The sequence below is a fragment of the Allobosea sp. UNC402CLCol genome (assembly GCF_000745475.1).
GTDB lineage: Bacteria > Pseudomonadota > Alphaproteobacteria > Rhizobiales > Beijerinckiaceae > Allobosea > Allobosea spartocytisi.
The window spans coordinates 847,366-903,234 of sequence record NZ_JQJJ01000010.1 but is presented as its reverse complement, the minus strand read 5'-3'; the positions used below and the strand labels follow the sequence as shown (position 1 = coordinate 903,234).

Sequence of the window (55,869 nt, the reverse complement as noted above, 5' to 3'; positions counted from 1 at the left end):
GAAATCGCCGTTGCGGCGCTCGATCGCGAGATCGACCGGCGGCGGAGCGCCTTCCTCCCGGCCGCAGATGGTCGCGAGATAAGAGCTCTGGCCGAGCCAGCCCGCGGTCTCGCCGATCAGGATGATGGCCTCGCCCTCGCCCTTGAAGGCGATGGTGGCGTGCTTCGTGACATCGGCCATGACGCCGACGCCGCCAATGGTCGGGGTCGGCAGGATCGAGACGCCGTTGGTCTCGTTGTAGAGCGAGACATTGCCCGAGACGACCGGGAAATCGAGCGCCTTGCAGGCCTCGCCGATGCCGCGGACGCAGCCGACGAATTGGCCCATGACTTCCGGCTTCTCGGGATTGCCGAAGTTGAGGTTGTCGGTGATGGCGAGCGGCGTCGCGCCCACCGCGGTGAGATTGCGCCAGGCTTCCGCCACCGCCTGCTTGCCACCCTCGAAGGGATCGGCCTCGCAATAGCGCGGCGTGACATCAGCCGTCATGGCGAGGCCCCGCGGCCCCTCCTCGATGCGGATGACGCCGGAATCACCGCCGGGCCGCACCACCGAATTACCGAGGATCAGCGTGTCGTATTGCTCCCAGATCCAGCGCTTCGACGACAGGTCCGGCGAGCCGATCAGCCTCTTCAGCGCCTCGGCGTTGCCGCAGGGCGGCGTCACGCTTTCCGGCGCGATGCGCTGCTGCGGCGGGGTCTCGATCCAGGGCCGGTCATATTCGGGGGCCTCGTCGCCAAGCTCCTTGATCGGCAGGTCGGCCATGACCTCGCCCTGATGCTTCACGACGAAACGCAGCGTGTCGGTGGTGTGGCCGATGACGGCGAAGTCGAGCCCCCATTTGGTGAAGATCGCCTCGGCGGCCTCCTCATGGCCCGGCTTGATCACCATGAGCATGCGCTCCTGGCTCTCCGAGAGCATCATCTCATAGGCGCTCATGCCCTCCTCGCGGCAGGGCACCTTGTCGAGGTCGAGCTCGACGCCGAGATCGCCCTTGGCGCCCATCTCGACGGCCGAGCAGGTCAGGCCGGCGGCGCCCATGTCCTGGATCGCGTCGACATGGCCGGCGGCCATGATCTCGAGGCAGGCTTCGAGCAGCAGCTTCTCGGCGAAGGGGTCGCCGACCTGCACCGTCGGGCGCTTCTCCTCCGACTTGTCGTCGAATTCGGCCGAGGCCATGGTCGCGCCATGGATGCCGTCGCGGCCGGTCTTCGAACCGAGATAGACGATCGCCTTACCGACGCCCGACGCCTTGGCGTAGAAGATCTCGTCGGCCTTGGCGATGCCGACCGCCATGGCGTTGACCAGGATGTTGCCGTCATAACGGGTGTGGAAGCCGGTGGCGCCGCCGACATTCGGCACGCCGAAGGAATTGCCGTAGCCGCCGATGCCGGCGACGACGCCGGAGACGAGATGGCGGGTCTTCGGATGCGCCGGATCGCCGAAGCGCAGCGCGTCGAGCACCGCGATCGGGCGCGCGCCCATGGTGAAGACGTCGCGCAGGATGCCGCCGACGCCCGTCGTCGCGCCCTGATAGGGCTCGATGAAGGACGGGTGGTTGTGGCTCTCCATCTTGAAGACGATGGCCGTGCCCTCGCCGATATCGATGACGCCGGCATTCTCGCCGGGACCCTGGATCACCCAGGGCGCCTTGGTCGGCAGCGTCTTCAGATGGATCTTCGAGGATTTGTAGGAGCAGTGCTCGTTCCACATCGCCGAGACGATGCCGAGCTCGGTGATCGTCGGCTCGCGGCCGATCAGATGCAGGAAGCGCTGGTACTCGTCCGGCTTCAGGCCGTGCTCGGCGACGAGCTGCGGGGTGATCTTGATGTCGTTCGGAATCACGGGCTCAGGCTTCCTGGCGGTCCGGCGATAGGGGTTGGCAGGGGCATAGCCTGCCTTAACGTGCGAGACAACGCATTCGCGGCTGAGACGCCGTTTTCAGCTCTGGATGGCAGTCAACGCGGCCCTGAGCGGCGCCGGAATCGGCACCGGCTTCTGGCTCGCACGCGCGACATAGACATGGGTGAAGCGCCCTTGCGCCGCCGCCTGCTCGCTCCCCTGCCTGAAGATGCCGATGCGATAGGTCACGGAGCTGGTGCCGAGCCGTTCCACCGCGATGCCCGCTTCGACGGTTTCGGGAAAGGCGACGCTTTCGAAATAGCTGCAGCCGGTCTCGACCACGAGCCCGACGATCTCGCTCGTCGCCGGATCGAGGAAGCCGTTCTCGATCAGCCAGGCGTTCACCGCCGTGTCGAACCAGCCGTAATAGACGACGTTGTTGACGTGGCCATAGACGTCATTGTCGTGCCAGCGCGTCGGAATGGCGCGGAAAATGCGGAAATCGCCGCGGGTCAGGCGGGATGCACGCTCGGCCATCAGCCTTCGCCTCCCGGCTTCTCGCCGGTCTTGATTTCCGGCACGCCGAGCGCATCGGCCAGCCGCGCCTTGGCCGAACCCGGCCGCAATGGCTTCTGCTGGCTCTCATGCGGCGCCCAGCCGGAGAGCCAGACGAATTCGAAGGTCGCCGGCAGGCGTCCATCGGCATCGGCGAAGCGCTCGGCATAGAGCGACGCCGCCCGCAGCAAGGTCTCCCGCTTCAGCGGTGCCTTGCGGCGCGCGACGAGGGTGTTGGCCCAGCCCATCGCCCTGAGATCGCGGAAGAGACCGAAGGCGTCGCGATAGCGCACGGTCACGGTCTCGCTGTCGATGACGGGCAGGGCGAAACCGGCTCGCTGGAGGAGCCCGCCGAGATCGCGCAGATCGGCGAAGGGCGCGACGCGCGGGCTGACCCCGCCGGTCGTCTCGCTTTCGGCTTCGAGCAGCGCTTGCCGGAGCTCCTGCAAGGAGCGCCCGCCGAGCAGGCAGGCCATGAACAGCCCGTCGGGCTTGAGCGCCCGCTTGATCTGGATGAGCGCGCCGGGCAGGTCGTTGACGCCGTGCAGCGCCAGCAGCGAGACGGCCAGATCGAGCGAGCCGGCCGCGAAGGGCAGCCGTTCGAGATCGCCGACCAGATCGGCCGACGCACCGTCCGCCTCCGCTATGCGCCACACCCGGCCCGCCTTGCCCGCAAGGACCGGCGCGACGACCGGCAGCGGCGTGCCGAGATCGGCCGCCACCGCGAATTCGCGCAGCACCGCGCCGAGCCGCTCCTCCAGATCGCCGGCCGCGCGTTGCAGCAGGAAATCCGGGTAGTCACCGGCAAGCGCGCGCTTCAGCCGCGACCGGCCGAGCGCACGATCGAACACGAGGCTCTGGTCACTCAACGGGGCATCTCCTGCATGGCCCCTCATCCGGCATTTTCCAGGGAATGGCCACCCGACAAATCGACTGCGGGAGGCGGTTTCCCATGCCTATCAAACGCGGGGCGTCCCGGACGGAGCGAAACGGAGATCCGGAATCCCCGCCTGAACCGGTCCGACATGGCTCCCGGGTCGACCCGTGGTCGCCCGGGATGACCCACGCTCTTCCTGTCCGCTTCAGCGATCGAGCAGCTTCTCGATTTCCGCGCGCAGTTGCGGGCCGAGATCGCCGCGGTCGAGCGCATAGGCCACATTCGCCGTCAGGAAGCCGATCTTCGAGCCGGTGTCGTAGATCTCGCCATCGAAGCGCACCGCGAAGAACGGCTCCTGATGCGACAGCGCGATCATCGAATCGGTGAGCTGAATCTCGCCGCCCGCACCCTTCTCCTGGTTGGCGAGCAGGTTGAAGATCGTCGGCTGCAGGATGTAGCGGCCGGTGATGTGCAGGTTGGACGGGGCGGTGCCCTTCGGCGGCTTCTCGACCATACCGGTGATCTTCGAGACCTTGGCCTTGGCGTCCTCGACGCCGACGATGCCGTATTGATGCGTCTGATCGTCCGGCACCGGCGCGACGGCGATGTGGTTGCCGCCATGCTGGTCATAGGCCTCGATCATCTCGGCAAGGCAGCCCTTCCCCGCGCTGTAGTGCAGCATGTCCGGCAGCAGCAGCGCGAAAGGCTCGTCGCCGACGATCTCGCGCGCGCACCAGACCGCATGGCCGAGGCCGAGCGGCGCCTGCTGGCGGGTGAAGCTGGTCGCGCCCGCTGCCGGCAGATCGTGCTTCAGCGCCTCCAATTCCCTGGTCTTGTTGCGCTTGGCGAGGGTATCGTCCAGCTCGTAAGCCATGTCGAAATGATCCTCGATCACCGCCTTGTTGCGGCCGGTGACGAAGATGAAATGCTCGATGCCGGCGGCGCGCGCCTCATCGACGACATGCTGCACGACCGGACGGTCGACGATGGTCAGCATCTCCTTCGGGATCGCCTTGGTGGCGGGCAGGAAGCGGGTGCCGAGACCAGCGACAGGGAGAACGGCCTTGCGGATGCGTTTCGTCATGAAGGGTCCTTGACGCGAGTGCCTTTGCCGAAGCGAGGCTTTGATGGGGTGGGCCGCACAACTGTCACTGTCGTCGGCCATCAGGAGCGTATTAGCTGACAGGCCTTGAGAACCCGTCAACCGGTTTCGGATAGGCAGAGTTCCAGACGAAGATGAGGCAAGAGTGACAATGGCGGTATTGGTCTCAGGCGGCGCCGGCTACATCGGCAGTCATATGGTGCTGGAATTGCTCGATCGCGGCGAAAAGGTCGTGGTTCTCGACAATCTCTCGACCGGTTTCTGGTGGGCCGTTCCGCCCGAAGCGACCTTCATTCAAGGGGATGTCGGCGATCAGGAGCTGGTCGAGAAGCTGATCGCCGAGCATGGCGTAACGGCGCTGGCGCATTTCGCGGCGCGAATCGTTGTTCCTGAATCGGTGAGTGATCCGCTTGGTTATTATTTCAATAATACTGTCAAAACCCGAGCATTGATTGAAAGCGCCGTGCGCGGCGGCGTCAAGCACGTGATCTTCTCCTCGACGGCGGCGGTCTATGGCGAGCCCGCCGTCTCGCCCGTGCCGGAGGAGATCGCGCTCAACCCGATCAATCCCTATGGCCGCTCCAAGCTGATGAGCGAATGGATGCTGCAGGACGCCGCGAAGGCCCATGGCTTCTCCTACATCGCCCTGCGCTATTTCAACGTCGCCGGCGCCGACCCGAAGGGGCGTTCAGGCCAGTCCTCGCCCAACGCCACCCATCTGATCAAGGTCGCGAGCCAGGCCGCGCTCGGCCAGCGCGACGGCTTGACCATCTTCGGCACGGATTACGCGACGCCGGACGGCACCTGCGTGCGCGACTACATCCATGTCACCGATCTCGCCCGCGCCCATCTCGCCGCGCTCGACCATCTGCGCGACGGCGGCACGAGCCTGACGCTGAACTGCGGCTATGGCCGCGGCTATTCGGTGAAGGAGGTCACCGAGGTGGTGAAGAAGGTCTCCGGCATCGACTTCCCGGTGACGCTCGCCGCGCGCCGGCCCGGCGACCCGGCCTCGCTCATCGCCCGCGCCGACCGCATCCAGGCCGAACTCGGCTGGCGGCCGGAGCATGACGATCTGGAGGAGATCGTCGGCCAGGCCCTCGCCTGGGAGGAGAAGCTCAGGATGAAGAACGCCTCGGCCTGAACGTCACATCACGCCGTCTTCGGAAAACCCACCGTCATTGCGGACAAGCCGCGTCAGCGGCGCCGATCCGGAATCCATCGAGACGCACCGCGCTCTATGATGGATTCCGGGCCTTCGCCCGGAATGACGGTGCGTGTCCGGGAAGGCAGCACGCATCCGACCTCAGGCCGCCGCCGTTTCCCCGGCAGGCTGGCCGACCGCCACGACGCTCAGGCGCTTCACATCGCCGGAGCGCGTCGTCCAGTCGATCGAGCGGCCGGAAGCCATGCCGATCAGCGCGACGCCGATCGGCGTCATCACCGAGATCCGGTTCTTCTCGATATCCGCATGCTCAGGCCAGACCAGCGTGACCTTGGTCTCCCGCCCGGTGCTCTCGTCGCGATAGGTGACTTCGCTGCCGATATGCACATGCTCGGCCGAGACCCGGCCTTCCGGCAGGATGCGGGCACGGTCGAGCTCATGCGTCAGCTCGGCGGCGAGTTCCGGCATGGTGTTGGCGGCGCCCGCCGCGATGCGGCTGAGCATCGCATGGTCGGCGGCGGTCACGGTGATGGCAGGGCGCGCGGGCGCCTTCCTGGTCTTGTCGGTCATGTCTGTCTCTCGGAGAAATCAGCGCAGGCGGCCGGGCGCGAAACAGGCCCGGACGAACGCCGTTGCTGGAAGATGGGAATCAAGTGGAGGCGCCCCCGGACCGGAGGCGCCAAGCGCGACAGGCCCGGGGCTATAAGCCCGCGATGACGTTACCCGACCGATGCCGGCCGCGAGCGAAGGAAAAGGCGCTGTGCATCCGATCAGGGTCGGACAATCGCCGCGGCTTGTCAAATTGCGCGCAATTTGCCGCAGTATTCCCCGATTTAACGCTTGGTTAATCTTGTTCGGGCGCTCTGGAGGTGTTTTCATCCCTCAGCCGTCGGGAGCCCCCATGCGCCTGTCCGTCCTCGCTGCTTCGGCCTTGCTGAGCCTGGCGCCGGCGCTCGCGCAGACCACGGGCTCGATCAACGTGTCGCGCGCGCCGGCCGGCAGCGCGCAGGCGAGCCCCGCCAGCGCCTCCTTCGACATCTTCCTGCAACGGCTCTGGCCGCAGGCGCAGGCGCGCGGCATCTCGCGCACGACCTTCGATCTCGCCTTCCGCGGCGTGACGCCCGACGCCTCGATCGTCGCGCTGACCAAGAAGCAGTCCGAGTTCAGCGCCCCGATCTGGAGCTATCTCAACAACGCCGTCGGCGGCGGCCGCGTCCAGCGCGGCCAGGCGGTGGCGGCGGAGAACGCGGCCGTGCTGGCCCAGGTCGAGGCCCGCTACGGCGTGCCGAAGGAGGTCGTGCTCGGCGTCTGGGGGATGGAAACCAATTTCGGCTCCTTCAAGGGCAGCAAGGACGTCATCCGCTCGCTGGCGACGCTCGCCGCGATCCGCTACCGCGGCGACTTCTTCCGCGACGAGTTGCTGACCGCGCTCGAGCTGATCCAGAAGGGCTATGTCGAGCGCGACGAATTGCGCGGCTCCTGGGCCGGTGCCATGGGCCACACCCAATTCATGCCGTCGAGCTACATGAAATACGCCGTCGACTGGACCGGCAACGGCCATGCCGACATCTGGAACTCGTCCAGCGACGCCATCGCCTCCACCGCCAACTACCTGAAGAGCTATGGCTGGGTCCCCGGCCTGCCCTGGGGCATGGAGGTTTCGCTGCCGGACGGCTTCGACCATCGCCTGGACAAGGCAAGCTTCGCCGCCTTCCGCTCCGCCGGCGTCCGCCGGGCCGATGGCCGCGCCCTGCCCTCCTCCGGCGAGGGCCGCCTGTTCTACCCCGCCGGCCATACCGGCCCGGTGCTGCTGCTGACCGCGAATTTCGACGTCATCAAGAAATACAATTCCTCCGACGCCTATGCGCTGGCGGTCGGCCATCTCGGCGACCGCATCATGGGCCGGGCGGCGATCCAGGCCGATTGGCCGCTCAAGGCGGCCCGCCTCGACATGGCCGGCACCAAGGACGTGCAGCGCCGCCTGAAGGCGCTGGGGCTCTACGACCACGACGCGGACGGGCGCATCGGCACCGGCACGCGCGAGGCGGTGCGGCGCTACCAGATCAGCGTCGGCGAGATCGCGGACGGCTATCCGACGCCGGCCCTGCTCACCCGGATGCGCGGCTCCCGCTGACTTTTGGCCCATCCGGCCCTATATTGAACCTGTCCCGAGCCGCTGGATCGGATGGCTGATGCGCCTGCGCTCGCTCGTCATGGTTCTCTGCTCCGCCTGCCTGCTCCTCCTGACCGGCGGCCCCGTTTCGCTCGCCCAGCAGCCGCCGCAACAGCAGCGCAGCCTGTTCCAGCTCTTCTGGCAATTGCCCGCCAGACCGGCCGTGCAGCCGCAGCAGCCGCGCCTGCGCCCCAGCCCGGCCCCGGTCGTTCGGCGCAGCAGGGCGGCGGCCCCCGTCGTCGTTCGCGACGATCCCGTCATCCCGAAGGTCGATGTCACCAACCACATCGTGGTAATGGGCGATTCCCTCGCCAACCTGCTCGCCGACGGCCTCGACGAGGCGCTGAACGACCGCCCCGATGTCGAGGTCACCCACCGGACGAAGCCGGATTCAGGCCTCGTCCGCACCGATTTCTACGATTGGCAGAGGGCCGTCACGGATCTGCTCGCCAGCGACCAGAAGATCACCATCGCGGTCATGATGGTCGGGCTCAACGACCGCCAGCCGATCCGCGAAGGCGACATCGTGCAGGAGCCGCTGAGCCCGCGCTGGCTGGAGCTCTATCGCGACCGCGTCGACGCACTCGCCACCGCCTTCGCGGCCAAGCGCATCCCGCTGATCTGGGTCGGCGTCCCGCCCGTGCAGAATGCCCGCCTCTCGGCCGATCTCGTCACGCTGAACGAGCTTTACCGCGAACGGGCCGAGAAGGCCGGCGGCCAATATGTCGACCTCTGGGGCGGCTTCGTCGATTCCGAGAACCGCTATACCGCGACCGGCCCGGACGTCTCCGGCCAGCCGACGCGCCTGCGGCTCGGCGACGGCGTGCACTTCACCAAGGCCGGCGCCCGCAAGGCCGCGCATTTCGTCGACCTCGTCATCCGCCGGATCATCGAGCAGGCGCCGCAGAGCAATGTGATCGCCCTGCCCGTCGCGCCCGACACCGGCGCCCCGACCGCGCCCGAGCTGCAGCCCGGCGGTGTCGAGCGCCTGATCGACCAGATGGCCGCGGGCTTGCCGGCGATCGGCCTGCCGCAGGCTCTGCAGGCCCGCCCCCTGGCCGGACCGATCCAGCCGCTGACCGGACAGGCGGCGCCCTCGGCACAGCCGCTGCTCGCCTCGATCACGGAAGCGCGCGGCCGCGGCGATGCGGCCGACCAGCTCGAGCGCGTCTTCGGCCAGGGCATCGCGCCCGAACCCGTGCCGGGCCGCATCGACGACTATCGCTGGCCGCGGTGAGGACCGGGCCGCTGCCCCGGCATGCTGCCCGGCATCAAGCCGCGCCGCGCCACTCCGCCGCGAGCAGCGCATAGAGCAGATCGTCCCGCCAGACCTCTCCCACGCGCAGATTGTCGCGCAGCAGGCCCTCGCGGCGGAACCCGAGCTTCTCGATCAGCCGGATCGAGGCGCGGTTGTCCGGATGGATGAAGGCCTGGAGGCGATGCAGACCGAGCTCCGAGAAGCAGAAGTCGAGCATCGCCGTGACCGCCTCCGTCGCGATGCCCTGCCGGTGGAGAGCGGGATCGATCATGTAGCCGATGCTCGCCCGCCTGCTGCGGATATGCCCGTCGTGATAGTTGACGAGCCCCAGGCAGCGATCGGTCCCGGCATCGGCCACCGCCCAGAACCGGTAATAGGACGGCGTGCAATCGACGAAGCTGCGCACGGAGCGCTCGGTTTCGATGCGCTTCGTGTAGGTCGGCTGGTTCCAGAACCGCATCGCCTCGGGGTCGGCGAAGCAGGCATGCATCGCATCCACGTCATCGGCGCGGAACTGGCGCAGGCGCAGGCGGGGCGTCGCAAGGACCGGATGCGGGATCGCTTGCTTCGGCATGCGGTTGCCTCGGGCGAAGGGCTATCCTGATGCTCGACCGCCGAGATGGCCGGCCGCGGCGCCGGGGCCAGACACTCCATCTTTGACTGGCGTTTTTGCAAAGTTCAACATGCGAGGCAGCGGAACGCCCCCGAGGTCTCATGAGCAAACGCCGATATATGGCCGCGATGATTCTTGCCGCCGTTTCCGGCTCCGCGGTCGCCGCGCCGAAAGCCGAGATCGTCGATTTCGGGGTCACCGTGGGTCGCCGCATGATGGCGGCCCCGACGCCCGGCGGAACCGGTCTCGAACCGGCTCGCGAAATGAAGAACATCCGCTACCTCGAGCGCGCGGACCGCATCGAGGCGCGGCTATGCCGGAATTTCGGCCTCACGCTCAAGCTGAGCGACGCCATTCCCCAGATCCTGCCGCACCAGGTCTCCGTTCGCGTCCTGCACCCCCAGTTCACCCGCCCCGATGGCAAGACCAGTACGCAGGACCGCTTCCCGAGCGCGGTGATCGAGGGCGTCACCCATATCGGCTTCACCTTCGATCACGAATGGGAAATGGAGCCGGGCGGTTGGACCTTCATCGTCTCGGCCGGCGGGCAGGAGATCGCGCGGAAGGACTTCACCGTCACCGCTTCCCCGCCCGGCGCCCCCAACTCCGATTGCGGCGTCGGCTGATCGCATATCCTGTTGCGGACACTAAGCGGTAAGTGTGCGCCGGCGGATCGTCCGCCGTCCCGGAGACACCGCCGGGATTCCGATCATCGTGGCAAGCGGGCTGTACTCGGATCGTGCCTCGCGGCGGCGCTCATCGTAATCCTCGGCCCGCCGTTCCTGCTCCATCGCACGATCACGGAGGATCGCGTTCTTCAGGCCCAGCTTGCCGGCTGCTCGGATTACGCCACGCGGGTCCGAGGGCGGCTGGTCCCGGCATTTGGTGCTTGAGCACTCTACGATGGATTCCGGGTCAAGCCCGGAATGACGGCGTGTTTCTACCGAAAATCGGCAAGCTCCCGCAATGGAGGGCGCCCCCGTCACATCGGCAGGATGGTCTCGCCCATCAGATGCTTGTCGATGGCGTGCGCCGCCTGGCGGCCCTCGCGGATCGCCCAGACGACCAGAGACTGGCCGCGGCGCATGTCGCCGGCGACGAAGACCTTGTCGACGCTGGTGGCGTAGTCGCGGTCGTTGGCGACGACATTGGCGCGCTTGTCCACGGCCGCGCCCGACTGCGCGATCATGCCCTCGATCACCGAGCCTGCGAAGCCGATGGCGAGGAAGCAGAGATCGGCCTGCAGCACGAACTCGGTGCCGGGGATGGGCTTGCGCTTCTCATCGACGCGCGCGCATTTCACGCCGGTCAGCCGCCCGTTGCGGCCCTCCAGCCCGAGCGTCGCCGCCTGGAACTCGCGCTCCGCGCCCTCGGCCTGCGAGGAGGAGGTGCGGAACTTCGTCGGCCAATAGGGCCAGACCGTGAGCTTGTCCTCGATCTCCGGCGCCATCGGCCGGATGTCGAGCTGCGTCACCGAGAGCGCGCCCTGCCGGAAGGCGGTGCCGACGCAGTCGGAAGCCGTATCGCCACCGCCGACCACCACGACATGCTTGCCCGCAGCCAGGATCGGCGCCTCGCCCGAGACGTCCTCGCCGCCGACGCGCTTGTTCTGCTGGGTCAGGTAGGGCATCGCGTAATGCACGCCGGCAAGATTGGTATCCGGCAGGCCGGGATCGCGTGGCGCTTCCGCCCCGCCCGTCATCAGCACCGCGTCGTGCTCGGCAAGGAGCGTCGCGAAGGGCAGCGTCACGCCGATATTGGCGTTGTAGTGGAAGGTGACGCCCTCCGCCTCCATCTGCTTCACCCGGCGGTCGATATGCTTCTTCTCCATCTTGAAGTCGGGAATGCCATAGCGCAGCAGACCGCCGGCCTTCGCTTCCCGCTCATAGAGATGGACGTCGTGGCCGACGCGGGCGAGCTGCTGCGCCGCAGCCATGCCGGCAGGCCCCGAGCCGACGATGGCGATGCGCTTGCCGGTGCGCCTGGCCGGGATCTCGGGCGCGATCCAGCCTTCTTGCCAGCCCTTGTCGGCAATCGCCTGCTCGATCGTCTTGATCGTCACCGGCATGTTCTCGAGGTTCAGCGTGCAGGCTTCCTCGCAAGGCGCGGGGCAGATGCGGCCGGTGAACTCCGGGAAGTTGTTGGTGGAGTGGAGGTTACGCAGCGCATCCTCCCAGCCGCCGGAATAGACCAGCTCGTTCCAGTCCGGGATCTGGTTGTGCACCGGGCAGCCGGTCGGGCCGTGGCAGAAGGGGATGCCGCAATCCATGCAGCGCGCCGCCTGCTTCTTGATATCGCGCTCCTCCTGCGGGAGCGTGAACTCCCGGAAGTGGCGAATGCGATCGCCGGCGAGCTGATACTTCTGCTCCTGCCGGTCGTATTCGAGAAAGCCCGTGACCTTGCCCATGCCGTTTCTCTCGCCCTGTGCCCGGGTCGCCCCGCGCGCATGCCTTAACCTGTTCCGGGTGCCGGGACCGTGACGGCCCCGGCAGGTGGCGTTTCGCTTATTCCGCGGCCTGCAAGGTGCGGGCCTGCTCCATTTCGCGTAGCGCGCGGCGGTACTCGACCGGCATCACCTTGACGAACTTGGTGCGGTAATCCGCCCAGTTGTCGAGGATCGTGCGGGCGCGCTCCGAACCGGTGTAGTTCGCGTGGTTCGTCAGCATCTGCATCAGGCGCTCCTCGTCATGGCCCGACATGTTGGTCATGTCGATGCGGCCCTTATGCTCGAGGTCACCGCCGTGATGGTGCAGCCGCTCCATCAGCTCCTCTTCCTCCTCGACCGGTTCGAGATCGACCATCGAGAGGTTGCAGCGCGACTTGAAGGTGCCGTCCTCGTCCAGCACATAGGCGATGCCGCCCGACATGCCCGCGGCGAAGTTGCGCCCGGTCTGGCCGATGACCGCGACGACTCCGCCGGTCATGTATTCGCAGCCATGGTCGCCCGTGCCCTCGACCACCGCGATGGCGCCGGAGTTGCGCACCGCGAAGCGCTCGCCGGCGACGCCGCGGAAATAGGCCTCGCCCGAGATCGCGCCGTAGAGCACGGTGTTGCCGACGATAATCGAGCGTTCGGCCACGGCCCGGGTCGCGGGATCGGGCCGGACGATCAGCTTGCCGCCGGAGAGCCCCTTGCCGACATAGTCATTGGCCTGGCCGGTGAGCTCGACCGTGACGCCAGCCGCCAGGAAGGCCGCGAAGCTCTGGCCCGAGGTACCCTTCAGCTTCACCGTGATGGTGTCGTCCGGCAGGCCGGCATGGCCGTATTTCTTGGCGACGACGCCCGAGAGCATCGCGCCGGTCGAGCGGTCGACATTGCAGATGCTCTCCTCGATCACGACCGGCTTAGCCGTCTCGACCGCGCCCTGCGCCGCCTTGATCAGCTTGCGGTCGAGCACATCGTCGATCGGGTGCTTCTGCAACTCGACATGGCGGATCGCCACGCCCGGCAGGTCAACCTTGTGGAACAGCCTGCTGAAGTCGAGCCCCTTCGCCTTCCAGTGCTCGATCGCCTCGCGCTTGTCGAGCAGGTCCGAGCGGCCGACGATCTCGTCGAGGCTGGTGAAGCCCATCTCCGCCATGATCTTGCGGACATCCTCGGCGACGAAGAAGAAGTAGTTCACCACATGCTCGGGCAGGCCCTTGAAGCGCTTGCGCAGCACCGGGTCCTGCGTCGCGACGCCGACCGGGCAGGTGTTGAGGTGGCACTTGCGCATCATGATGCAGCCCGCCGCGATCAGCGGCGCGGTCGAGAAGCCGAACTCGTCGGCCCCGAGCAGAGCGCCGATCACCACGTCGCGGCCGGTGCGCAGGCCGCCATCGACCTGCAGCGCGATGCGCCCGCGCAGATGGTTCAGCACCAGGGTCTGCTGCGTCTCGGCGAGGCCGATCTCCCAGGGCGAACCCGCATGCTTCAGCGAGGTCAGCGGGCTCGCGCCGGTGCCGCCCTCGAAGCCGGAGATGGTGATGTGGTCGGCGCGCGACTTGGCGACGCCGGCCGCCACCGTGCCGACGCCGATCTCGGAGACGAGCTTGACCGAGACATCGGCCGCCGGGTTGACGTTCTTCAGGTCGAAGATCAGCTGGGCGAGATCCTCGATCGAATAGATGTCGTGATGCGGCGGCGGCGAGATCAGGCCGACGCCCGGCGTCGAATGCCGGGTCCGGGCGATCTTGGCATCGACCTTGTGGCCGGGAAGCTGCCCCCCCTCGCCAGGCTTGGCACCCTGCGCCACCTTGATCTGCATCACGTCCGCATTGACGAGATACTCGGCCGTGACGCCGAAGCGGCCCGACGCGATCTGCTTGATCGCCGAGCGCTTCGAGCGCCCGTCCGGCATCGGCTTGAACCGGATCGCTTCCTCGCCGCCCTCGCCGGTGTTCGACTTGCCGCCGATCTGGTTCATCGCGAGCGCCATCGTCTCATGCGCCTCGCGCGAGATCGAGCCGAAGGACATCGCGCCGGTGGCGAAGCGCTTCACGATCTCGGACGCAGGCTCGACGCTCTCCAGCGGCACGGGCGCCCGGCCCTCATCGGCCGCCATCTTGAGCTTGAACAGGCCGCGGATGGTGCTGAGTCGTTGCTCGTCGTCATTCACCTGCCGGGCGAACTCCTCGTAGCGGTCCTGCGCGTTGAGACGCACGGCGTGCTGGAGCGAGGCGACGACATCCGGCTTCCAGACATGGTCCTCGCCGCGGACGCGATACATGTACTCGCCGCCGATATCGAGGCTGTCGCGGTAGAGCGGCGAGTCGCCGAAGGCGTCGCGGTGACGGCGCAGGCTCTCCTCGGCGATCTCGTCGAGACCGACGCCCTCGATCGCCGTGCCCGTCCCGAAGAAGAACTTGTCGACGAAGGCGCTCTTCAGGCCGACGGCATCGAAGATCTGCGCGCCGCAATAGGACTGATAGGTCGAGATGCCCATCTTGGACATCACCTTCAGCACGCCCTTGCCGACCGACTTGATGTAGCGCTTCACCACCTCGTCGGCATCGACCTCCTCGGGGAAGGCGCCCTGCGCATGCTGGTCGAGCAGGGTGTCGAAGGCGAGATAGGGGTTGATCGCCTCGGCGCCATAGCCGGCAAGGCAGCAGAAATGATGGATCTCGCGCGGCTCGCCGGATTCGACGACGAGGCCGACCGAGGTGCGCAGGCCCTTGCGGATCAGGTGATGATGCACCGCCGCCGTCGCCAGGAGCGCCGGGATCGGGATGCGGTCGGCGCCGACCTGCCGGTCGGACAGGATGATGATGTTGTAGCCGCCATGGACCGCCGCCTCGGCGCGCTCGCAGAGCCGCTCCAGCGCGCCATCCATGCCGGCCGCGCCCTCGCGCGCCGGATAGGTGAAGTCGATGGTCTTGGTGTCGAAGCGATCCTCGTAATGGCCGATGCAGCGGATCTTCTCGAGATCATCATTGGTCAGGATCGGGGTGCGCACTTCCAGGCGCTTGCGCCGCGAGGTGCCTTCCAGATCGAGGATGTTCGGCCGCGGCCCGATGAAGGAGAGCAGGCTCATCACCAGCTCCTCGCGGATCGGGTCGATCGGCGGGTTCGTGACCTGCGCGAAGTTCTGCTTGAAATAGGTGTAGAGCAGCTTCGACTTGAACGAGAGCGCCGAGATCGGCGTGTCCGTGCCCATCGAGCCGACCGCTTCCTGCCCGGTCACCGCCATCGGCGCCATCAGCAGGCGGACATCCTCGGTGGTGTAGCCGAAGGCCTGCTGGCGATCGAGCAGCGGCACGTCGGTGCGCGAGGCCCGCGCCTCGACCGGCGGCAGATCCTCCAGCACGATCTGGGTGCGCTTCAGCCAGTCCTTGTAGGGGTTGGCGAGGCAAAGGCTCGTCTTGATCTCGTCGTCGCCGATGATGCGGCCCTGCTCGAGGTCGATCAGCAGCATCTTGCCGGGCTGGAGGCGCCACTTCTCGACGATCTTCTCCTCCGGGATCGGCAGCACGCCGAACTCGGAAGCGAGCACGACGAGGCCATCGTCGGTGACAAGATAGCGCGCCGGGCGCAGGCCGTTGCGGTCCAGCGTAGCCCCGATCTGGCGCCCGTCGGTGAAGGCGATCGCCGCCGGTCCGTCCCAGGGCTCCATCAGCGCGGCGTGATACTCGTAGAAAGCGCGCCGCTCCTCATCCATCAGCGGGTTGCCGTTCCACGCCTCCGGCACGAGCATCATCATGGCGTGGGTGAGCGAATAGCCGCCCTGCACCAGGAATTCGAGCGCGTTGTCGAAGCAGGCGGTGTCGGACTGGCCCTCATAGGAGATCGGCCAGAGCTTCGAGATATCCGAGCCGAACAGGTCGGAATCGACGCTCGCCTGCCGCGCCGCCATCCAGTTGACGTTGCCGCGCAGCGTGTTGATCTCGCCGTTATGCGCCACCATCCGGTAGGGATGGGCGAGGCGCCAGGACGGGAAGGTGTTGGTCGCGAAGCGCTGATGCACGAGGGCGAGCGCGCTGTCGAAGCGCTCATCCTGCAGATCCTTGAAGTAGGAGCCGAGCTGGTTCACCAGCACCATGCCCTTGTAGACGATGGTGCGGCAGGACATCGAGACGGGGTAGTACTCCGCCGTCTTGCGCTCCTGATGCCGGTAGACCTTGTTCGAGACGGACTTTCTGAGGACATAGATCTGCCGCTCGAACTCGTCCTCGTCCGTGATGTCGTCGGGGCGGCCGACGAAGAGCTGGCGATGCACCGGCTCGGTCTCCAGCACGGCCTTGCCGAGATCGGCGTTGTCGACCGGCACATCGCGCCAGCCGAGGAAATTCAGGCCCTCCTCCTCGACGGCCTGGGAGATGATCTCCTCGCAGAGCGCGCGGATCGCCGGATCGCGCGGCATGAAGAACTGACCGATGGCGTAGAAGCCGGGCTCGGGCAGATCGATGCCGAGCTTCGCGGTCTCTTCCTTGAAGAAGCGATGCGGGATCTGGGTAAGGATGCCGCAGCCGTCGCCGAGCTTCGGATCGGCGCCGACAGCGCCGCGATGGTCGAGATTGTGCAGGATCTGCAGGCCCTGCTGCACGATGGCGTGGCTCTTGCGGTTCTTCATGTCGGCGATGAAGCCGACGCCGCAGGAATCTTTCTCATTGGCCGGGTTGTAGAGGCCCTGATGCGTCGGCAGCGCCGGGTCGCGCACGGCCGGGAAGCGCCCGATATCCTCGTTCGATTGGCTGGTCGCGCTCATCGTCAAACCCCGCTCGCCGGAACCCACCGGCGCGATGCCGGCGGGCAGGCGTATCAAGCCCACACCATCCCTTTCCGCGCCGGTCTTTCCGAGCCGGCCGGAAGCCGGCAGCAAGGAAGGGGCCAGAACGGATCGGCCTTGTCTTTTGTCAGAGGCTTGCTTGCGCTTTGTTTCCACCGCGCCCGCGTCCTCCGCAGGCGCTTCGGGCGGCTATCGCCCGGTCGCGCCTGTCTTAGGCCGTCGTTTTACGGACGGCGCGCGTACGGCGGTTGGCTTTGGCATTAGCAGCCCGGCCCCTCGTCATGCTCGCCTCCGTTGCGACGGCGCGACCTCAGCCTGGGACGGCTTTTGGTCGGCGCGATGAAAAATGGGACAGCAACACTGTCCTATCGAGACGAATTTGCCAGAATTCCAATCTGCGCACAAGCACCGATTTGAGGCAGAAACGAAATTTTATTGCGATATCCGATTCTCACGAGACATTTCCGGCATGAAAGCCCGACTCCGGCGATGCGCTTCTTGTTCTGAGCCGGTCCCGACCGGCACGGCGTGCAAGCCCCCTCCTCGCCTTCGCCGCTTGGCAGAAGCTGGGCCGCCCCATAACCCTTTCCTCCATGAACTTCATCAGCGACAACACCGCCGGCGCCAGCCCCCGCGTCATGGCCGCTCTCGCCGCCGCCAATGACAGCCCCGCAGCAGGGTATGGCGCGGATGACTGGACGAAGCGCGTCGAGGAGCGCCTCTCAGCGCTGTTCGAGCGGGAGGTCGCCGCCTTCCTGGTCACCACGGGTACCGCGGCCAATGCCCTGGCGCTCGCCAGCGTGGTCAGGCCCTGGGGGGCCGTCATCACCCATGAGGAAAGCCACATCGTCGAGGACGAATGCGGCGCGCCGGAATTCTTCAGCGACGGCGCCAAGCTCGTCGATCTCCCCGGCATCGGCGGGAAGCTGACGCCAGAGGCGGTGACGCGGGCTCTGGGCAACCTGAACGAGGGCAGCTTCCACAATGTCCAGGCCCAGGCCCTCTCCGTCACCCAGGCGACGGAATGCGGCACGATCTACACCCCGGCCGAAATCCGCGCGCTGAAAGAGGCCGTCACGGCCCGCAACCTGACGGTCCATATGGACGGAGCGCGCTTCGCCAATGCGCTGGTCACGCTGGGCTGCACGCCGGCCGAGATCACCTGGAAGGCCGGTGTCGACGTGCTCTCCTTCGGCGGCACCAAGAACGGCGCCTGGGCGGTGGAGGCGGTGGTCTTCTTCGACCCCGGCCGCGCGGAGGAGATGAAATGGCGTCGCAAGCGCGCCGGCCAGACCCTGTCGAAGGGCCGCTTCCTTGGCGCGCAGTTCGAGGCCCTGCTGGCCGACGATCATTGGCTCGATCTCGCCCGCCACGCCAACGGGCAGGCGAAGCGTCTCGCGGACGCGGTCGGCAACGGTGGCGAGGCGCGCCTCGCCTGGCCCTGCCAGGCCAACGAGGTTTTCCTGATCCTGCCTCCCGCGACGCAGGAACGGCTGACGGCGGCTGAGGTGCGCTACCATTCCTGGCCCGGCCGCTCGCTCGCCCCCGACAATGCCTTGCAGGACGGCGAGATCGTCGGCCGCTTCGTCATGTCCTTCGCGACCGATCCCGGCGAGGTCGACCGGCTGATCGCGGCGATCTCCGGCTGACACAGGGATTTTTCGGCCCGGTCCGGCCCCATGCCTGCCGCAATCGCTAAGGAAGACTGAAAGGCGCGACACCTCGTTAAGGAAGATGGCATGGCACAACGTTCGACCGCGTCGAGGCACATCGGCCTGATGGGTCTGGCCGTGGCCGGTGCACTCGCCGGCTCGGCGGGAGGCGCCGCCGCCCAGTTTTATTATTACGAAGAGCCGGCGCCCTATCCGCCGGCCTATGTCTATGGCTACGGATATGGCTACCGTTCCGCGCCCCGCATCGCCGAGCCGGTGACGGCCTACGACATCCGCCGCATCGCCGCCGAGAATTACGGCTTCGTCCGGATCGACCGCCTCTATCGGAGCGAGGACGCCTATGTCGTCGACGGCATGCGGGCGAACGGCCAGCGGCAGCGGCTGATCCTCGATGCCTTCGCCGGCAACCTGATCCGCCGCGTGCCGCTGCGCAACGGCCAGGCCGACCTGGGGCCGAATATCGCCCGCGTCAACCCACGCGAGGAGCGCGAGCCGCCGCGACCGCGCCTCGTGCCGAAGCCGCCGCAGCGCCCGGCCGAGTTGAGGCCCCCGGCCGAGGCGAGCGCCCCCGCGACCATCGTTCCACCCGCGCCGGCCGCCCCGCCCGCGCCGGAGCAGGCGCCGACCCCACCCGCACCGCAGCCCCCAGTCGAGGCCAGCGCGCCGGCGACGCAGACGCCGCCCCCGGCCGTCGCCCCCGCCGAGCCTTCGCCCGGCCCGGTCAACCCGGACAACGGCACCGAAAAGCCCAAGCTGGTGAATCCGCAGGATGTGCGCGGCACCGACACGGCCGAACGCCAGCCGCCGCTCTCGGCACCGCCGCCGGCCTCCGCCGAGGCCGCCGTACCGCTGGCTCCGGTGCAGGGGCAGGATACCGGCACGGCCAAACCCAAGCCTGAAACGCCGATCGCGCCGGTCACGCCGCTGCAGTGACTTTGGGGGGCTCGCGACGTCCGCGAAGTCCCCAGTCGGTCAACGGGACGCCGGCTCCACCCTCGTCATGCTCGCGCTTGTGGCGAGCACCCATGTCTTGGACACCGCCCTCGATCAGGGAAGACGGGGATGGCCGGCACAAGGCCGACCATGACGGCTGTGTTCCATAGCCAAACGAAAAGGGCCCCCGTCACCGGGAGCCCTCGCTCTTCAAACCGTCGGGGCGTGAGGAATTACGCCGCCTTGGCGGTCCCGACCCTGGCCTCGATGACCTTGGCCGAACCGGCGCCGATCGGAATCTGGCGCGGCTTCTTGGCCTCGGGGATCTCGCGCACGAGGTCGATATGGAGCAGGCCGTTCTCGAGGCTGGCGCCCGTCACCTGCACATAGTCGGCAAGCTGGAAGCGACGCTCGAAAGCGCGTGCGGCGATGCCCTGATGCAGGACTTCGCGCTTCTCGGCCGTGTCGGAGGCCTGCTTCTCGCCCTTGACGGTCAGCGCGTTCTCCTTGCTCTCGATCGAGAGGTCGGCCTCGCCGAAGCCCGCGACCGCGATGGTGATGCGGTAGGCGTTCTCGGCGGTACGCTCGATATTGTAGGGCGGATAGCTCGGGGCCGAATCATTGCTGGTCGCCTGGTCGAGAATCGAGAACAGGCGGTCGAAGCCGACGGTCGAGCGGTAGAGGGGGGAGAGATCGAAATGACGCATGATGTGTCCTCCGGAAAGCGACATTCATTGCAGCCCGCCTCGCCTGAGCGCGGGCCCGGTTGGGTTTCACGCAGCCGGTTCCGGCCTGCGCAGAAGTGATCTGGGGAAGCGTTTTCGGCTTTTCAAGAGCCTCGCGCCAAGGGCATAAACGGGGCCTGACGAAGCCCGATACGAGTTCGCGTGGCCGGCAGGCGGCGTGAGCTCAGGTTGCCTTGCGTCTCACCGGACGCGATGACGGCGATCGATCTAATCGTGATGACATCGGATTTTTTCGAAGGGTGATGTCCACTTTTCGGTCCGGCGTCATTGCCCGGAGCAGCAATGGCCGAGGCCGCCTTTTTCGCCGATCCCGACTATCCCGTCCCGGGCCATGGCAAGGTCTGGCTGGCGACGACGCGCGACGGCGCCGCCTTGCGCCTCGCCAGTTGGCACCCGACCGTGAAGCCGGTGCGCGGCACGATCGTCCTCGTCCAGGGCCGGGCCGAATTCATCGAGCGCTACAGCGAGACGATCGCCGAATTGCGCCGGCGCGGCTTCCATGTCCTCGCCTTCGACTGGCGTGGCCAGGGCGGCTCGCAGCGCTTCGTCCGTCGCGAGCGCAAGGGCCATGTCGGCCGGCTGAAGCATTACGAGGCCGACCTCGCCCTGGCGATGGCGGAGATGCAGGCGAAATTCCCGCCGCCCTATTTCGTCCTGGCCCATTCGATGGGCGCCGCGCTCTGTCTCGATGCCGCGCGTCACGGCGCCCTGCCGGTCTCGCGCATGGTCGCGCTCGCCCCCATGCTCGGCCTCACCATGGTGAAGAACCCTGCCGGGGCGAGCCGGCTCGCCAGCATCCTGTACTGGCTCGGCTTCGGCCGTGCCTTCGTCCCCGGCGGCGGCGACACCGCCATTGCGACGAAACCCTTCGCGGGCAACCGGCTGACCAGCGACCCGGTTCGCTATGCCCGCAACAGCAGGCTGTCGGCGCAGGCGCGCCATCTCAGCATCGGCGACCCGACCATCGCCTGGGTCCGCAACGCCTTCCGGCTGATGGCCCGGCTCAACGCCCCCTCCGCCGCGCTCGACGTCAAGGTGCCGACCCTGATCATCGCCGCCGGTAAGGACCCCGTCGTTTCGACGCCGGCGATCGAACGCTTCGCGGCCCGCCTCAAGACCGGTTCGGCGCTGGTCTTCCCCGAGGCGCGCCACGAGATCCTGATGGAGAACGATGCGATCCGTGCCCGGTTCTGGGCCGCCTTCGACGCCTTCATCCCCGGCGAGGACCAGGCAGAGGCCGCCTCAGCCGGCGAGAAGATCGAGCGCGGCCTCATGCAGCGCCTCGCTGGCGGCGGCGACGATGCGGCCTCCCCCGGCAGCGCTCCCGCCATCCCATGAGGTGACGACACCGCCGGCGCCCTCGATGACCGGGATCAGCGCGACGATGTCATAGGGCTTCAGGCCGCTCTCGATCACCAGATCGACATGGCCGGCGGCGAGCATGCAATAGGCGTAGCAGTCGCAGCCATAGCGCGAGAGCCGCACCGCGCGCTCGACGCGCTGGAAGGCTTGCGCCTCCTCGCCCTGGAACAGCGCGGGCGAGGTCGTCATCAGCGTCGCCGCCGCAAGGTCCGGCACCTGCCGCGTCCTGAGCCGCCGCGGCCCGCCGGGCCCCTCATAGCGCGCCTCGCGCCCGTCGCCGGAGTAGCGCTCGCCCGTGAAGGGCTGGTGCATCATGCCATAGACCGGCACGCCCTTGCGCGTCAGCCCGATCAGCGTGCCCCAAACCGGAATGCCCGAGATGAAAGCCCGCGTGCCGTCGATCGGGTCGAGCACCCAGACATAGTCCGCATCGGTGTTCTCGCTGCCGAACTCCTCGCCGAGCAGGCCATGCTCCGGGAAATGCTGACCGATCAGGCGGCGCATGACCGTTTCGCCGGCGCGGTCGGCCTCGGTGACCGGGTCGAACACGCCCCCGCCCGACTTGTCCTCGGTCGTATGATGCGCCCGGAAGAACGGCAGGATCGCCTGGCCCGACTGCGTCGCCAGATCCGCCACGAAGGCACCGAAATCGACCGCACTCATCGGGACGTCCCTTGCTGGATTATTGTGCTCTGCAACATAACCTTGCCCATAGTCCGATCCCGGCGAGATCGCAGCCCTCTGCCAAATGTCATAGATCGTTTTGTTTGCAACGATTTTCGGGGTCAACCATGCGTTCAACGCATGGCCGCTTTGATATCCGACAAATCCGCTTGCGTTTTTGCGCCGCACAGTCTTATTGTGCATCTGCGAAGGGGAGATCGCTTCAAACCTTCGCTTGCCCTCCTTGGGCGTTTCCTCCCTAGACTTGGGCCGCCACGCAAGTGTGCGGCCCTTTTTTCTTGGCTGGCCGATGCCGTGTCGCGGCCACGGGGGGCGGCTACTCGGCCGCCTCGCGCCATTCGTCGAGCCAGCCGCTCCAGCGGGCGAAGCAATCGGCAAGCGCGCGGGATATGGCGTCGCGCAAGGTCTCGAAGCCGTCATGCGGCTCGAGCGTCGCCTCGTTCATGTAGAGTGCACGGTTGACCTCGATCTGCAGCGCATGCACGCCGGCAGCGGGGGCGCCGTAATGCTCCGTGATGAAGCCGCCGGCATAGGGCCGGTTGCGCGTGACGCTCAGGCCCAGCCGGGCGAAAGCCTCCTCCGCGATGTCGATGATGTAGCCGGCCGCGCTGGTGCCGAATCGGTCGCCCAGGATGATGTCCGATTTCGCCGACCCCTCGCGGTCGAGCCCGGCCGAAGGCATCGAATGGGCATCGACCAGGATGCAGGTGCCGAACGCCCCTTGCGTCCGCTGCACCAGCCCGCGGAGTCCGGCGTGATAGGGGCGATAGAGCGCGTCGATCCGGGCGAGGCCCTCCGCGATCGGGATGCGCCCGAAATAGATCTCCTGCGCATCGCCGACGATTCGCGGAATCGTGCCGAGCCCGCCGGCGACCCGCATCGAGCGCGTATTGGCAAAGGGCGGCACCCGTCCGTCGAACATCCGCGGATCAAGCTCGTAGGGCTCGCGGTTCACGTCGAGATAGGCGCGGGGAAATTCCGCGACGAGCAGCGGGGCGCCCAGCGCGACGCTCTGCGCGAACAGCCGGTCGACGAAAGCGTCCTCGGAGCGCCTGAGCCCCTTGAGCGGCAAGCGCGCCTGCTCGACGAAGCCCGGCGGATAACGCCTCCCGGCATGGGGCACATCGACGACCACCGGCACCACCTGCAGCGCCGGCTGGTACAGGCTGTAGGGACGGTCGATCTCGCCGACGACATCGTCGGGCGCGGGCGGAAACGGGGCAGAGGAAAAGCTCATTTCACCTGACTGAAGCACACAAACCGAACGGGTTGAAGCGGCGCCGAAAGAGTGGCTGTCGTGCAACAGTGGATTCACGCGTTGTTTACCACGATCTGGCCTTATAAGAGGGCATGGTTCCAACGAAGCGGCGGGGTCGCTACCCAGCCGCATCGGCCCCGACGGCGGCGCGGGCGCCAGACGCATTGAAACGGACGCGGCATCGCCCGGGCAGCGCCGGGAGAGACCGGCCTCGGGGACGGACAGAACAGGCCCATGACGAAGATTTTGCTCGCGGAAGACGACAACGATATGCGTCGCTTCCTGGTCAAGGCCCTGCAGAATGCAGGCTATGACGTCGCCTCCTTCGATAACGGCCTGTCGGCCTATAATCGTCTGCGCGAGGAACCCTTCGAGCTCCTGCTGACGGACATCGTCATGCCGGAGATGGACGGCATCGAGCTGGCGCGCCGCGCCACCGAGCTCGATCCCGACATCAAGGTGATGTTCATCACCGGCTTCGCCGCCGTGGCGCTCAACCCCGATTCGCAGACGCCGAAGGATGCGAAGGTGCTCTCCAAGCCCTTCCACCTGCGCGAGCTCGTCAACGAAGTCGAGAAATTGCTGGCCGCCTGAAGCCTGTTCGGCACCCTGCAACGGGGTGTCGGATGGCCTGTGAGAATTTATGCGGCAAACGCCTTGCAAGCCGCGAGGCGAGCCGCTATAGCCCCCTCACCTCGCAGCGTGACTGCGGCCGCAAGGCCCGGACACGCTTCCGAAAGTCGCCAAGGGCGTCTGACGGGCGCGTAGCTCAGCGGGAGAGCACTACGTTGACATCGTAGGGGTCACAGGTTCGATCCCTGTCGCGCCCACCATTTTCGAACCCTGCAAGACTCAGCTCTTGCAGGGTTTTTTCTTGCCTCGACGCGATGGCGACCGCACCGCCGGGCGAGGACTCGGCCTCATCTGCGAACACCATGGGGACTGCCCCGCCGCCCCGGAAACGCGGCCAGCCTGGGCACCGTCTCCCCACTGACAGGAGCTGGCAGGAACGCGCGGCCGCAAGGTTGACATCGGCGCGATCATTACGTTGATATCAACGAAGAAGAAACCGCCGACCGGCTAGGGCAACCGTTCTCCGCGCCCGCCTGGAAGGAATCGGACCGTGTCCACGATGCTGCACGTCCTGGTGTTCCGGGGCGGCCACGCCCAAGACGCGGCGCCCCTTTGCGCCTCGCTCTTCGACGACGGTGGGGATCGTCGAGGTGACGCGCCGGCCGACAGGCGAGCCCGGTGCGGAAGGCCCCATCGGTCTCGCCTGATGCGCGCCGAAGCCCGATCACAAAGGAGACGACCATGAAGATCGTGACCAGCCTGAGCTTCCGCGGCCAGTGCCGCGAAGCATTTGAATTCTACGCTAAGGTCTTGGGCGGCAAGATCACCGCCGCCATTCCCTATGCCGACGCGCCTCCCGGCATGCCGATCAGCGACGAGAAGTACAAGAGCTGGCTGATGCATTGCTGGCTGGAGGTCGGCGACCAGGCCCTGATGGGCGCCGACATGGATGTCGGCTGGGCTTCCAACATCGACAAGCCCAAGAACGGCTTCGACGTCACCTTGCACGGCACCGACAAGGCGCAGAGCCAGCGCTGGTTCGAGCAGCTCTCGGAAGGCGGCAAGGTGGGCATGCCGTTCGCCGAGACCTTCTGGTCGCCCGGCTTCGGCTCGCTCGTCGACAAGTTCGGCATCCCCTGGATGGTCAACACCCTGCCCTCGGCCGATTGGCGGCCGCCGCAGAGCTGATCCGCCCCGAAACACCGGTTGAAGGATATGGATGCCGGCGCCGGCGCATCCCGGAGAATGTCATGAACCATCCCTATCGCTGGGTGATCGTCGCTGCGGGTGCCTTGCTGGGCTGCGCCGCCGTCGGGGCCATGTTCTCGCTGCCGGTCTTCCTGCGGCCGATGTCGCAGGACACCGGCTGGTCGGTCACCGGCATATCGACGGCGATGACGATCGGCTTCCTCGCCATGGCGGGCGCCAGCATGGTCTGGGGCAACCTCTCCGACCGGTTCGGGCCACGCCCGGTGGTGCTGACGGGATCGATCGTGCTGACATCGAGCCTCGCGCTCGCCAGCCGGGCGCAGTCGCTGGTCGAGTTCCAGCTCCTGTTCGGCCTCCTGGTCGGCGGCGCGACGGCCGCCGTCTTCGCGCCGATGATGGCCTGCGTCACTGGCTGGTTCGAGACGCAGCGCGCGCTTGCCGTCTCGCTCGTCTCCGCCGGCATGGGCATGGCGCCGATGACCATGGCGCCGCTCGCGGCCTGGCTGGTGACCATCCATGACTGGCGCGGCGCCATGCTGATCATCGCCGGCATTGCGGCGGCGCTGATGATCCCGGCCGCGCTCCTCGTGCGCCGGCCGCCCGCGCTCGATCACGCCGAGGCCGGGACGACGACGGAAGGGCCGCAAGAAGGGATGACGGTCCGGCAGGCCGTGCGCTCGCCGCAATTCATCACGCTGATGCTGGCGAACTTCTTCTGCTGCGCCACCCATTCCGGCCCGATCTTCCACACGGTCAGCTATGCCGTGACCTGCGGCATCCCGATGATCGCGGCGGTCTCGATCTACAGCGTCGAGGGGCTGGCCGGCATGTTCGGCCGCATCGGCTTCGGTGTCGCGGGCGACCGCTTCGGCGCCCAGCGCGTGCTCGTCCTCGGCTTGCTCGCACAGGCGTTCGGCGTGCTCGCCTATGCCTTCGTCGGGGAGCTCGCCGGCTTCTATGCCGTCGCGGTGGTGGTCGGCTTCATCTATGCCGGCACGATGCCGCTCTACGCCGTGATCATCCGCGAGAACTTCCCGCTCAGGATGATGGGCACGATCATCGGCGGCACGGCGATGGCCGGCAGCCTCGGCATGTCCATCGGCCCCCTCTTCGGCGGCATGATCTATGACCATTTCGCCAGCTATGTGCCGATGTATGCCGCCTCCTGGGCCCTGGGGCTGGCGGCGATGCTGGTCCTGATGACCTTCCGGCCGTTCGCCGGCAGGCAGCGGGACATGGCACCGGCATGACAGCGCGCCCCGCCGATCCGGCGCCTGCCCGCGCGGGATCGTCGCGTCAAGGGCGGATGCCCCCGCCGCGCAGGGCTACTGCTGCCCTATCCGCAGGAGATTGAGATAGCGCTCCCTGTCGCCAGGCGACATGCTGGCCGGCAGGGGCGGGAGCTGGAAGCTCCAGGTCTCGGTGAGCGTGCGCCCATCCGCCTCCAGCGCGGCCCGCAGCTCGGACACCTTGGTGGAGTCCTTGACCTTGATCCGGTAGGTCAGGCGCCAACCCTGGATGGCCGGGTTGGGCTGGAGCAGCGTGCCCACGACCTCGACATTGTCGTTGGCGCTGACGAGCGCCGTGACAGGCGCCCCCTGAGGCAGGTCGCGCAGCCGCTCCCCCTTGAAATCGACGAGGAAGGCGAGCGTGCCGTCGCCGGCGCGGATCAGGTTGGACTGATAGATTTCGCCCGTGGCGCGCAGCGTCTGCAGCACATGGGCCGGGCCGTCCTTCATGATGGCCGGCTCATCCATGGTCCAGTGCATGCGGTAGTCGAACTGCATCGGCTGGCCGGGGGGCGGAAGCGTGTCCGGCGCCCAGAAGGCGACGATGTTGTCGTTGGTCTCGTCCGCGGTCGGAATCTCGACGAGGCGGACCGAGCCCTTGCCCCAGTCGTTCATCGGCTCGATCCAGGCGCTCGGGCGCAAATCGTAACGGTCCTTCAGATCCTCGTAGCGCGAGAACGAGCGGCCGCGCTGGAGCAGGCCGAAGCCTTTCGGATTCTCGGCCGCGAAGCTGCTGAGCGCCACCATCGGCGGGTTGTTGAGCGGGCGCCAGATCCATTCGCCATTGCCGGCATGAATCGCGAGCCCGTTGGAATCATGGATCGCGGGGCGGAAATTATAGACCGGCGACGGCTGGTTGGGGCCGTACAGGAACATGCTGGTGAGCGGTGCGACGCCGAACAGGGCCGGCTTCCCGCCCGGGCGCTGGAAGACGCGCGCCTTGACGGCGAGCACCGCGTCGGAACCGGGCGTCAGGGTGAATTCATAGGCGCCGGTCGCACGCGGGGAATCGAGCAGGGCATAGAAGGTCAGCGACGTGTCCAGCGCCGCCGGGCGGCGGATCCAGAATTCGCGGAAGGCGGGGAACTCCTCCGGAATCGACAGGCCGGTGTCGATGCCGAGCCCGCGCCCGGACAGCCCATAGATCTGGCCCTTGCCGATGACGCGGAAATAGCTCGCGCCCAGCACGCTCATGATCTCGTCGTTCTTGCCGGGCTCGTTGACCGGAAACAACACCCGGAACCCGGCCCAGCCGAGCTTGCTGGTCTGCTCACGGTCGAAATGCAGGTCGCCGAAATCGAAGCGGCCGGGATCGTAGGGGATCTCCTTCACGGCGCCGTCGACGATCTCGTTGATCCTGACCGGCGTGTTGAACTGCATGCCCTGGTGGTAGAAGGACAGCTTGAACGGCGTGTCCAGCTCGGACCAGGCGAAGCGATCGCGCCGGGGCTGCATCTTCTGGTAGTCGAAGAACTGCATCTTGCTGAAGACGTCGGGCAGGTTGCTGACCGGCGCGGCATAGGGCGCCGCCGCCAGCGCCTTCGCCCGCGCCACCACCTCGCCCAGCCCGAAGGCCGGGCGTTCCTGCGCCATCGCCGAGGCGCAGAAGGCGAGCGTGCCGGCCACCAGCCAGCCCAGAGCCACCTGCAGCCTTGCAAGGCCGGGCATCCGCCGGGAAGGCTTGAATCCGAACGAAGCCTGGGTGGACCGGATCGAGAAACGTCGGGTCGGATCGCAGGGTGCGGCCGCGGGACGGGTCGACAAGTTCACAGAAGCTCCCTTACATAACGAATGGCAGGACGTGCGCCGGTCCTGCACTGGCAGAGGCGCGTCCGAGCACACATGCCCATCGTGGGGACAAGGGTCAAGGAATGAGCGCCGACCAATTCGACCCGCGCCCGCGCCTCCCCCGCCAACCTCGATCGAAGTGAACGAACACAGCATGGACAATCAGAACAGCGTGCCAGTCGCCGACCGGCGAGGGGATGGTTCCCGCATGGAGGAGAGCAGGAACGGCCTGTCCCGGCGGCAGGCGCTCGGGGCCATCTCATGGGCTGCGCTGGCCGCGGGAATGACCGCAAATCCCGCACTGGCAGCGCCGAAACGGGCCGGAAAGCCCTCTGACGCCGCCAAGAAGGCGTTCGTCGACGACCTCATCAAGCGCATGACCGTCGACGAGAAGATCGGCCAGCTCCGCCTGATCAGCATCGGCCCCGAAATGCCGCATGCCAAGCTGATGGACGAGGTCGCAGCCGGGCGCATCGCAGGCTCCTTCAACACCGTCATCCGGCGCGACAATCGGCCGCTGCAGGAGGCCGCCGTCAAGCGCAGCCGCCTCAAGATTCCGCTGTTCTTCGCCTATGACGTGGTCCACGGCCACCGCACCACCTTCCCCATCCCGCTCGGGCTGGCGTCGAGCTTCGACATGGCCGTGATCGAGCGGATGGCCCGCGTCTCGGCCGTCGAGGCCTGCAATGACGGCGTCGACATGACCTTCGCGCCGATGGTCGATATCGGCCACGATCCGCGCTGGGGTCGCACCTCCGAAGGCTTCGGCGAGGACCCCTATCTCGTTTCCGAATGCGCCCGCGCCAGCGTGCGCGGCTTCCAGGGCACCTCGCCCGACAAGCCCGACACCATCATGGCGGCGGTCAAGCATTTCGCCCTTTACGGCGCGGTCGAGGGCGGGCGCGACTACAACACGGTCGATATGAGCCCGCTGCGGATGCGCCAGACCTATCTGCCGCCCTACAAGGCTGCGATCGATGCCGGCGCCGGCGGCGTCATGGTCGCGCTCAACTCCATCAACGGCGTCCCCGCGACCTCCAATACCTGGCTGCTGCAAGATCTCCTGCGCAAGGAATGGGGCTTCAAGGGCGTCACCGTCAGCGATCACGGTGCGATCACCGAGCTGACGCGGCACGGCGTCGCGCGCGACAATCGCGAGGCGGCCAAGCTCTCCATCAAGGCCGGCATCGACCTCAGCATGGCCGATCAGGTCTATCTCGCCGAATTGCCGGGGCTGATCGCCTCGGGCGAGATCAAGATGGCCGAGATCGACGCCTGCGTCCGCGAGGTGCTGGGCGCGAAATACGATATGGGCCTGTTCGCCGATCCGTTCCTGCGCATGGGCAAGCCCGAGGACGATCCGGTCGACGTCAAGGCCGACAGCCGCCTCAACCGCCAGCCGGCCCGCGAGATCGCCCGCGAGACCATCGTGCTGCTGGAGAACCGCAACCAGACCCTGCCGCTGAAGAAGCAAGGCACCATCGCGCTGATCGGCCCGCTGGCGGATTCCGGGCTCGACATCCTCGGAAGCTGGTCGGCCCAGGGCGTGCCCGAGCAGGCAGTGACGCTGCGCGCCGGCCTCGAGGCGGCGATCGAGGGCAAGGCGCGCCTCGTCACCGCCCGCGGCTCCAACGTCATCGACGACCAGAAAGTGGTAGAGTACCTCAACTTCCTGAACTGGGACAAACCCGAGGTCATCCAGGACCCGCGCAGCATCGAGGCGATGATCGAGGAAGCCGTCTCGGTCGCCAGCCAGGCCGATGTGGTGATCGCCGCCGTCGGCGAATTGCGCGGGATGTCGCATGAATCCTCGAGCCGCGTCAGCATCGACATGCCCGGCTCGCAGCGCCGGCTGCTGCAGGCGCTCAAGGCGACCGGCAAGCCGCTCGTCGTCGTGCTGATGAACGGCCGGCCGCTCGCGATCGGCTGGGAGAAGGACAATGCCGACGCGCTGCTGGAGACCTGGTACACCGGCACCGAAGGCGGCAATGCCATCGCCGACGTGCTGTTCGGCGATCACAACCCCTCCGCCAAGCTGCCGATCAGCTTCCCGCGCTCGGTCGGCCAGATCCCGACCTATTACAACGCCCTGCGCATCGGCCGGCCCTATACCGAGGGCAAGCCGGGCAACTACACCTCGCAATATTTCGAGGAGGCGCAAGGCCCGCTCTATCCCTTCGGCTTCGGCCTGAGCTACAGCCGCTTCGCGCTGAAGGATCTGAAGCTTTCGGCCACGCGCCTCAAGCGCGGCGAGAAGCTGAGCGCCGAGGCGACGCTGACCAATGAGGGCAGCCATGAGGGCGCCAATGTCGTGCAGCTCTACATCGCCGACCCCTACGCCTCGATCGCGCGGCCGGTGAAGGAGCTGAAGGGCTTCCAGAAGGTCACGCTCAAGCCGGGGGAGAGCCGCGTCGTGCGTTTCGAGATCGGCGAGGATGAGCTCAAATTCATCAATGGCGAGCTCAAGGAAGTGGTCGAGAACGGGCGCTTCGACGTGCAGCTCGGCCTCGATTCGCACGACGTCCTGGTACAGAGCTTCGAGCTCGTCTGACGCGTTCCCGAAACTCGTGGTCATCCCGGATCTCCGCTCGCGGCGTCCGGGATGACGCGCGCTTCGATGACGGCGCGGCAGGCTCTATGCCCTGCCCCGCCGCCCCGTGGAACTCTCGACCGGCAGCAGCCGGCCGGCGCCGGAGAGGATGCTGGCGGCGAGTGCCCGCGCCGCTTCCTCATGCGACTGCCCGCCGACCACGACGAACTCGATCGAGCCCAGCCGGGGGAGCGCCTCGCGCGGCTCGGCCTCGGCCAGCCCCGGCGGGATCAAGCGCGCCGAATGCGCGGTGACGCCGAGCCCCGCCACCGTCGCGGCGCGCAAGCCGGCGAGGCTGCCGCTGGTGCAGGCGACGCGCCAGGCCCGGCCGGCCTGTTCCAGCGTCTCGATCGCATGGATGCGCGTGATGCTCGGCGGCGGATAGAGCACCAGCGGCACCACCGGTTGCTCGGCCAGCCGCGAGCCCGGCCGCCCGACCCAGACCAGCCGCTCCTCCCAGGCGACGACGCCGCGCGCGTCGCCATTGCGGCGCTTGACGAAGATGAGGTCGAGATCGCCCGCATCGTATTGCTCGTAGAGCCGGCCGCTTAAGCCCACCGTCAGCTCCAGATCGACGGCGTGATGCTGCATCGCGAATTCCGCGAGGATGTCCGGCAGCGCCGTGAAGGCGAAATCCTCGGAGACGCCGAGCCGCAGGCGCCCCCGCAGCGTCGAGCCCTTGAGATAGTGCTCGATGCGGCTGCCGGCCTCGAGCACCTGCCGGGCGAAGGGCTGGATCGCATCGCCATCCGGCGTCGGACGGACCTCGTGCGTATCCCGCGCCAGCAGCTTGCGCCCCACCCGCTTCTCCAGCCGCGCCACATGCTGGCTGACCGAGGATTGCCGCAAGCCGAGCTGCCGTGCCGCTTCGGTGAAGCTCAGCGTCTCGCAGACCTTGAGGAAACTGCGCAGCAGCACGGGATCGAGCGGTTTCGGATCGGATATCATCTCATCATGATTCATGATGAGCAATATCATGTCCAGTCCGGATCAAAATGAGCCGGCGATCTGTTACAGCATCGGCCCGAAAGTGGCAGGCGATTTTTGGAACAGGCCGATGCCGCAGAAGCCGCTCATTCAGGAGGGCATCAGATGCTCCGCCGCACCCTCGCCCGCTTCGGCATCGACCCCTATCTGCTCGCGCTCCTCGCCACCGTCGCGGTCGCGATCATCCTGCCCGCCACCGGCCGGGGCGCCGTGGTCGCCAATGACGCGGTCTCCGTGGCGGTCGCGCTGCTGTTCTTCCTCTATGGCGCGCGGCTCTCGCCGAAGGCGGTCTGGGACGGTCTGCTGCACTGGCGGCTGCAATCCCTCGTCTTCGCCAGCACCTATGTGCTGTTCCCGCTGCTCGGGCTCGGCCTGACCAAGGCGTTCGGAAACTTTCTCTCCCCCACGCTGATTCTCGGGCTGATGTTTGTCTGCGTGCTGCCCTCGACGGTGCAATCCTCCATCGCCTTCACCTCGATCGCGCGCGGCAATGTCGCCGCCGCTTTGTGCAGCGCCTCGGTCTCGAACCTGTTCGGCATGGTGGTGACGCCGCTGCTCGTCATGCTGCTGCTCAACGCGAACGGCGGGGGCTTCAGCACCGCGGCGGTGGAGAGCATCGCGCTCCAGCTCCTGGCGCCCTTCGCGGTCGGCCAGATCCTGCGCCCCTGGATCGGCACATTCCTGCACCGGCACAAGGCGGTGATCTCGCTGGTCGACCGCGGCTCGATCCTGCTCGTCGTCTACGCTGCCTTCAGCGAAGGCATGGCGGCCGGCATCTGGTCGCAGGTGACAGCGGGCGACCTCGTCGCCGTCGTGCTGCTCGACATGGTCCTGCTCGCGGCCGTTCTGGTGATCACGACGGTCGTCAGCCGCCGCTTCGGCTTCTCCAAGGAGGACGAGATCGCCATCGTCTTCTGCGGCTCGAAGAAAAGCCTGGCGAGCGGCATTCCGATGGCCAACATCCTCTTCCCCGGCCAGGCGCTCGGCCTCATCGTCCTGCCGCTGATGCTGTTCCACCAGATCCAGCTCTTCGCCTGCGCCACATTGGCGCAGCGTTACGCCAAGCGTCCCGTCGAGACCCATCCCGAGCCGGAATCCCAGCCCATGCTCGGCCCGGCAAAGGCCTGAACGAAGCCGGGCGCGGGATCTGCGCGCTTACGTCTCACCTCGCTCCACCGGAACAAGCCGGGCTTCAGCCTTGTTGATCCCCTGCCTGCCCCCACATGAAAAGGCGTCGCTCTCCCGGAAGCGAGCGCCTTCATGGAAGGGCGCCGTGGAGACAGGGCGAGGCCCAACGCGATCCGGGCCGGCCTCGCCGGATGTCACCGCTGAAAAGCCGCGACGGCCGCTGCTGCGGCCCGCCTCGAAGCGGCATCATGGCGGCTGGTCGCCATAGGGTGAAGCCCGCCGTCGCTCACGATGGAGGATTGCATGAGCAAGGACGAGAAGGCACAGCGCGAGATCAGGAAGATCGCCTACGGCATCTGGATGCAGGAAGGCCAGCCGGAAGGCCGTGACCGCGAGCATTGGGAGGCCGCCAAGGAAATCTGGGCCTTCCGCAGCCACAACCATGTCCTCACCGACGAGAACGAGGACTCGTTCGGCGCAGCCCGGCCGATGCCGCCCGATCTGACCGACCGGCACGAACGCCGCCGCCCGCCGCGCGGCCGTGCAATGTAAGGCTGCGCGCCCGCAGGCCGGTGGGGATGCACCGGCAAGGGTTCAGGCCAGCAGAAGCCTGCCCGTCAGGGGCAGATATAGCCGCTGGGCGTCGCCGCGCAGCGTGCGCCGGTCGGCAGGATGAGCGCGCCGCCGCGATCGCGCCGGACATAGTCGCCGTTCGGCAGCTGGAAGCCTCCGGTGGGATCGGGCGTGACCCGCGTCCCGTCGGGAAGGACGAGTTGGCCGCCATCGCGAAGGATCTGCTTCGCCGTACCGCCCTGCGGGACAGGAGCAGGTTCCGGGCGATTTGAAACGCAGCCCGCAACGAGGACCGCCAGAGCTCCAAGGGTTACCGATGTCCTGATCATGACCTCACCTGTGCCGCGTCGACGAGGAAACCGAAAGGGCGATGGCGCCTCCGCCATCGCCCGATACTCACGCGGCGAAAGATAGCTCGAAAGCCATTTCCGCCGAAACGGTCAAAACGCTCAGTAGACCCAGCGGCAAACGCGGACCGGACGGCCGAAGCGGTTGCGGTGCACCGTGCAGACCTGACGCCGCGGACGCGGGCGATGGTAGGGAGGACGCGGGCGGTGGCCGGGGTGAGGACGGTGAGAATACTGCACCTGCTCGATCGGGGTGCCGTCAGGCAGCGTCGCGGCCTTCTCGGAGGGCATGGCGCCGAGCGCCTGGCCGGCAGCGCCGAGCCCAGCCGCATCAGCCTTGCCAGCGACAGCGACGGTGGCGGCGCCAGCGGAAAGGGCAAACAGCCCGAGCAGGAAAGAACGTCGTTCCATAAGCGTTTCTCCAAATCGCATGAACAAAGCCCAGTCGAATCAAACGAGACAAGGCTATTGCCCAAAACGGGTGATGAGCAAGAATGTTTCGTTAACGGCGCTCGACCGAAATCGATGGCACCGCTTTCGAGAACACGATGCAGTTTAGAATCGCGATTCTGAACGGAACCCGACAGCGATCTGGACCATCGACATTTTCTTGTCGTCGCCGCAGCCCGATCATTGGCCGACGATCCGACCAAGTCGAAGCAGGACTTCCGGCGGAAGCTATGCAGATGCCGCCATAACGGCATCCCAGACATCTCTCCCCGAGGCAGAGCGCTGTGGGCGCGCTACACGGCCGGCGGCGTGCCATGCGTGTGGAAGCTCTCGATCGTCTTGAGCCCCCAGGCCTGGCCCTTCTTCCGCTCGATCTCGGTCCAGGTCACGGTCTGCCAGTCCGGGTCGAGGATCAGGCGCGCTCCGGCATTGGCAATCTCGACGCGGTTGCCGGCCGGCTCATAGACATAGAGGAAGAAGGTCTGCTGCACCGCATGCTTGTGCGGGCCGGTCTCGATGAAGACGCCGTTCTCCAGGAAGAGATCGGCCGCCTCCAGGATGTGCTCGCGCTGGTCCACCGCATAGGTGACGTGGTGGAAGCGCCCCTGCGCCGGCGTGTGGTCGCGCGTATAGGCGATGTCGTAGCTCTTGTTGTTGACGGTGAACCAGCAGCCGCCGACCTCGCCGGAATCCAGCACGATCTGCTCGGTGATGCGGCTGCCCAGCGCCTTCGGCATGAAATCGCGGATCGCGGCGACGTCCTGCGCCAGCAGGTTGACGTGATCGATTCGGCGCACGGCGCAGCCCCGGCCATGGTTGCGCTGCGCCTGGTTCTTCAGCGCCGGCCGCTCGCCTTCGGGCGCCACATATTTGTTCGTGTCGAAATAGATCTCGAAGACATGGTTGTCGGGGTCGCGGAAGCGATAGGCGCGGCCATGGCCGCGGTCGCCCTCGACCCAACCGATGCCCGCGCCCATCCCCTCGATTCCCGCGACGCGGCGCAGGAGCGCCGCCTCGCTCGCAGCACGATAGCCGATATGGCCGACGCCGGTGGTGTTCGAGGCCGTCAGCTTCAGCGTGTGGAACTCGTAATCGTCCCAGGCGCGCAGATAAACGGAGTCGTCTTCGCGCCCGCTCTCCGTCAGTCCGAAGATGTTGACGAAGAAGTCGAGGCTCTCCTGCGGCTTGTTGGTGAAGAGCTCGACATGGCCGAGATGGGCGATGTCGAAGCAGGGCTCGGCGCTCATGTCTGGTGTCCTCTGGAGCAAGCTGATTTTGCACGGAGCCACGCGGTCATCCCGGGCTTGACCCGGGATCCATGCCGGAGCGTTTCCGATCAATGTTCAGGCATGGATCCCGGATCTTCGCTTCGCTCCGTCCGGGATGACCAGATTTCCCCCCAAAGGCGCTCTCAGCCCCAGACTTCCTTCGCCACTTCGAGTATGCGCGAGAGCTTGGCCCATTGCTCGTCCTCGGCCAGCACATTGCCTTCTTCCGTCGAGGCGAAGCCGCATTGCGGCGACAGGCAGAGCTGTTCGAGCGGCGCGAACTTGGCGGCCTCCTCGATGCGACGCTTCAGGTTGTCCTTGCTCTCGACCGTGCCGAACTTGGAAGTGACGAGGCCGAGCACGACCTGCTTATCGCCCTTGGGCAGGAAGCGCAGCGGCTCGAAGCCGCCCGAGCGGTCGTCGTCCCACTCCATGAAATAGCCGTCGACATCGATCTGGTTGAAGACGAGATCGGCCACCGGCTCGTAGCCGCCGGACGCGATGAAGGTCGATTTGAAGTTGCCGCGGCAGGTATGGGTGGTGATCTGCATGTCGGCGGGCTTCGCCTTCAACGCCGCGTTGAGCACGTCGCGATAGACGAAGATCAGCTTGTCCGGATCGTCGCCGCGCTCGGCCAGCATCTTTCGCTGCTCGGGATCGCAGAAATAGGACAGGCTGGTATCGTCGAGCTGCAGATAGCGGCAGCCGGCATCGTAGAAGGCCTTGATCGCCTTGCCATAGGCCTTGCCCAGATCGTCGTAGTAATCCTCCATCTTGAGATAGGCGCTCGGATCGATCGCCTTCCGCCCGCCGCGGTAATGCAGCATGGACGGGCTCGGGATGGTCATCTTCGGCACGCGGCTGGTCACCGAGGCCAGGAACTTGAAATGGGCCAGATGCGGGTGGTCGGCCGGGAAGTCGAGCTTGCCGGTGACGCGGATGCCATGCCCCTTCGTGGCGACGCCCTTGAACTGGATGCCGGCATCGGTCTCGTAGGTCGTGACGCCGGTCAGGCCGTCGAGGAAGTCGAAATGCCAGAAGGCGCGGCGGTATTCGCCGTCGGTCACCGCCTGCAGGCCGATCTCCTCCTGCTTGCGGACGAGCTTTTTGATCTCCTCGTCCTCGATCTTCGTCAGCTCGGCCTGCGCCATCTCGCCCGCCGCGACCTTGGCGCGGGCTTCCTTGACGGGCGCGCTGCGCAGCAGGCTTCCAACCATGTCGCCCCGGAACGGTGGCTTCTTCCTCTGGGTCATCGCGTTTCCTCCGGTTCTTGATGGTCAGGCTGCGGCGGCGAGGCCGAGATGGTGTTCGAGCCGTTCGGGCTCGGCGATGAGCGTAGCACTGCGCTCGGCGAGGACCACGCGGCCGCGTTCGAGCACGATCGTCTCGTCCGTCAGCTCGAGGATCTTGCGCGCATGCTGCTCGATCACGATGGCGGAAAGCCCCTCCTCGCGGAACAGGGCCTTCAGCGCCTTGAGCAGTTCCTCAACGATGATCGGTGCCAGCCCCTCGGTTGGCTCGTCGAGCAGCAGAAGCTTCGGGTTGAGCATCAAGGCCCGGCCGATCGCCAGCATCTGCTGCTCGCCGCCGGAAAGCTGGTTGCCGAGATTGGTCTTCCGCTCCGCCAATCGCGGGAACATGCCGAAGACGCGGGCGGCATCCCAGGGCCCCGGCCGGGCCACCGCCGTCAGGTTCTCCAGCACGGTCAGCGACTTGAAGATGTTGCGCTCCTGCGGAACCCAGCCGATGCCGGCATGCGCCCTCTGCTCCGGCGAGGCGGCGGTGAGATCACGCCCGGCCAGCACGATCCGCCCGCCGCGCCGGCGGGTGACGCCGATGATGCTGTTGACCAAAGTCGTCTTGCCGACGCCATTGCGGCCGAGCAGAGCGAGCGAATGTCCTTCGGCGAGCGTCAGGTCGATGTCGAACAGCACCTGCGCCTCGCCATAGCCGGCGCTCAGCTTCTCGATCTTGAGCAGCTCAGGCAGCGATGCGTCAGGCATGGGCGCCCTCGCCGAGATAGGCCGCGCGCACGGCCGGATCATGCGCCATCTCCTCCGGCGTCCCCTCCGCCAGCACGCGGCCATTGACCAGCACGGTGATGCGCGTGGCGAAACGGAAGACGAGATCCATATCGTGCTCGATCAGCAGCACGGAGACGTCGTCCGGGAGTGCGGCAACCGTCTGCATCAGGTCGCGGCGCTCCGCCTCCGGCACGCCGGCCGCCGGCTCGTCGAGCAGCAGCACGCTCGGCCTTGCAGCGAAGGCGGCGGCGATCTCGATCTGGCGCTGCTTGCCATAGGGCAGCGTCGCGATGCGCCGGTCCATGATGTCGTCGATCCGGAAGCGCGTCAGAATCTCGGCAGTCTGACCCACCAGCTCCAGATCGCGGTCGAGCGCGCGAAACGGATGGCTCCCCCGGCCGAGCCGCTCGGAGGTGACGAGCGCGATCATCTCGAGCGGCGTCATCGTCCCGAAAAGCTGGTTGATCTGGAAGGTGCGGGCGAGCCCGCGCTTCACCCGCGCCTCGCGTGGCAGCCGCGTGATGTCCTCGCCCATCAGTTCGATGCGGCCGGAGCTCGGCCTGAGCACGCCGGTGAGCTGATTGACGAAGGTGGTCTTGCCGGCGCCGTTCGGGCCGATCAGCGCATGGCGCGCGCCCTTCGCGAGCGTGAAATCGACATGATCGGTCGCGGTGATGCCGCCGAAGCTCTTGGACAGGTCGAAGGTTTGCAGCACCGCGCTCATCGGGCCGCTCCCTTGCCGAGCCGGGCGAAGCGTGCCGCAGCGGCCTTGACCGCGCCATGGATCATCTCGCGCCCGCCGAGCACGAAGAGCACGAGGAAGAGCCCGATCCAGAACATCCAGTATTGCGGCGTGAAACTCGCGATCAGGTCCTGCAGCAGCTTGAAGGCGATGGCGCCGATCAGCCCGCCATAGAGATAGCCGGCGCCGCCAATGATCAGCACGAGCATCAGATCGGCCGAGCGGTGGAAATCGAGCACGTCGAGCGAGACGAACTGCGTCGTCTGGGCGAGCAGCGCCCCTGCCGCCCCGGCATAGGCCGCCGCGAGCGTGTAGACGGCGGCGAGACGCCGATCGTTCGGCACTCCCGAGGCCGCGGCCCGCAGCGGATTGTCGCGGATCGCGCGCAGGCTCAGGCCGAAGGGCGAATGCACCACCCGTCTTGCGATCAGGAACAGCAGGAAGAGGACGCTGAGCGAATAGAGATAGGCGGTGCGCCCGAAGATGTCGAAATCGAACAGGCCCAGCACCGGCGCCATCATGATGCCTTGCAGGCCGTCGGCGCCGCCGGTCAGCGTGCTGAACGAATTCGCCAACTCGTAGAGGATCAGCGCCACGCCGAGCGTGATCATCAGCCGGGTGAGATCGGTGCCGCGCAAGACGAGCGGGCTGGTGACGAGGCCGAGCAGCCCGGCCGCTCCCATGCCGGCCAACAGCCCGGCAAACGGATCGGCCGTAACATGTTTGGCGAGCAACCCGGCCGCATAGGCGCCCATGCCGAGGAAGGCGGCGTGTCCCAGCGAGACGATGCCGGCATAGCCGAGGATCAGGTCGAGCGAGAGCGCGAACAGCGCGAGGATCGCGATCTCGTTGAGCAGCAGCAGGTTGCGCGGGAACAGCAGGAAGGCCGCGAAGGCGAGACACCAGAAGACGATTTCGGCCGGATGCCAGCGCCGCGAGGCGAACAGCGCCTGCCGGACGCGTGTCTCGAGCACGGGCATCGTCATGCCCGCGCCCTCGCGAACAGCCCATGCGGCCGGGTGATCAGCAGCACGACCATCAGCGCGTAGATGATGAAGGCGCCGACCTGCGGCACGAGATACTTGCCGACGACATCGGCGACGCCGAGCAGCATCGCGGCGAAGAACGGCCCGGTGATGCTGGACGTGCCGCCGACCGTGACGACGATCAGGAAGTAGATCATGAATTTCAGCGGAAAAGTCGGGTCGAGGCCCATCAGCTCGATGCCGAGCGCGCCGCCCAATCCCGCCAGCCCCGATCCAAGCGCGAAGGTCAGCGCGAACAGGCGGTTGACGGGGATGCCGAGGCCGCGCGCCACCCGGGCGTCGTCGACCGCCGCGCGCAGCCGGCTGCCGAAGCGGGTGCGGGTGAAGCCCCATTGCAGCGAGACGGCGAGCAGGCCGCAGACGACGATGACGAAGAGCCGGTAGCGGCCGATGCCGATGCCAGCGACCTCGAAGCGCCCCTGCAGCCAGTCCGGCAGGCGGATGAATTGCTGGGTCGAGCCCATCAGCCAGTCCGTGCCGGCCACCGCCATGAAGACGAGCCCGATCGAGAACATCACCTGGTCGAGATGGCTTTTCGTGTACATCGGCCGGTAGATCAGCCGCTCCAGCACGACGCCGACCAGCGCCGCCGCGAGGAAGGCGAGCGGCAGGCTCGCCAGGAACGGCAGGCCGAGCCGCTGCATCGCCAGCACGGCGACATAGCCGCCGAGCATCGCGAAGGCGCCGTGGGCGAGGTTGACGAAATTCATCAACCCCATGGTCACGGAGAGCCCGCAGCCGAGAACGAACAGCACCATCCCATAGGCGATGCCGTCGAACAGGATGGTCAGCATGCGCGTCGATCCGCTGCCGTCGGAAAGCCCGTCACTTGCGGGCCTTCACCGGGTCCTTGACGTCCTTGATCGTCTCGAACTCGACATTGTGCAGCTCGGAGCCGAGCTTCTGCGTCTTGCGGACATAGATGTTCTGGATGATGTCGCGGGTGTCGGGGTCGATCTTCACAGGCCCGCGCACGCTCTCCCAGGAGGCGCCTTTCATCGCCGCGATCAGCTTGTCGCCGCTGGCGTCGCCTTTGGTCGCGTCGAGCGCCTTGGCGATCAGCTTCATCCCGTCATAGCCGCCGACCGCCATGAAGTTCGGGCGCATGCCGGGATTGGCCTTCTGGAAGGCTTCGACGAAGGCCTTGTTCGCCGGGCTGTCATGTGCGGCCGAATAGTGGTGCGTGGTGATGGCGCCGAGCGCGACATCGCCCATGCCTTCGAGGATGTCGTCATCGACCACGTCGCCGGTGCCGATCAGCTTGACGCCGGCCTTGTCGAGGCCGCGCTCGATGAACTGCTTCATGAACTGCGCGCCGACGCCCGACGGCACGAAGACGAAGAGCGCGTCGGGCTTGGCCTCCGAGACGCGCTGGAGGAAGGGCGCGAAATCCGGATTGCGCAGCGGGATGCGCACGCTCTCGACGGTCCCACCGGCCTCCTTGAACGTGTTGGCGAAGGAGGTTTCGGCATCGATGCCCGGCCCGTAATCGGTGACGACGGTGAAGACCTTCTTGACGCCGTTCTTGGCGGCCCAGTGTGCCATCGGCTCGGAAGCCTGCGGCAAGGTGAAGGAGGTCCGCACGATATAGGGCGAGGCCTCGGTGATCGAGGCGGTCGCCGCCGCCATCACGATCTCCGGCACCTTGGCCTGCGTCGCGATCTGTGCGGTCGCCATGGCAAGCGGCGTCAGCCCGAAGCCGGCAAGCACCGAGACCTTGTCGTTGACGACCAGCTCCTGCGCGAGGCGCCGCGTCGCATCGGCGTTGCCGGCATCGTCCTTGAGGATCACTTCGAGCTTGCGACCGCCATGGGTGGCGCCTTCCCTGGCGAGGAAGAGCTTCACCGCGGCATCGATCTGCTTGCCGGTCGAGGCGAAAGGCCCCGTCATCGGCAGGATCAGGCCAATCTTCACCGCCTCCTGCGCCAGCGCAAACCCGCTCGTCGAGGCGGCCAGCGCCAGCCCGAGCATGCCACCGAGTAACGTCCTGCGAACCGTCATGTCCGTTCCCTTCCCCTGAATTGGCTCTCTGCGAAGCCGTTCTTCGTTCTCATCGCCGTCGCGATGGACGCGGCCCGCTTTGGCAGGGCCTTTGCGCATAGCCTACATATCCCGTCCGCCTTCGCCAGCCGCCAATCGTCTAGGCTTTTCGTCTTCGTTGGCCTCGCACGCATAGCCGGCCGCCGCGCTTCCCGGCGCGGATGCCCACGGGGTCACGCCAGAGCCTCCAGCGCTTCCGGAAACAGCCGCTGATAGGCCTCGCCATAGGTCATCGCCTTGCCGGAGTTGCGGCCGCCCTGCATGCCGCGATTGAGCGCGACGCGGGTGTAATATTCCCAGAGATGCTTCTGCGCGGCGAGGATCTCGAAGGCCCGGCGCTTCACCTCCCAGACCTCGTCGATGTTGAGGATGACGTTCGGCTTGAAGCCGCACTGCTCGGGCTGGTGCGGCTCGAACAGGAAGACCGGCGGGGCGGCATAGGCACGCTCCGGATCGGGCTTGTGGCCGGCCGCCTGCGCGATGATGCGGGCTTCCTGGGCGAAGCGCGCCGCCTCCGGATGGTCGACATTGTAGGGATCTTCGAGCGCATGGGTCAGCACGAAGCTCGGCCCCAATTCGTGGAAGATGTCGATGGCGCGGTCGAGCATCTCCGGCGTGGTGCGCAGCGGATAGTCGCCTGCGTCCATGAACTCGATCTCGGCGCCGAGCAGTTCGGCCGCAGCCTCGGCCTCCTCCCGGCGCTGGGCCTTGACCTCCTCCATCCTGACGCCAGCCTTCTTCCAGGCGAACTGGCTCTCGCCGCGCTCGCCATAGGACAGGCAGAGGATCTTCACCCGCATCCCGCGCTTCGCATGCAGCGCGATGGCGCCGCCCGCGCGCCAGACGAAATCGCCCGGATGGGCGGTGATCACGAGACCCGTCTTCTGCGCGTTCGCCATCGAAGCCTCAGCCCTCTCTCAATTCATTCGGCGGCATGGCGGGCGCTGCCCGCATGTGCGGCTAGGGCGCTCGCCGGCACGAAGGAGCGGCCCTCCATCAGGATGCGTGCGGTGCGCAGGAGCCCGGCCCGCTCGACCACAGGCCGCTCGGCCGTGCCGCCGACCGTGAGTGTCACCGTGAACTCCCCTGTGGGATGCTCGACCGAGAGCGAGCGCTCGCGGCCCTTGGGCATCGCCGCGACGGACGCCGCCGGCGAACCCGGCAGCACGGCCGCGGTCGCGACCGTCACTGCCGCGAAAACACCGATCGAGGCGTGGCATTCATGCGGGATGAAGCTGCGCGTGCAGATCGCGCCACCGGCCTGCGGCGGCGCGACGAGCGCGATCTTCGGCACGACCTTCCCGGAAACATCGCCCAGATTCATCAGCGGCCCGGCTGCGAGCCTGATGCGCTCGATCCGCTGCTTCAGCTCCCTATCCTTGTCGAGCTCTTCGCGCGACTCGTAGCCGCTGCGTCCGATATCGGCCGCGCGCATCACGATCACCGGCATGCCATTGTCGATCAGCGTGCACGGCACGCTCTCGATCACATCGACGACATGGCCGGTCGGCAGCAGCGCGCCGCAGACCGAGCCCTCGGCATCGAGAAAGCCGATATCGATCGGCGCCGAGGTCCCCGGCACGCCATCGATGCGCGCGCTGCCCTCGGTGCTCGCCTCGCCATCGGGCGTATCCATGGTCAGATCGGCGATGGTGCCGGTGCTGATGGTGCGGACCCGGACGGTCGTGCGCGCGCCCTGCGCCTTGACCAAACCGCGCGCCAGGGCAAAGGGCCCGATGCCGGCGAGGATGTTGCCGCAATTCGGTGTCGTATCGACTTGCGCCGTCTCGATGCCGACCTGCGCGAACAGGAAATCGATGTCGCAGCCTGGCTCGCTCGACGGCGAGACGATCGCGACCTTGCTCGTCAGCGGATGCGCGCCGCCAAGCCCGTCGACCTGCCGCTTGTCGGGCGAGCCCATCACCGCAAGCAGGAAGGCGTCCCGCGCCGCATTGTCAGCCGGCAGGTCGCCGCGCAGGAAATAGGCTCCCTTCGAGGTGCCGCCGCGGATCAGCATGCAGGGAATGGCGATCTGGGCCATGGCCTCAGGCTCCTGCCGCCGGCTTGGCGCGCGCCCCGCGCTGCTGGGCGTCCGCAATGGCGCTGGCGAGGCCGGGTTCGAGGCCGGCGGCGGCAAGCATCTCGGCTGCCTCGCGCATCTCCGCCGCCCGCCGGATGCCATGGGTCGCGACGCGCTCGCGCATATCGGCCGCGAGCGCATGGAAATCGATGGAGGGAAAGGTCTCGTGCAGGCTGGCGAAGACGGGATCCTTGACGTCCCAGGCCTCGCAGGCGGCGGCGCAATCCACCATCAGCGCCTCCAGTCCCTTGATGACGATGCTGCGGCAGAGCTTCATCGCCGATGCCCGTCCGAAGATTTCGGAGACCGGTGTCAGGTTCATGCCGAGTCGGTTGAGCGCCTCGGCCGCATCCACCGCCTTCGGGCCGCCGGCAAGGATCGGGACCCGCAGGCCGGGCTTCAGCACTGGCGCCATCACCGCCGCCTCGACATAATCGGCGCCGCTTGCCGCAATCGCCTGCGCCGCCCGCTGCTTGGTCGTGGGAGCGGCCGAATTGACATCAACGAAGATCTGGCCGGGCTTCAGCCAACGTGCCGCCTCGGCGGCCACCGCCTCGGTGCGGTCGGCCGTGACGGCCGAGAAGACGAAGGTGGCCTCAGTGCAAGCCCGTTCGGCTGTGTCGGCGCAGGTCACGCCGATCCGGCGCGCCGCTTCCTCGAGCCTGCTGCCGGGCCCGCTGCCGAAAAGCAGGTCATAGGCGTGGATCCCGGCCACGCCATGGGCCAGGAATCCGCGCGAGAACGTCTGGCCGACCTCGCCATAGCCGATGAATGCGATCCTGGCCGAACCAGCCATCGCCGCCACTCCCTTGTGCGTTTTCTCCCGCGGCAAAGGTGGAGCAGCCTCATTCCCTCATCAAATGATAAGAATGCAGCGATTGATTAATTTCATTCATCTCGGCGCGGCGTGATGCTGCGCTTCAGGGCCTGGCTCAGCAACGAGAGAAGATCGCGCGCCACGGGCCGCAGCGGCACGGTCTTGCGCGTGACGATGCCCAGCGTGCGCGTGACGGTCGGCGAACGCAGCGGCACCGCCACCAGCCCGCCGGCCTCGACCGCGTCGAGCGCGAGCTGAGGGACGATCGCGTAGCCGATGCCGGAGCGCACCAGGCTGACCGCCGTGACCACCCGCTGGACCTCGTAGCGCCAGGTCAGGCTCTCGCGCCGTGCGCCCAGCGCATCGTCGATGAGGATGCGGTTGCCGGTTTCGGCGCTGATCCGCACCAGCGGCTCGCCTTGCAACTGCGCCCATGTCAGCGAAGCGGCCTGGGCCAGCGGCATGTCGCGATGGCTGACCAGAACGAAGGGCTCCTTCACGACCGGCTTCAACTCCAGATCCCAGCGATTGGCGGCAACGATGGTGACGCCGAACTCGACCTCGCCGGACTGGACCTTGCCGGCGATCTCGGATGCCGAATTGTCATGGACCCTCACCCCGACGCCGGGATGGCGCCTGGCGAAGGCGGCGATGACCGACGGCATGCAATGCACCGCGACGGTCGGCAGACAGCCGACCGAGACCTGCTCGTCCCCTTCCTGCAGATCGATCCGGACTTCGTCGAGTGCGGAACCGAGATCCTCGAAGATGCGCCGCGCCCGCGGCAGCAGCGTCGTGCCGGCGGCGGTCAGGGAGACCTGCCGGGTCGTGCGCAGAAAAAGCGGCGTGCCGAGCATCTCCTCCAGCTTGCGGATGCGATGGCTGAGCGCGGTCTGGGAGAGATTGAGATGGGAGGCGGCAGCGCGGAAGCTGCCGCGCTCGGCTATGGCGACGAAAGCCTGAAGTCCCAGGACGTCAACGCGCATGAAAACAGCCCATGCACAGCAACCCCATGGCAACTGCGCGCCATGCGGAAGTGGCGGAGAGGGATGGATGTGGCTTTCCGCGCCTCTTACCGAGTAAGATCAATAGCTTAATGCCTATCCTATCGACCGTGTGTAGCACTCCGGCAGCTTACCGTCGAGCCACCCCGAGCCTGGACTTTACAGGCTCATCTCCCGCTTCAGCAGCCGGATCCGATTGCATGAATGCGCGCCTGCAGCCGAGGGTGCCGTGACGACGTTTGCGGCCGCGCGAGGCGAGGACTAAAGGTGGCAACGGAAGGCAGCTCTTCATCTCCCGGCACGCCGCTTGCCCGGATTAACCGGCCTGCTGGAGCCATAACGACACAAACGCCAGCGGGGCTGACGGATTGAAGGACACCCTCGCAAACCACGGCGCCCTCGCGTTTCTCAATGAATGGATTGCGCCCGTTCTGTCCTTTATTCAGGCTCACGAAGCCTGGGCGGCGCCGATTGCGTTTCTTCTGGCTTTCCTCAAATCCCTTGCCTTCGTCTCCCTGATCATTCCCGGCACAGCTTTATTGCTGGCGATCGGCGGCCTGATAGGCGCCAGCGGCATCGCCTTTCTGCCCATCTGGATCGCGATCTCCATAGGGGCTGCGCTGGGAGACTGGGTCTCCTACTGGCTCGGAAGGCGGTACGAGGCAACGATGCGGCGCTCGCGCTTCGCATTGCGCCATCCTGCCTTGATGGGCCGCGCAGAAGCATTCTTTCGGCAATGGGGTTGGCTCGGTATCGTCGGCTGCCGCTTTTTCGGACCGTTGCGCGCGACGGTCCCGCTCGTCGCGGGTCTGTCGGCTATGCCACCCCTCGCCTTCCATCTCTCGAACTGGGCGTCCGCGTTTCTCTGGGCTGGAGCCCTGCTCTTGCCCGGCGCCACCACAGCAAAGATGCTTTCGCCATGACGAGCTGGACCGCCGCCATCCTCACAGCCCTGCAGATCACGCTTGCCGCTGCTCCAGGAGAAGCTCCCGCGACGCGCGGCGACGTTCCGCGCCTCACTCAGGAAGCACTGAACCGGCGACTGGGGCCGGCAGCCAGGATGTCCGATCTGAGAATTCGCCCGAGCAAGCGGATGCCGGGGTTCGCCGTATGCGGCCGGGTCGCCGCGTCGGGAAAATCGGCGCAACGGTTTTTCGTCGTGATCCCCGGTACTTTCGCCGTCCTGGACGACGATGACAGAGAGCTCGTGAGCAAATACTGGAGCCTCAACGACTGCTGACCCGCGATGAGGCCGCGGATGTCGCGGGAGCAAGCTCGTCGGCCTCGATCGAAAGCCAGACATTGTGGTTCGCAGCGGATTGCCGCTTCACAAAGCGGTAGCCGACCTTGTTCCAGACCAGAATCTTCTCGCGCACATTGTCGAGGATGAGGTCGCCCCGGTCCGTCCGGACTGTCAGAACCAGATGGCCTTCACCCTCGGGGGTAACGACGACCGTCATGAGCAGCGCGGATTTCGGCCACCCGGCCTCGATGAGGAGCCGCCGCTTGAGCAGCACGTAGTCATTGCAATTGCCGGATCCGTCATCGGGGTAAGTCCACCAATTGGGGATCCCCATTTTGGAGATCCCGTAATGGTCGTCGTCGCCGATCGGCTTGATCTGCTTGTTGGCCAAGGCGTTGATGGCGTTGAGCTCCGCCCATGAGTCCGGCGTGAGGATCACCGCCACCGGAGCGAGCCGCGTTTCGCTGCACTCGAGCGGCTGCGCCTGGCAAAACAGGGTCCAGCCGATCATCGGCTTCGCTTGCCCGCCGATCCGGGCGAATGCGGCGGGCTCTGCGACTGGCAGGCGCTCGGCTTGGGTCGCACCGGCAGCGGCCGGGGAGATCGGCATCGAAAAATGCGCAAGCAGAGCAACAATCGAAAGGATCAACCTGGCTCTGATACGCATGCCGGGGCCGCCGTATGGTTAACAACTCCTTAACAAAATAGCGCGGCTTTCGGGCTTTCGAAAAGTTAAAACCCCGTTAATGGTTAATGCGTCACAGCAACTGCCGGCGCTCGGATCTGGTGTTGCCTGCCAATATCGGCCCGGCCCTGGTTCGTTTCCGGCTGCTTTGGAGCCCGTTTGTCCGAGATCTAGAGTCGGCTCTCCGCGCCAGCGCGCGGACACCCGGCCGACATGACCCAGCGGGTACCGCGCGTGCACGCATCCCAGGCGAGAACCTGTTCGTCGCCTTGCTCGTCAGAGCCCCACCCTCTCGGGAGTCGGGGCCTGCGCCGAAGCCGGGGCGGTTCACCGGGCTCGGCTTCTTCGAACGGGCCAGCGGGAAGAAAGACCGACTCGCGCATCTCTCTCCGGCCGGCTGATGATTCGCCGGCGTTTACTGGCCCCATCCAGATCCTCGCGGATCAGGCGGTGCGCTTCTTGCGGTCGTCCTTGCGCTTCTCCGGCTCGGCCGCTGCCTTCGTCGACCGGACGAGGGTCGCGATCGCCAAGGGCGGCTTGCCCGACTTCTCGGAGATGATCTGGTCCTGCTCCAGGATTGCCGCCTTGGCCGGCTCATCGCCATCGAGCCCCCCGAGCAGCGCTGTCGGAACGCGTCGGTTGGAGGTTCTCGACCCATCCTCATAGATGACATCGAACATCGTGAACTCGGTATCGAGAGCTTTGGATTTCGTACGCTTGGCCATTCCCGCTTCCTAAATGTTGTCCCATTTGGCGCCGAAGCGCATTCCGCGCCGGCCTGAGGAGAGCTGCTGCATGCGTCGTTCGGCGTGCTGAAAAAGAACGAGGACGCGGTCGGCGCGCACGCATGATGATTGCGTCAACCTTTGCGGGCTTTCGCCCACTTTCCCAGCGCAAGCCGGGAACGGATCAGGTCAGGCGCGGTGATATCGATGGTCTCAATCCCTTGGCGGGATGATGGCGGACAGGGAGGGATTTGAACCCCCGATACCCTTGCAGGTATGCCGCATTTCGAGTGCGGTGCATTCAACCACTCTGCCACCTGTCCGCGGTCGCTATCGGTCGAAGCGAGGCGCTTACTACACAAGCCACGCCCGAGGGGCAAGCCTCCCGGGCGGGAGAAATCGACCGTCCCCCGCCGCTTTCGCTTGACCTTCGCGGAGAGCCCGACTATCGAGCACCGTCCGGCGTGGGGAAACCCGCGCCCGATCTCTTTTGGCATGTGCGCTGCGTCGCATGCCGGCAAGAGCAAACCAGACCACGCAATCGACTGCCAAAAAGCCGTCCCGCATGCGCTTCCAGTCCGGAGGCCGTGACAGGGCGGGGCCGAACATGGAGGACAAAATGTTCGCAGTCATCAAGACCGGCGGGAAGCAGTTCCGCGTCGCCGCCAACGACAAGATCACCGCTGCCAAGATCGAGGGCAACCCGGGCGACACCGTCGCTTTCGGCTCCGTGCTGATGCTCACCGAAGGTGAGAAGACCACGCTCGACGCCAAGGCCCTCTCCGAGATCACCGTCGTCGGTGAGATCGTCGAGCAGGCCCGTGGCGAGAAGGTCATCGCCTTCAAGAAGCGCCGCCGCCAGAACTCGAAGCGCAAGCGCGGCTTCCGCGCCGAGCTGACCGTCATCCGCATCACCGACATCCTCACCGGCGGCAAGCAGCCGGAGATGAAGAAGGGCGATGCCGCCGCCGCTGCGCCGGTCGCCGCCAAGGCGAAGGCTGCTCCGAAGGCCGCCAAGGCCGAGGCCGGCGAGGATGCCGAGAAGCCGAAGAAGGCCGCGGCCAAGAAGGCCCCTGCCAAGAAGGCCAAGGACGAGGCGTCCGAGGCCTGAGACCGGGTTTCCCGGCGTCGATATCCACGCCGGATCGCCATCGCCGAAGGCTTACGTCCTCGGCCTGTCGCTCCTGACAGAATGGTGCTCCGGCATTTCGTATCCGAACCGGGTGGCTTTCGCCGCCGATTCGGGTTAGAGAGACACGAGAAGTTTTGAGGTAGGGCGTTATGGCTCACAAAAAGGCAGGCGGCTCGTCGCGTAACGGCCGCGATTCCGAAAGCAAGCGACTCGGCGTGAAGCGCTTCGGCGATCAGGCCGTCGTTGCCGGCAACATCATTATTCGTCAGCGCGGCACCAAGTGGCATGCCGGCGCGAACGTTGGCATGGGCAAAGACCATACCCTCTTTGCGACGACGAACGGCCGCGTCCGATTCACGACGAAACTCGGCCGAGCTTTCGTGAACGTAGTCCCGGCCCAAGAGGCCGCAGAGTAAAAGGCGGATAGGGAATTCTCTCGATCCGCCGGTTCCATCGAACCGAACGGATCAAGGGTTGAAGGCCCGAAATGGGTCTCCCGAAGGTCAGCGAAGGGGAGATGGGACCGAAGTCCCAGCTCCCTTTTTTCGTTTGCGCCGACGGAGAGACGAGAATGTTCCCCGAATTGACCCGCGACGACGTCTTCCGGCTCGAGACCCGCCGTCTCTGGCTGCGCTGGCCGCGTATGGCGGACGCCGCCGCCATCCTGCGCCAGGCCGGTGAGAAGGCCGTGGCGGAGATGACGGCCAATATCCCGCATCCCTACCCGCCGGACGCGGTCGAACCCTTCATCTTCGCGATGCGCAAGGGCAATGCGCTGGGCGAGCACCTCGTGCTGGCGGTCACCCCGCGCGCGAAGCCCAACGAGCTGATCGGCATGATCGGCGCGCACCGGCAGGCCTCGGGCACGCCCTTCATCGGCTACTGGCTCGGCACCCAGCATTGGGGCAAGGGCTATGCGACGGAGGCGGTGCAGGGGCTGATCGACACCTTGTTCTCGCTGGTCGACGTGCCGGCGATCGAGGCCGATACCCGCGTCATCAATCCGGCTTCGCGGCGGGTCCTGGAGAAGTCCGGCTTCCGGCCGGAGGGCTCCTTCCTCAAGTCGCTGCCGGCGCGGGGCGGGCTGTTCCCTTGCGAGCAGTTCCGGCTCGACCGCTCGACCTGGGCGGCGCTGAAGAGCTGGGGCGCCACCGGCTGGGCCCATGCGCCCGAGCTCGAGGCCAGGACATCCGCCGATGCGGAGCCGGAGCTTCCGGCACGGCTCCAGCAGTCGCAGAGCGAGACCTGTGCGGCCTGAGCGCGCCGGAGCCTGAAAAAGAACACGCCCGGCTCAAGGCCGGGCGTGCCGCAGATGGAAGCGTGATGCTGACGGCCCTGAGGCCGGCAAAGTCACTTCACGAAGGTCCCGTGCAGTTCGTCCTCGATATGCACGCGGATAATCTCCTCGAAATTCGACTCTGCCTTGAAGCCGAGCGCCAGCGCGCGCTGGGGGTCGAAATTGCGCGGCCAGCCGGCGACGATCCCATCGATCACCGGATCAGGCACCCGCTTGATCCGCTTCACGACGTTCTCGCCCGCGACCTTGCGCAGCGTCTCGATCTGCTCGGCGACGGTGCAGGAATAGCCCGGCATGGTCAGCGCCCGGCGCGGGCCGATTGCCGTGGTGTCCATCGTCGCGGCATGGACGAGGAAGCCGACGGCCGAACGGGGCGAGGCGTGCCAGTGCCGCACCTGGTCGGAGACCGGCAGCACGGCCTCCTCCCCGTTCAGGGGCTCGCGGATGATGTTGGAGAAGAAGCCCGAGGCCGCCTTGTTCGGCTTGCCCGGCCTTACGCAGATCGTCGGCAGGCGGATGCCGACGCCGTCGAAGAAGCCGCGCCGCGAATAGTCGCAGAGCAGAAGCTCGCCGATCGCCTTCTGCGTGCCGTAGCTGGTCAGCGGCGTCGTGAAGAACTCGTCCTCGATCTTGTCGTGGAAGGGCGCACCGAACACCGCGACGGAGGAGGTGAAGACGAGGCGCGGCGTATAGCCCTCGATTCGACGGATCGCCTCGAACAGGTAGCGCGTGCCGTCGAGATTGATCCGATAACCCTTGTCGAAATCGGCCTCCGCCTCGCCGGAGACGATCGCCGCAAGATGGACGATCAATTCGGGCCGCGTCGCGATCAGCGTCTCGGCCGCGCCCTCGACCGACAGATCGGAGACCACCGCCTCGAAATCGAAGGGCGCGGCCGGCGGCGGCGAGGCCGGCACCACATCCTGCGCCGTCACGCGGGTGACCGGCTTGCCGCCCAGCCCGCCATCGCGCGCCAGCCGCTCGATGAATTTGCGCCCGACCATGCCGGCGCCGCCGAGAACGAGGATATGCATCCTTACCTCCCTGGATTTCTTGCGCGCGTCAGAGCGCGAAGCCGCCGTCGGCGAGGTGGATCTGGCCGGTGGTGTAGCTCGCCTCGTCGGAGCCGAGATAGACCGCGAGCCAGGCGATCTCCTCCGCCGTGCCGAGCCGGCCCATCGGCTGGCGATCGATGAAGGCCTGCCGCGCCGCCGCCTCGGTGACGTTGGTCGCCGCCGCCAGATCCTTGATGCGCTGGTCGAGCGAGGGCGACTGGATCGTGCCCGGGCAGATCGCGTTCGAGCGGATGCCCTTCTTGATGAAGTCGGCCGCGACGGCCTTGGTCAGCCCGATCACGGCCGCCTTGGTCGCGCCATAGGCATAGCGGTTCGGGATGCCGCGCACCGAGCCGGCGCCGGAGGCGATGTTGACGATCGAGCCTGCGCCCTTGGCCAGCATGCCCGGGAGGAAAGCCTGGATCGTGCGGTGCATCGCCTTGACGTTGAGGTCGAAGGAGAAGTCCCAGGCCTTGTCGTCGGTGTCGAGCACGGTGCCATGATGGACGAAGCCGGCAGCGTTGACGAGGATGTCGATCGGCCCGACCTTCTCGGCGAAGGCGTTGACGGCCTTGGTCGAAAGCACGTCGAGCTTGCGCTTCTTCGCCTTCGGAATGCCTTCGAGCAGGGTGACGTCCTTGTCCGTCGCCCAGACCGTGGCGCCTTCCGCCACGAAGGCCTCGGCGATCGCGCGGCCGATGCCCTGCCCCGCGGCAGTGACCACCGCGACCTTACCCTTCAAACGACCCGCCATGCCTTCGTCCTCTTTTTAGCCGGCTTTGGAAAATGTCTTGCGCATATGGGTGAGGCGCCGGTCGGCCATGTCCTCATGATGCGTGATGGTGAAACCGAGACGCTCATACCAGCCGATGCGCTGGCTGAGCTTCGCGTGCGTATAGAGATGGACCGAGGCGTAGCCGAGCACCTTCGCCCGCTCCTCGGCAAAGTTCATCAGCGCCGCGCCGAGCTTGCGGCCCGCGGCCTGCGGCGACACCGCGATGCTCCAGATCGTGAAATCCTCCGGCTCGATCTCCAGCACCAGCGCGGCATCGAGCCCCGCTTCGCCATCGACCAGCCAGACCTCGTGCTTGGCCAGCACCTCGTGATAGTCCGCGAGGCGCGGCAGCGAGGGCACGCCGATGATCGCCTCGTTCGGCAGATAGGCTGCCTCCGTCAGCGCGACGATCGCCGGAATATCGGCAGGCGTGGCGCGGCGCGGCGTCATCGTCAGGCCTGGACCTTGGCGAGATCGGTGAGCGACGCCTTCTGCTGGCCCCGCGCATCGAAATTGTCGGGCGCGAGCCAGGCCTGGAAAGCGCGCGCACGCGCCGGCCACTCGGAATCGATGATGGAGAACCAGGCCGTATCCCGGTTCGCGCCCTTCACCACCATGTGCTGGCGGAACAGCCCCTCATACTGGAAGCCGAAGCGCAAAGCCGCGCGCTTCGAGGGCTCGTTCAGATTGTTGCACTTCCATTCATAGCGGCGATAGCCGAGCGAGAAGCCGTAATCGCCGACGAGATAGATCGCTTCCGTCGCCACCCGCGTGCGCTGCAGCGCCGGCGAATAGGTGATCCAGCCGACTTCGAAGACGCCTTGCTCGGGGCGGATCTCCATGATCCAGAGATGGCCCTTGGCCTTGCCGTCGGCCTTGTCGATCACGGCGAGCGGCACGATGCCGGCTTTCGCCACCATCGATTCGAGCAAAGCGCGGTATTCGTCCTTGCTCTTCGGCGGCGCGGCCGGCAGCCAGTCCCAGATCTGATCGTGGCCGGTCGTCGCGGCCCAGATGTCGTCGAGATGCCTGCCGACGTCGAGCGGCTCCAGCCGGCAATAGCGCCCTTCCAGCACCTTCGCCGGCGGGAACGGCACGGGCTTCCAGTTCTGCAACGAGGTCATGACGTTCCCTTTTCCCGCCAGCCGGTTAAATCCTGCCGGATGTCCCAGCCCGCGCCGAGTTCGCGTGCGACCGCATCCGCGATGGCGTGCCCTTCGGCCTCCCAGGCCAACCGCTCGACCTCGCTTGGGAAATCGGAGGCCGCCTCGTCGTCTTCGTCATAGATCGCGTCGAAGGAATCCATCCAGGCTTCGAGCCGGTCGGCGAGTTTCTCCGACAGTCCGATATCCTCGGCATCAACAGCCTTGCGCTTGCCCTTGGCGTCGATCTGCCAGAGCCCGCTATGGCCAAGCCACTCCGGCGCGATCAGCAGCACGCCGCTCACGAACGCGCCTCGAGATCCCCACGGAAGAACGGATTGAGCGGCGCCGAGGGGCCATTATTGGCGAAGCCCTTGAAGCTGCCCTCCTCGGCGATCAGCCGCGTCGCCTCGATGAAGGCGGCCCAGGCCGCCCGCGCCAGCGCGCCGCCGATCGAGATACGCCGCGCGCCGGCCGCAGCGATATCGGCGACGGAGAGGCCGAAATCGCCATAGACCAGCGCGTTGACCGGCTTGCCGCCGGCAGCGGTCACGATGGTGCGGATGTCGTCGGCCGTCTTCGGTCCCGGCGCGTAGAGCACGTCGGCGCCCGCCGCCGCATAGGCCTCGATGCGGCGCACCGACTCCTTCAGCGCTTCGGGATGGCCGGTCAGGAAGCATTCGGCGCGCGCCGTCAGCAGCACGCCCGAGCCGGTCTCGTCGATCGCCTTGCGCGCCGCCTTCACCCGCGCGACCGCAAGCTCGAACGGATAGAGCGGATCCGCCTCGCGGCCCGTGGCATCCTCGATCGAAAGTCCGGCGACGCCGGTCGCGACGCAGAGCTTGACGTTGGCCCCGACGCCATCGGGCGTATCGGCATAGCCGTTCTCGAAATCGGCATTGACCGGCAGATCCGGCACCGCCTTCACCAATTCGGCGAGATGGCCGAGCATCATGTCGCGCGGCACATCCTGATCGGCCCGCGCTTGCGTGAAGGCGAAGCCCGCGCTGGTCGAAGCCAGCGCCTTGAACCCCTGCCCGCGCAGCCAGCGCGCCGAGCCGAGATCCCAGGGGTTGGGCATCACGAAGCAGCCGCTCTCATGCAGCTTGCGGAAGGTTTCGACCTGCGGGGAATAGCTCATTTTAAATCGTTTCAGATCAGCGGGAGCTGCGGGCTGGCATAGTGTCGAGCGCCGACCCGTTTGTCAGCCCCATCCGCGCGCATTAGCCGGCGGGGGCCGTTGCGCGCGGCGAATGCCGCCTGGTCCGTCATTCTCGGGCGATGCGAAGCAGCGACCCGAGAAACTCTGACCGGAGCAGGCACTGGAGCCTCTTCGTCGAGAGATGCTCGGGTCTTCGCCCGAGCAAGACGGCGCCTGTGGCGCCCCGCTCAATGATTGTCGCGCGGAATACCGAATTTCTTGTTGATCTTCTGGTACTTGACCGCCGGTTTCAGCACCATGCCCTCGGAGAGCTCATCGACGATCTTGCGCTGGATCTCCTGCCAGGGCGTCTGGCTCTTCGGATATTTGTAGCCGCCCGCCGCCTTGAACGCGGCCTTGCGCTCGGCCAGCTCCGCGTCGGAGATGAGGATGTCGGCCGTCCGCTTCTTCAGGTCGATGCGGACCTTGTCCCCCATCTTGAGGAGCGCGAGCCCGCCGCCCGTCGCCGCTTCCGGCGAGGCGTTGAGGATCGAGGGCGAGCCCGAGGTGCCGGACTGGCGCCCGTCGCCGACGCAGGCAAGCGCGGTGACGCCCTTCTTGATGAGATAATCCGGCGGCCGCATGTTCACGACTTCCGCCGCGCCGGGGTAACCGATCGGCCCCACGCCGCGGATGAACAGGATGCAGTGCTCGTCGATGGCGAGCGCCGGATCGTCGATGCGATGGTGGTAATCCTCCGGCCCGTCGAAGACGATGGCGCGGCCCTCGAAGGCCATCGGGTCCTTCGGATTCTCCAGATAGCGCTTGCGGAATTCCGGCGTGATCACGCTGGTTTTCATGATCGCAGAGTCGAACAGGTTGCCGGAGAGATTGAGGAAGCCGGCCTCCTTCTTCATCGGCGCATCATAGGTCTTGATGACCTCGCGATCGCCCGAGAAGGCCCCGGCGCAGTTTTCCTCATGGGTGCGGCCATTCGCGGTGATGGCGGGCTTGAGCTTGCCCTTGGCGAGCAGCTCCGCGATCACTGCCGGCAGGCCACCGGCGCGGTAATAATCCTCGCCGAGATATTCGCCGGCCGGCTGCATGTTGACCAGCAGCGGCGTGTCGTAGCCGATCTTCGTCCAGTCCTCGTTGTCGAGCTTGACGCCGATATGCTTGGCGATAGCGTTGACGTGGATCGGCGCATTGGTCGAGCCACCGATCGCCGAGTTGATGACGATGGTGTTCTCGAAGGCCTCGCGGGTCAGGATGT

Annotated in this window: 53 protein-coding genes and 2 tRNA genes (2 of these 55 cut by a window edge); 19 read left to right on the top strand and 36 right to left on the bottom strand. The window is 66.7% G+C overall.

Features of this window, described 5'->3' with window-relative positions:
* The 4 genes from purL to galU all read right to left on the bottom strand — a co-directional run.
* Positions 1-1,842, bottom strand: the 5' portion of a protein-coding gene (gene purL / locus GY40_RS16120) for a phosphoribosylformylglycinamidine synthase subunit PurL (RefSeq protein WP_197062756.1). Its footprint begins 369 nt before the window's first position; the window shows 1,842 of its 2,211 coding nt (coding positions 1-1,842); the start codon lies at positions 1,840-1,842; the stop codon falls past the left edge of the window.
* 96 nt (positions 1,843-1,938) lie between these two features.
* A complete protein-coding gene (locus GY40_RS16115; RefSeq protein WP_038363836.1) occupies positions 1,939-2,376 on the bottom strand; it encodes an acyl-CoA thioesterase in 438 nt (145 codons plus the stop codon).
* Positions 2,376-3,263, bottom strand: coding sequence for a methyltransferase domain-containing protein (locus GY40_RS16110; RefSeq protein WP_038363833.1), 888 nt, complete (start codon positions 3,261-3,263; stop codon positions 2,376-2,378). The genes GY40_RS16115 and GY40_RS16110 overlap by 1 nt, the downstream gene beginning before the upstream one ends.
* A gap of 213 nt (positions 3,264-3,476) precedes the next feature.
* A complete protein-coding gene (galU, locus tag GY40_RS16105; protein WP_038363832.1) occupies positions 3,477-4,355 on the bottom strand; it encodes a UTP--glucose-1-phosphate uridylyltransferase GalU in 879 nt (292 codons plus the stop codon).
* 169 nt (positions 4,356-4,524) lie between these two features.
* On the opposite strand from galU, the gene galE reads away from it, so the two are divergent.
* Positions 4,525-5,517, top strand: a complete 993-nt coding sequence (gene galE / locus GY40_RS16100; protein ID WP_038363831.1) for a UDP-glucose 4-epimerase GalE — start codon at positions 4,525-4,527, stop codon at positions 5,515-5,517.
* Between the two features lie 162 nt (positions 5,518-5,679).
* Here the strand turns inward: galE and rnk are convergent, their stop codons facing one another.
* Positions 5,680-6,108 (bottom strand): nucleoside diphosphate kinase regulator, encoded by a 429-nt coding sequence (gene rnk, locus GY40_RS16095; RefSeq protein ID WP_038363828.1) that lies wholly within the window; start codon positions 6,106-6,108, stop codon positions 5,680-5,682.
* Positions 6,109-6,439: 331 nt separating this feature from the next.
* Here rnk and GY40_RS16090 point away from each other — a divergent pair, with 331 nt between their 5' ends.
* Together GY40_RS16090 and GY40_RS16085 are read left to right on the top strand one after the other, a co-directional pair.
* Positions 6,440-7,672: a lytic murein transglycosylase gene (locus GY40_RS16090; protein ID WP_081925441.1), complete on the top strand. Its 1,233-nt coding sequence runs from the start codon at positions 6,440-6,442 to the stop codon at positions 7,670-7,672.
* A gap of 58 nt (positions 7,673-7,730) precedes the next feature.
* Positions 7,731-8,948: an SGNH/GDSL hydrolase family protein gene (locus GY40_RS16085; RefSeq protein ID WP_081925440.1), complete on the top strand. Its 1,218-nt coding sequence runs from the start codon at positions 7,731-7,733 to the stop codon at positions 8,946-8,948.
* Positions 8,949-8,982: 34 nt separating this feature from the next.
* On the opposite strand, the gene GY40_RS16080 is transcribed toward GY40_RS16085, so the two are convergent.
* A complete protein-coding gene (locus tag GY40_RS16080) occupies positions 8,983-9,543 on the bottom strand; it encodes a GNAT family N-acetyltransferase (protein WP_038363820.1) in 561 nt (186 codons plus the stop codon).
* Positions 9,544-9,683: 140 nt separating this feature from the next.
* Here GY40_RS16080 and GY40_RS16075 point away from each other — a divergent pair, with 140 nt between their 5' ends.
* Positions 9,684-10,208, top strand: a complete 525-nt coding sequence (locus GY40_RS16075; protein ID WP_081925439.1) for a DUF3859 domain-containing protein — start codon at positions 9,684-9,686, stop codon at positions 10,206-10,208.
* A gap of 356 nt (positions 10,209-10,564) precedes the next feature.
* On the opposite strand, the gene GY40_RS16070 is transcribed toward GY40_RS16075, so the two are convergent.
* Together GY40_RS16070 and gltB are read right to left on the bottom strand one after the other, a co-directional pair.
* Positions 10,565-11,989, bottom strand: a complete 1,425-nt coding sequence (locus GY40_RS16070; RefSeq protein ID WP_038363816.1) for a glutamate synthase subunit beta — start codon at positions 11,987-11,989, stop codon at positions 10,565-10,567.
* A gap of 97 nt (positions 11,990-12,086) precedes the next feature.
* A complete protein-coding gene (gene gltB, locus GY40_RS16065) occupies positions 12,087-16,769 on the bottom strand; it encodes a glutamate synthase large subunit (RefSeq protein ID WP_038364438.1) in 4,683 nt (1,560 codons plus the stop codon).
* 614 nt (positions 16,770-17,383) lie between these two features.
* Here gltB and GY40_RS16060 point away from each other — a divergent pair.
* Entirely contained in the window at positions 17,384-18,439 is a 1,056-nt protein-coding gene (locus tag GY40_RS16060; RefSeq protein ID WP_038363814.1) for a threonine aldolase family protein, read from the top strand.
* A 90-nt stretch (positions 18,440-18,529) separates the two neighbouring features.
* Positions 18,530-19,396, top strand: coding sequence for a hypothetical protein (locus GY40_RS16055; protein WP_038363812.1), 867 nt, complete (start codon positions 18,530-18,532; stop codon positions 19,394-19,396).
* 233 nt (positions 19,397-19,629) lie between these two features.
* Here the strand turns inward: GY40_RS16055 and GY40_RS16050 are convergent, their stop codons facing one another.
* Complete coding sequence (locus GY40_RS16050; protein WP_038363810.1) at positions 19,630-20,103, bottom strand: Hsp20 family protein; 474 nt, start codon at positions 20,101-20,103, stop codon at positions 19,630-19,632.
* A gap of 321 nt (positions 20,104-20,424) precedes the next feature.
* On the opposite strand from GY40_RS16050, the gene GY40_RS16045 reads away from it, so the two are divergent.
* Complete coding sequence (locus tag GY40_RS16045) at positions 20,425-21,480, top strand: alpha/beta fold hydrolase (RefSeq protein WP_081925438.1); 1,056 nt, start codon at positions 20,425-20,427, stop codon at positions 21,478-21,480.
* Here the strand turns inward: GY40_RS16045 and hisN are convergent.
* Entirely contained in the window at positions 21,385-22,167 is a 783-nt protein-coding gene (hisN, locus tag GY40_RS16040; RefSeq protein WP_038363807.1) for a histidinol-phosphatase, read from the bottom strand. The genes GY40_RS16045 and hisN overlap by 96 nt on opposite strands.
* Positions 22,168-22,504: 337 nt before the next feature.
* Positions 22,505-23,425, bottom strand: coding sequence for an N-formylglutamate amidohydrolase (locus GY40_RS16035; RefSeq protein ID WP_081925437.1), 921 nt, complete (start codon positions 23,423-23,425; stop codon positions 22,505-22,507).
* Between the two features lie 255 nt (positions 23,426-23,680).
* Here GY40_RS16035 and GY40_RS16030 point away from each other — a divergent pair, with 255 nt between their 5' ends.
* From GY40_RS16030 to GY40_RS16015, 4 genes are all read left to right on the top strand, one after another.
* On the top strand, positions 23,681-24,040 hold the full coding sequence (locus GY40_RS16030; RefSeq protein ID WP_038363805.1) for a cell cycle two-component system response regulator CpdR: 360 nt from the start codon (positions 23,681-23,683) through the stop codon (positions 24,038-24,040).
* 164 nt (positions 24,041-24,204) lie between these two features.
* Positions 24,205-24,279: transfer RNA gene (locus GY40_RS16025), tRNA-Val, on the top strand.
* Between the two features lie 481 nt (positions 24,280-24,760).
* Positions 24,761-25,207, top strand: a complete 447-nt coding sequence (locus tag GY40_RS16020) for a VOC family protein (RefSeq protein WP_038363802.1) — start codon at positions 24,761-24,763, stop codon at positions 25,205-25,207.
* 62 nt (positions 25,208-25,269) lie between these two features.
* Positions 25,270-26,478, top strand: coding sequence for an MFS transporter (locus GY40_RS16015; RefSeq protein WP_038363800.1), 1,209 nt, complete (start codon positions 25,270-25,272; stop codon positions 26,476-26,478).
* A 75-nt stretch (positions 26,479-26,553) separates the two neighbouring features.
* Here GY40_RS16015 and GY40_RS16010 read toward each other — a convergent pair whose 3' ends face one another.
* On the bottom strand, positions 26,554-28,161 hold the full coding sequence (locus tag GY40_RS16010) for a glucan biosynthesis protein G (RefSeq protein WP_282568287.1): 1,608 nt from the start codon (positions 28,159-28,161) through the stop codon (positions 26,554-26,556).
* A 298-nt stretch (positions 28,162-28,459) separates the two neighbouring features.
* Between GY40_RS16010 and bglX the strand changes: the two genes are divergently transcribed.
* Positions 28,460-30,856, top strand: coding sequence for a beta-glucosidase BglX (bglX, locus tag GY40_RS16005; RefSeq protein WP_349236407.1), 2,397 nt, complete (start codon positions 28,460-28,462; stop codon positions 30,854-30,856).
* 84 nt (positions 30,857-30,940) lie between these two features.
* Here bglX and GY40_RS16000 read toward each other — a convergent pair whose 3' ends face one another.
* Entirely contained in the window at positions 30,941-31,858 is a 918-nt protein-coding gene (locus GY40_RS16000) for a LysR family transcriptional regulator (protein ID WP_248311184.1), read from the bottom strand.
* 129 nt (positions 31,859-31,987) lie between these two features.
* On the opposite strand from GY40_RS16000, the gene GY40_RS15995 reads away from it, so the two are divergent.
* Positions 31,988-33,010: a bile acid:sodium symporter family protein gene (locus tag GY40_RS15995; protein ID WP_038363798.1), complete on the top strand. Its 1,023-nt coding sequence runs from the start codon at positions 31,988-31,990 to the stop codon at positions 33,008-33,010.
* Between the two features lie 303 nt (positions 33,011-33,313).
* Complete coding sequence (locus tag GY40_RS15990; protein WP_038363796.1) at positions 33,314-33,562, top strand: DUF2934 domain-containing protein; 249 nt, start codon at positions 33,314-33,316, stop codon at positions 33,560-33,562.
* 65 nt (positions 33,563-33,627) lie between these two features.
* Here GY40_RS15990 and GY40_RS15985 read toward each other — a convergent pair whose 3' ends face one another.
* From GY40_RS15985 to GY40_RS15925, 13 genes are all read right to left on the bottom strand, one after another.
* Complete coding sequence (locus tag GY40_RS15985; RefSeq protein WP_038363793.1) at positions 33,628-33,912, bottom strand: hypothetical protein; 285 nt, start codon at positions 33,910-33,912, stop codon at positions 33,628-33,630.
* Between the two features lie 120 nt (positions 33,913-34,032).
* Entirely contained in the window at positions 34,033-34,341 is a 309-nt protein-coding gene (locus GY40_RS15980; protein WP_038363791.1) for a hypothetical protein, read from the bottom strand.
* A 332-nt stretch (positions 34,342-34,673) separates the two neighbouring features.
* A complete protein-coding gene (locus tag GY40_RS15975) occupies positions 34,674-35,627 on the bottom strand; it encodes a VOC family protein (RefSeq protein ID WP_038363789.1) in 954 nt (317 codons plus the stop codon).
* Between the two features lie 164 nt (positions 35,628-35,791).
* Positions 35,792-36,901, bottom strand: a complete 1,110-nt coding sequence (locus tag GY40_RS15970) for a 5-methyltetrahydropteroyltriglutamate--homocysteine S-methyltransferase (RefSeq protein WP_038363787.1) — start codon at positions 36,899-36,901, stop codon at positions 35,792-35,794.
* A 24-nt stretch (positions 36,902-36,925) separates the two neighbouring features.
* Complete coding sequence (locus GY40_RS15965; RefSeq protein WP_038364432.1) at positions 36,926-37,636, bottom strand: ABC transporter ATP-binding protein; 711 nt, start codon at positions 37,634-37,636, stop codon at positions 36,926-36,928.
* A gap of 7 nt (positions 37,637-37,643) precedes the next feature.
* The gene (locus tag GY40_RS15960; RefSeq protein WP_038363785.1) at positions 37,644-38,396 is read right to left on the bottom strand and encodes an ABC transporter ATP-binding protein; all 753 of its coding nucleotides are present in this window, start codon (positions 38,394-38,396) and stop codon (positions 37,644-37,646) included.
* Positions 38,393-39,400 (bottom strand): branched-chain amino acid ABC transporter permease, encoded by a 1,008-nt coding sequence (locus tag GY40_RS15955; protein ID WP_248311183.1) that lies wholly within the window; start codon positions 39,398-39,400, stop codon positions 38,393-38,395. The genes GY40_RS15960 and GY40_RS15955 overlap by 4 nt, the downstream gene beginning before the upstream one ends.
* Entirely contained in the window at positions 39,397-40,254 is an 858-nt protein-coding gene (locus GY40_RS15950) for a branched-chain amino acid ABC transporter permease (protein WP_038363783.1), read from the bottom strand. Before GY40_RS15950 ends, GY40_RS15955 begins: the two co-directional genes overlap by 4 nt.
* Before the next feature lie 31 nt (positions 40,255-40,285).
* Entirely contained in the window at positions 40,286-41,461 is a 1,176-nt protein-coding gene (locus GY40_RS15945) for an ABC transporter substrate-binding protein (protein WP_038363781.1), read from the bottom strand.
* 212 nt (positions 41,462-41,673) lie between these two features.
* Positions 41,674-42,399, bottom strand: coding sequence for a PIG-L deacetylase family protein (locus GY40_RS15940; protein ID WP_038363779.1), 726 nt, complete (start codon positions 42,397-42,399; stop codon positions 41,674-41,676).
* Between the two features lie 23 nt (positions 42,400-42,422).
* Positions 42,423-43,541, bottom strand: coding sequence for a 4-oxalomesaconate tautomerase (locus GY40_RS15935; protein ID WP_051988128.1), 1,119 nt, complete (start codon positions 43,539-43,541; stop codon positions 42,423-42,425).
* 4 nt (positions 43,542-43,545) lie between these two features.
* A complete protein-coding gene (locus GY40_RS15930) occupies positions 43,546-44,376 on the bottom strand; it encodes an NAD(P)-dependent oxidoreductase (protein WP_051988127.1) in 831 nt (276 codons plus the stop codon).
* A 92-nt stretch (positions 44,377-44,468) separates the two neighbouring features.
* Entirely contained in the window at positions 44,469-45,383 is a 915-nt protein-coding gene (locus GY40_RS15925; RefSeq protein WP_038363777.1) for a LysR family transcriptional regulator, read from the bottom strand.
* A 437-nt stretch (positions 45,384-45,820) separates the two neighbouring features.
* Here GY40_RS15925 and GY40_RS15920 point away from each other — a divergent pair, with 437 nt between their 5' ends.
* Positions 45,821-46,324: a DedA family protein gene (locus tag GY40_RS15920; RefSeq protein ID WP_038364425.1), complete on the top strand. Its 504-nt coding sequence runs from the start codon at positions 45,821-45,823 to the stop codon at positions 46,322-46,324.
* Complete coding sequence (locus GY40_RS15915; protein WP_038363774.1) at positions 46,321-46,641, top strand: hypothetical protein; 321 nt, start codon at positions 46,321-46,323, stop codon at positions 46,639-46,641. The genes GY40_RS15920 and GY40_RS15915 overlap by 4 nt, the downstream gene beginning before the upstream one ends.
* Here the strand turns inward: GY40_RS15915 and GY40_RS15910 are convergent.
* From GY40_RS15910 to GY40_RS15900, 3 genes are all read right to left on the bottom strand, one after another.
* On the bottom strand, positions 46,628-47,311 hold the full coding sequence (locus tag GY40_RS15910) for a transglutaminase-like cysteine peptidase (RefSeq protein WP_156115968.1): 684 nt from the start codon (positions 47,309-47,311) through the stop codon (positions 46,628-46,630). The two genes, GY40_RS15915 and GY40_RS15910, sit on opposite strands and share 14 nt — an antisense overlap.
* A gap of 461 nt (positions 47,312-47,772) precedes the next feature.
* Positions 47,773-48,054: a hypothetical protein gene (locus tag GY40_RS15905; RefSeq protein ID WP_038363772.1), complete on the bottom strand. Its 282-nt coding sequence runs from the start codon at positions 48,052-48,054 to the stop codon at positions 47,773-47,775.
* Between the two features lie 233 nt (positions 48,055-48,287).
* A tRNA-Ser gene (locus GY40_RS15900) sits at positions 48,288-48,377 on the bottom strand.
* 296 nt (positions 48,378-48,673) lie between these two features.
* Between GY40_RS15900 and rplU the strand changes: the two genes are divergently transcribed.
* From rplU to GY40_RS15885, 3 genes are all read left to right on the top strand, one after another.
* A complete protein-coding gene (rplU, locus tag GY40_RS15895) occupies positions 48,674-49,165 on the top strand; it encodes a 50S ribosomal protein L21 (RefSeq protein WP_038364421.1) in 492 nt (163 codons plus the stop codon).
* 170 nt (positions 49,166-49,335) lie between these two features.
* Complete coding sequence (rpmA, locus tag GY40_RS15890; protein WP_038363769.1) at positions 49,336-49,602, top strand: 50S ribosomal protein L27; 267 nt, start codon at positions 49,336-49,338, stop codon at positions 49,600-49,602.
* Positions 49,603-49,757: 155 nt separating this feature from the next.
* The gene (locus GY40_RS15885) at positions 49,758-50,444 is read left to right on the top strand and encodes a GNAT family N-acetyltransferase (protein ID WP_081925434.1); all 687 of its coding nucleotides are present in this window, start codon (positions 49,758-49,760) and stop codon (positions 50,442-50,444) included.
* Between the two features lie 92 nt (positions 50,445-50,536).
* Here the strand turns inward: GY40_RS15885 and denD are convergent, their stop codons facing one another.
* The 7 genes from denD to GY40_RS15850 form a co-directional block, all read right to left on the bottom strand.
* On the bottom strand, positions 50,537-51,517 hold the full coding sequence (denD, locus tag GY40_RS15880; RefSeq protein WP_038363767.1) for a D-erythronate dehydrogenase: 981 nt from the start codon (positions 51,515-51,517) through the stop codon (positions 50,537-50,539).
* A gap of 28 nt (positions 51,518-51,545) precedes the next feature.
* Positions 51,546-52,292 carry an SDR family oxidoreductase gene (locus GY40_RS15875; RefSeq protein ID WP_038363765.1) on the bottom strand — a complete coding sequence of 249 codons (747 nt, stop codon included), beginning with the start codon at positions 52,290-52,292 and terminating at the stop codon, positions 51,546-51,548.
* A 15-nt stretch (positions 52,293-52,307) separates the two neighbouring features.
* Positions 52,308-52,763: a GNAT family N-acetyltransferase gene (locus GY40_RS15870; RefSeq protein ID WP_051988124.1), complete on the bottom strand. Its 456-nt coding sequence runs from the start codon at positions 52,761-52,763 to the stop codon at positions 52,308-52,310.
* A 2-nt stretch (positions 52,764-52,765) separates the two neighbouring features.
* Positions 52,766-53,437 carry a GNAT family N-acetyltransferase gene (locus tag GY40_RS15865; protein ID WP_038363762.1) on the bottom strand — a complete coding sequence of 224 codons (672 nt, stop codon included), beginning with the start codon at positions 53,435-53,437 and terminating at the stop codon, positions 52,766-52,768.
* Complete coding sequence (locus GY40_RS15860) at positions 53,434-53,760, bottom strand: hypothetical protein (protein WP_038363760.1); 327 nt, start codon at positions 53,758-53,760, stop codon at positions 53,434-53,436. Before GY40_RS15860 ends, GY40_RS15865 begins: the two co-directional genes overlap by 4 nt.
* Positions 53,757-54,596 carry an isocitrate lyase/PEP mutase family protein gene (locus tag GY40_RS15855; RefSeq protein ID WP_038363758.1) on the bottom strand — a complete coding sequence of 280 codons (840 nt, stop codon included), beginning with the start codon at positions 54,594-54,596 and terminating at the stop codon, positions 53,757-53,759. The genes GY40_RS15860 and GY40_RS15855 overlap by 4 nt, the downstream gene beginning before the upstream one ends.
* Before the next feature lie 248 nt (positions 54,597-54,844).
* On the bottom strand, positions 54,845-55,869 hold the 3' portion of the coding sequence (locus tag GY40_RS15850; RefSeq protein WP_081925433.1) for an IlvD/Edd family dehydratase. The gene runs 838 nt beyond the window's last position; 1,025 of the gene's 1,863 nt are visible here — the last part of the coding sequence; its start codon lies beyond the right edge, outside the window; it ends in the stop codon at positions 54,845-54,847.

Coding starts and splice junctions, on each gene's coding strand:
- GY40_RS15940 (WP_038363779.1), bottom strand. CDS start 42,399: ATGGCGAACGCGCAGAAGACGGGTCTCGTGATCACCGCCCATCCGGGC.
- GY40_RS15945 (WP_038363781.1), bottom strand. CDS start 41,461: ATGACGGTTCGCAGGACGTTACTCGGTGGCATGCTCGGGCTGGCGCTG.
- galU (WP_038363832.1), bottom strand. CDS start 4,355: ATGACGAAACGCATCCGCAAGGCCGTTCTCCCTGTCGCTGGTCTCGGC.
- GY40_RS15925 (WP_038363777.1), bottom strand. CDS start 45,383: ATGCGCGTTGACGTCCTGGGACTTCAGGCTTTCGTCGCCATAGCCGAG.
- GY40_RS15975 (WP_038363789.1), bottom strand. CDS start 35,627: ATGAGCGCCGAGCCCTGCTTCGACATCGCCCATCTCGGCCATGTCGAG.
- GY40_RS15865 (WP_038363762.1), bottom strand. CDS start 53,437: ATGACCTCGTTGCAGAACTGGAAGCCCGTGCCGTTCCCGCCGGCGAAG.
- GY40_RS16115 (WP_038363836.1), bottom strand. CDS start 2,376: ATGGCCGAGCGTGCATCCCGCCTGACCCGCGGCGATTTCCGCATTTTC.
- GY40_RS16045 (WP_081925438.1), top strand. CDS start 20,425: ATGGCCGAGGCCGCCTTTTTCGCCGATCCCGACTATCCCGTCCCGGGC.
- GY40_RS15995 (WP_038363798.1), top strand. CDS start 31,988: ATGCTCCGCCGCACCCTCGCCCGCTTCGGCATCGACCCCTATCTGCTC.
- GY40_RS15855 (WP_038363758.1), bottom strand. CDS start 54,596: ATGAGCTATTCCCCGCAGGTCGAAACCTTCCGCAAGCTGCATGAGAGC.
- GY40_RS15985 (WP_038363793.1), bottom strand. CDS start 33,912: ATGATCAGGACATCGGTAACCCTTGGAGCTCTGGCGGTCCTCGTTGCG.
- hisN (WP_038363807.1), bottom strand. CDS start 22,167: ATGAGTGCGGTCGATTTCGGTGCCTTCGTGGCGGATCTGGCGACGCAG.
- GY40_RS15875 (WP_038363765.1), bottom strand. CDS start 52,292: ATGGCGGGTCGTTTGAAGGGTAAGGTCGCGGTGGTCACTGCCGCGGGG.
- rnk (WP_038363828.1), bottom strand. CDS start 6,108: ATGACCGACAAGACCAGGAAGGCGCCCGCGCGCCCTGCCATCACCGTG.
- rplU (WP_038364421.1), top strand. CDS start 48,674: ATGTTCGCAGTCATCAAGACCGGCGGGAAGCAGTTCCGCGTCGCCGCC.
- GY40_RS16070 (WP_038363816.1), bottom strand. CDS start 11,989: ATGGGCAAGGTCACGGGCTTTCTCGAATACGACCGGCAGGAGCAGAAG.
- GY40_RS15915 (WP_038363774.1), top strand. CDS start 46,321: ATGACGAGCTGGACCGCCGCCATCCTCACAGCCCTGCAGATCACGCTT.
- GY40_RS16015 (WP_038363800.1), top strand. CDS start 25,270: ATGAACCATCCCTATCGCTGGGTGATCGTCGCTGCGGGTGCCTTGCTG.
- rpmA (WP_038363769.1), top strand. CDS start 49,336: ATGGCTCACAAAAAGGCAGGCGGCTCGTCGCGTAACGGCCGCGATTCC.
- GY40_RS15935 (WP_051988128.1), bottom strand. CDS start 43,541: ATGGCCCAGATCGCCATTCCCTGCATGCTGATCCGCGGCGGCACCTCG.
- denD (WP_038363767.1), bottom strand. CDS start 51,517: ATGCATATCCTCGTTCTCGGCGGCGCCGGCATGGTCGGGCGCAAATTC.
- GY40_RS16090 (WP_081925441.1), top strand. CDS start 6,440: ATGCGCCTGTCCGTCCTCGCTGCTTCGGCCTTGCTGAGCCTGGCGCCG.
- GY40_RS15930 (WP_051988127.1), bottom strand. CDS start 44,376: ATGGCTGGTTCGGCCAGGATCGCATTCATCGGCTATGGCGAGGTCGGC.
- GY40_RS16060 (WP_038363814.1), top strand. CDS start 17,384: ATGAACTTCATCAGCGACAACACCGCCGGCGCCAGCCCCCGCGTCATG.
- GY40_RS16020 (WP_038363802.1), top strand. CDS start 24,761: ATGAAGATCGTGACCAGCCTGAGCTTCCGCGGCCAGTGCCGCGAAGCA.
- GY40_RS16050 (WP_038363810.1), bottom strand. CDS start 20,103: ATGCGTCATTTCGATCTCTCCCCCCTCTACCGCTCGACCGTCGGCTTC.
- GY40_RS15955 (WP_248311183.1), bottom strand. CDS start 39,400: ATGACGATGCCCGTGCTCGAGACACGCGTCCGGCAGGCGCTGTTCGCC.
- GY40_RS16035 (WP_081925437.1), bottom strand. CDS start 23,425: ATGAGCTTTTCCTCTGCCCCGTTTCCGCCCGCGCCCGACGATGTCGTC.
- GY40_RS16080 (WP_038363820.1), bottom strand. CDS start 9,543: ATGCCGAAGCAAGCGATCCCGCATCCGGTCCTTGCGACGCCCCGCCTG.
- gltB (WP_038364438.1), bottom strand. CDS start 16,769: ATGAGCGCGACCAGCCAATCGAACGAGGATATCGGGCGCTTCCCGGCC.
- GY40_RS15960 (WP_038363785.1), bottom strand. CDS start 38,396: ATGAGCGCGGTGCTGCAAACCTTCGACCTGTCCAAGAGCTTCGGCGGC.
- GY40_RS15970 (WP_038363787.1), bottom strand. CDS start 36,901: ATGACCCAGAGGAAGAAGCCACCGTTCCGGGGCGACATGGTTGGAAGC.
- GY40_RS15910 (WP_156115968.1), bottom strand. CDS start 47,311: ATGCGTATCAGAGCCAGGTTGATCCTTTCGATTGTTGCTCTGCTTGCG.
- galE (WP_038363831.1), top strand. CDS start 4,525: ATGGCGGTATTGGTCTCAGGCGGCGCCGGCTACATCGGCAGTCATATG.
- GY40_RS16085 (WP_081925440.1), top strand. CDS start 7,731: ATGCGCCTGCGCTCGCTCGTCATGGTTCTCTGCTCCGCCTGCCTGCTC.
- GY40_RS15905 (WP_038363772.1), bottom strand. CDS start 48,054: ATGGCCAAGCGTACGAAATCCAAAGCTCTCGATACCGAGTTCACGATG.
- GY40_RS15980 (WP_038363791.1), bottom strand. CDS start 34,341: ATGGAACGACGTTCTTTCCTGCTCGGGCTGTTTGCCCTTTCCGCTGGC.
- GY40_RS15950 (WP_038363783.1), bottom strand. CDS start 40,254: ATGCTGACCATCCTGTTCGACGGCATCGCCTATGGGATGGTGCTGTTC.
- bglX (WP_349236407.1), top strand. CDS start 28,460: ATGGACAATCAGAACAGCGTGCCAGTCGCCGACCGGCGAGGGGATGGT.
- GY40_RS15885 (WP_081925434.1), top strand. CDS start 49,758: ATGTTCCCCGAATTGACCCGCGACGACGTCTTCCGGCTCGAGACCCGC.
- GY40_RS16075 (WP_081925439.1), top strand. CDS start 9,684: ATGAGCAAACGCCGATATATGGCCGCGATGATTCTTGCCGCCGTTTCC.
- GY40_RS16055 (WP_038363812.1), top strand. CDS start 18,530: ATGGCACAACGTTCGACCGCGTCGAGGCACATCGGCCTGATGGGTCTG.
- GY40_RS15870 (WP_051988124.1), bottom strand. CDS start 52,763: ATGACGCCGCGCCGCGCCACGCCTGCCGATATTCCGGCGATCGTCGCG.
- GY40_RS15990 (WP_038363796.1), top strand. CDS start 33,314: ATGAGCAAGGACGAGAAGGCACAGCGCGAGATCAGGAAGATCGCCTAC.
- GY40_RS16000 (WP_248311184.1), bottom strand. CDS start 31,858: ATGAATCATGATGAGATGATATCCGATCCGAAACCGCTCGATCCCGTG.
- GY40_RS16030 (WP_038363805.1), top strand. CDS start 23,681: ATGACGAAGATTTTGCTCGCGGAAGACGACAACGATATGCGTCGCTTC.